Raw genomic sequence first — 57,671 nt, 5'->3', positions numbered from 1 at the left:
AGCTAAAGGAACGAATATTTGGCAGGGGATGAAGGATTCGAACCTTCGAAATGTCTGGTTCAAAACCAGATGCCTTAGACCACTTGGCTAACCCCCTAAACTGGCTCCTCGACGTGGGATCGAACCACGGACATACGCATTAACAGTGCGTCGCTCTGCCGGCTGAGCTATCGAGAATCAAAAAATTAATTAAAACCGCCTACGCATTAGTAATGAGGCTTTGATTAAATTTTTGGTGGATGTGGCGGAACTCGAATCCGCAACCTATCGATTAAAAGTCGAGTGCTCTGGCCAGTTGAGCTACACATCCGTAGTTGGATTTTTTCTTGACGACGCAACGATTTAAATGGTTTTCGATGTGCGCCCGCTTTTTTTGTTTTGGCGACCATCGCATAAGGATTGCGAGGCACCATGCTCTTTTGCTTCATGTTTTACTCCCTTGATAATGAAAATGGTGGAGAAAGTCGGATTCGAACCGACGACGGTCTGCTTGCAAAGCAGGTGCTCTACCATCTGAGCTATATCCCCATGGTTTTGGTGCAGAAAGAAGGATTTGAACCTTCGACGCCAGGTTCTTCAAACCTGCGCTCTACCGTCTGAGCTATTTCTGCATGTACTTTAGCGACGTTTCTTCCATGAATAGGATGGTGACGGTGCCGCAACACCCGGTTCCCCAACAGAGTTGGGGTTTTCTGATGACAGTACAACGTGCCGTATGTCTTCACCTTCACGTCGACGCTTTCTCAATAATTCTGCAAATTGCAAGGCGTCGGTCAATCCATCTCCCGTAAAGTCTTTAAATAAGGCCGTTGCCTCGTTCTCTTGGAGCTCAGTCCAATAAATCTTAAACATTGTTATTTTTCTTCTTATTAATTGTGGTCGGAGTGCAAGGATTTGAACCTTGGACCCTCTGCTCCCAAAGCAGATGCGCTACCAGGCTGCGCTACACTCCGATGTTTTTTGGTGGGTCACCTAGGTAACGATCCTAGCCAGCAATTGCAACAGTTTTACAGACTGCCCCGCGTCCTTAGCGGCATATTGACCCAGTGGTAAACCGTATGGGGATCGAACCCATCTATGCGCCTTGAAAGGGCGCTGACCTCACCTGAAGTCGAACGGTTCATCATTCTAGAAATCCCCTAGCTCAATCAAGCTAAGAGACTTTTAGAATGGAGCGGGTAAAGGGAGTCGAACCCTTGTCATAAGCTTGGAAAGCTTCAGCTCTACCGTTGAGTTATACCCGCACATTATTAGCTAAAGTGCCGAACCCAAATAATGAGCAAGACACTAAAGCGAATAATATTGATCTTCCTAGATTGTTAAAGAAATCCCGTGTGGTTCCGATGATTACGGCACGACCGCCTTTCAGCGGGTTTCACTACAAAAATTCGATCTGCGTTATGAGATCGTTAAAAACAAAAAAGCTCGGAGCGTTTAGGCATCCGAGCTTTTTGAGCTTCTATCTCTGGTCAACTTTTAAGTTGCTCCAGCGATTTCAGGGCTAGGCCCTCGTCTGCTTTGTTGGTACGGCTTCCCTTGATAACTTAAGGGGCTAAATTCATTGGTCATCTCACACTCATTGAATGCGACTGGCGAATTAATTGAATTGATGGAATGCGCTGTATGGCGCTGCGTGGTCGTGAGTGATTTGCTCGCCGCGACAAAACGCAGCGCAGTTGTGCGCAGTTTTTGTATCAGTTTTGGGAGCAATGCTGTTTTCACGATAAATCCTAAAATTAAAAAAGTGTTCGGTGTTGCGATGACTGAACTATGCCATGCCACAAAAATAAAAACAAGCATTTAATGCAAAATATTTGCATGGGATGACGATTTTTTGCAACAAATGCGAAGAATCGTCATTTGATGTATAATTTCGCCTCTTCGAAGTGAGGTTCGATATGCCATCTAAATCATTACCCAGTCTAGTAGAGACAGGGACATCAAGCCCCCTAGTGTCATCACATCCCAAAGTAAAATTGCGAATCAACGAGCTAATGGCCGAACGAGGTATCAAATCCGTTGCCGCGCTTCATCGCTTATTAATATCCAAGCAGGTCGCCGTTTCCCATTCCCAGCTATCGCGGATTGTAGATAACCGTGCCGATCATTGGAAAGTGGAATTTATCGAGATTTTCTTAGATATTTTTCAGTGTCAAATAAGTGAGCTATTTAAAGTCGAAAAAATAAAAAATTAGCTTTAGAGGATTTTGTCCACAATTAGTTTTTTGGCAGAAACCTATAAATAAACTCAAATACTTCGGACGCTAATATTTCCGCGTTTCCAATTTCAATTTTTTGGTATGAATTATTTTGCTAAGAAAATTCCAAATTTTTAGCTAAAAAATGTTCTCACTTAGTGCCAACTTTCTCATTTAACTCCAATCTTTACAACTAGGTACGCGCCAAATTCAACGTCATATCGCAGACCTAGAAAAGGCGGGTTTGGTAAAGCGTATCGAACGACGCGCTGCTAATCAAGGGAAAATCAGTAATGAATACGATTTATCAGGGTTAGTCGAGCGATTGAAAGCGATTGCTCCTGATCTAGAGAAGGTAAAAGAAATTAAGCGGCAAGCAACTCGCAAAGGAGGGCTTCACAAATAGATTAATTCCAAAAAGCAATAAATTGCCATTGGTTGACCTGATTGGATACACAGTATATTCTGTAATGCCATAAATATTTCAGATAGAATAAGGTTTATGACATAAGTCGTCTAAAGTAATCTAAAGGTGTTTTTAGGGTGCTGGCCTGAATTGATTGCTGACTATACCAAATGGTAAAAAGCGGCTAAAAATGGCCTCAAATGGCTTTTAAATCGATATTATTTAGGGGAAATGGAAATATTTTTAATTTTGTTAGCACTCTTTGTTATTGAGTGCTAAAATTGTGGCGTTAGAAAAAGAAAAACCGGCAATGCCGATGGCATGCCGGTTATCTTTCGAAACATTGTCAAAGCGCTAGCATTGAATCTTGGCGGACCTATGCGAGCGCTTGTTTTTCTTAACAGCGAAGGAAATTATATGATGTGAAAGTACATCAGTAAAGAGAAATTTAACGGTTATTGATTGAGATTTTTGTTTGTCAACCGCTTTTTTTTAGATTTCTGATGCTCTTTTTGATCATTTAATGACCTTTGCTTTGGCGTTAAAAGGAGACTCCTATGCCAAAGTGTGTCATTACGTGCAATGCTCAAAATTTGAGTAAATGCATATACTTCTCTTCATCTTTCGATATTTCGTCCGAAATATCTTTATGCCAATTAGAAAATAGCCTGTCGATGATTTGGAAGGAAAGCTTCCAATGAACAAGAACATTTCTATTTTTTCAAATAGGGCTCACATCTCGACAAATTCATCCGCGCGGTTTTTTTATCTTATCGATGCAATAGCGCGAAACAATGAACCAACAGCAACACAGTTGGATTCTTTGGAATCTTCTTACCGAAGTACAGGTGATTTTCTGTCCGAATGCCCCGAATTTTCAGACTTACTTCAACATATTCACCCTCAAGGATCGCGCCAACTTGGAACAATTATTCGGCCAATGAATAATTCGAGAGACGGTTTTGATATTGACCTTGTTGCGCGCTTGGATCGACGTGCAATGCTGAAATATGGCGGTGAAAATGGCCCATCTTTGCTTCTAAAAAATCTTGGCGATGCACTTAGTCGATATGCAGATAAGCATCAACTTGGGATCAAACGTTGGGAGCGTTGTATCACATTGGAATATGCAGGTGGAATGTGCGCTGATATTGCACCAATTATTGACGATCCAATGTTGGCGACACGTTTCGGCGATACGCATGGAAGAATTCCTGACCGCAAATTGAAGTTGTATGACTCCACTAACCCACGGGGGTACGCAAAATTTTTTGACGAAATTGCTGCAATTTCTCCTCGCTATATAGCGATGGAGGCACTAACAAAGACATTTGACAGTGTAAGGGCGGAAATTATGCCTTTGTCCGAACCACAGGAAGTTTTCAACCGCCTACTGAGTCGGTTGGTTCAGATTATGAAATTGCATCGAAATCTGGCGTTTTCTTCGGAAGGCATAGATCAAAACCTAATACCGTCTTCGACCTTTATTACATCTTTGGCGGCGATGTGTTACGCCAAAAATGCAATAAATGAACACTTTAGCCCGCTTGATCTCATGCTGGACATTGTGGAAGACATGCCAACAGCATTTCAAAGAAACGTCTACCCAGATGGCACCGAAGAATGGGTGTTAGAAAATCCTTCTGCTCCAAACGACAACCTTGCTAGCGGTATGAACACACCAACGAAACAAGCTGCATTTATTTGGTGGCATGAGCGTCTGGTTAGTGACTTACGTGGATTGCTCGAAGCGATAGAAGGTCGATATGGAATGAATGTTTTATTGGAGCGAATCAGAGATGCCTTTGGTGAACGAGCTGTTACAGCAATTCAACGAATTGAATCCGACAAATTTAGTGGGCTAAAAGATGTAGGAAAAATTTCCATAATTACTGCTGCTTCAGCGCCAATCAGTGTGCAAGCTCGACCTCATACATTTTTCGGATCGAAATGATGAATCATCCTGCACAAAGAAATTTATCATTGGCTCAACGAGCAATCGAATTGAAACGATTAGACCTGCCTAATTCTGAGGTCAAAATTTGGTCTGGGCGCGAATTACACTACAAATTCACAACCTCACCAAGTCACTTTTCAAGAAGTTATGAATGTCTCTTGCGCGTAACACCGGACGCTCGAATTCCAGAGTTAATAGTCTTGTCACCAGACCTCGAATTGATTGCTGAGAATAGAAAACTTCCCCATATCTATACCCATAAGGGAAAAGGTACCAAGTTATGTTTATGGTACCCGCGAAAAAGAGAATGGCTACCGCAAATGAAATTTACAGATACGTTCATACCTTGGACTACTGAATGGCTTTGGTACTTCGAAGATTGGCTATATACAGGTGTTTGGGCTGGTGGAGGCGTTCATCCCGATTAAGCTTTAACTAAAGATATGGTCTTAATATTCAGCTAGATATGAGTGCCATCTGGCATCAAAATCATTAGAGAACTTCACTTTCAAATTTATAGGTGGTCAAATATGAGTAATACAGTTAAACGTGAAGATCCCATTCGGGAAAACCACTATCGACCATTAGAATTGGCCGAGAAAATTTCAGATGGTATATTTTACGTCGGTGTCTGTTTATCGATCGCTGTTTTGATTGTTGACAAAAAAGCGCATCCTTCTGTTTCGCAGTTTTTTCAGCATGTTTTCGAGATCGTCGGCATTGTGTTTTTTGGACTTGGTATATTCATTCGCCTGTATTTTTTTCCAAGGGCGGAAGATGCGAGGAGAAAGGACTTTTTATCTAATGTCTTCAACATTGAACTTACCCATGAACGTACCGTCGGCTATTACAACAATGAAGAAAAAGAACCTTATCGACGTCTTATCTTGTGTGTCTTAGAAAACGCGTTTTTTAGCAAATCAATTCTATTAAAGATGTTGGCACTTGAGCGTGCAAAAGTCCTCCTCTGCGCCGGTGTATTTTCATTGCTAGTCTTTTATAGGGAAGGAACACTTGATTGGACAATCATATGTGTTCACCTTTTATTTAGCGAAACTATCATTTCAAAATGGATCAGAATGGAATGGCTGAGAAATCGCGCAGAAAAGTTGTTTCAAAAAATGATTTCATTAATTTCTGTTCATCCAAAAAATGCACTTATCCAAGTGCATGCAATTGATCTATTTGGTGAATATGAAACTGGTAAGACGCTTTGTGGTATCTTGCAGTCAGGTAGCGTGTTCGAAAAAATGAATCCGTGTCTCTCGCTCGAATGGGAAAAAATAAAGAAAAGTTTGGCCAGTATTTGACCTAACGATCTCCGAAAAATATAGGTATCATCATTACAGTACAGTGGATCTAAAGATTAATTTGAGGAAGCTCCTTACCCACCGAAACAAGAGACGGTAACACTGTGAATTGCTTCGATTCCGTCAAATGAGTATCGTGCATAACTGATGACAAAGCAGAAAATTACAAATATTTTCGTTTATTTTAATCTTCGCAGCCAGCTTACTTGTGGGCGTATCCGTATCAAATCCCTACTTCAGAAAATAAAGGAGTTGTTGTCAAAATGAAGAAGTTGCAGTAATGTAATGTTTAATTAACCATTTTGAGCAAATCCTTAACTGCTTTGTCCTGTTCAAGTTGATAAGCGTTACGTTCTTCTGGCGTTTTAGCGGAATAGTAACCGTTTGATGCGTGCTCGATTTGATCTTTCAATTGACGCAATGTCGGATTGCAATGTTCTGCATCTTTAACCAGTCTTATTATCGATTCAATCACAGCAATCATTGACCGATCCAGTTCTGCACCGAACTCAGATTGAAAGTTTAGCAATAGATTTCGTTTCCATTTGAACCCAACTTCCACTACATGTTCGTTTCCTTCAATATTAAACGTTGTTTCATGGATATAAGGGCGACCTGTACGGCGATCGATGGCCAGTGACTTAATAGTCGCATTATCGGGATTCAGACTAAAGCCAGCAAAATTACCTTCAGTAACGACATCAATGACTGTATGTCGGTTGACGTCATGTACGATAACTAAACCGCCTTCGGGTACTTTACGCTCAATCTTCATTAAAAGAAGTTCCATGCGTTCATATGGCATCGGGTATGCATCGGATTCCCACGCAGAAATCATACGAGTGGTAACTCCAATCAAGCCTGAAATATCTTCGGCAGAAAAACCGAGATCGATGCGTAATTTTCGTAGTATTTTACCAAGTGTATGTTGTTCGCTCATTTTATTTCTCCTATATGAATAAATTTCCTGTATAGGAAGTTTATTCTATAAAAGAGGTTTTCGCAAGGATGTTTAACAACAAGCTAAAAAGTCAAAGAGTCTTTTTCGATTTTGCCATTCGGTCTCATTGTTCTCGCCCTAATTATTGCCTGCAATATGGACTTCCCCCTAATTCCGTAGACATCGTCTATCTTAAAAATCGCGAACATTCCTTAATTTTGTACGCAAATCTTTAGGTCAGGAAATAACTACTTCAATGAGTTTCTTAATTGGTCAACTGCAACTTAAGAATCGTAGATTTTCTTATTCTCATTTATTTTTAATTAGTCTCATTTATTGTTGTTATTCTCAAATAATTCTAATTTTTACACCCTCCTCCAACCAAGGCAACCGCAGAAGCAGTGTGGTGTGGATTTCTATAGGGACGTTGCTTCCATTTTGTCAGATGAAAGCCATTGCTGAGCGATTGAACTGCCGCTGATTCCAGTGCTTCCTGGTCTGTCATGCCAGGTAGGATTCCAGGAAAGCGACTTGCCAGCATCGATTTTCCTGTACCTGGCGGACCAATCAGTAAGACGCTATGACGTCCAGCGGCAGCAACCTCAAGCGCGCGTTTGGCCTGAGTCTGTGCTTTGACGTCGCTAAAATCGGGATAAGTAATGCGCTCGCTGTGTGGACGGCTTTGATGCGCAGTTATTTTCGAATCTGGATCGATCGCTGCGAAATGCGCGCAAACTTGAAGTAAAGATTCCGCGGGAAAAATGCGGGCTTCGCTGACCAATGCCGCTTCTTCTGCATTTTCTTTAGGAAGTATAAAAGCGCGGGCATCTGTTTGTTGGCGTTGTGCACTCTGACAAATCGCAAATGTCATCGCAAGTGCGCCACGTATGGGTCTTAATTCGCCCGAGAGTGATAACTCTCCGGCGAATTCATACTGATCTAAAGCGTCGGCTGGGATTTGGCCAGATGCCGCCAAAATTCCTAAGGCGATTGGCAGATCAAAACGCCCCGATTCTTTAGGTAAATCTGCCGGCGCTAAATTGACGGTAATGCGCTGGGCAGGAAAATCAAAGCGCGCATTTTGTAAGGCTGCTCGCACTCGGTCTTTTGATTCTTTGACTTCTGTTTCAGGTAAGCCGACTATGGTAAAAGCAGGAAGTCCATTTGCCAGATGAACTTCGACCGTAACTTCTGGTGCATCCATGCCATTTAAGGCGCGACTTTTAAGAACTGCAAGTGCCATCCTGTCTATTCACCTAAAAATAGAGACGCTGATGATGCTATTGGTCTCGTAACTGCGCCTCTAATTCAGCAATTCTTAACTCTAGGGCTTCGAGCTTGCTGCGTGTTTTTGCTAAAACCTGAGCTTGGATATCAAATTCTTCACGGGTGACCAAATCAAGCTTGGCAAAACCTTGTGACATCATTGCTTTTAGATTCTTTTCAATATCCTTCGCAGGCGAGTTTTCCAAAGCCTGCTGCATCTTGGTTTGCATATCGTTGAAAAATTGATTCGGTTCCATGAGAAATGTCCTAATGTGATTTGGTAAGCCTGTGTGTCCGGCAAACGGTAGATGGAAAAATAGAAAAGTGCTTTTCCGGTGCATTATAGATTTTTCTCAAAATGATTTTGCGTCATTTTAGTGCGAGAAATTAAAAATTAATATAAATAATTGCAAATAATTTACGTCATCGAAGAAAATTTGGAATTCGACAGAAAAACCAATTTTCACAGTGAAAACACGTCTATCTAGTCTGTTTCCGAGTTAAACCCAAAGTGGTATTGCGTCCTTTCCCTCGGTTTGCCGTGCTTTTTGCGCACCGCAATAAAGCTGGCACGAGTTCTGCTAGTAGGTGGTAAAGCAACTGATTTTGCGCCACTAATTTTTAAAACTGAAATTAAAGCCAACAAACGCCATATTAACGAAAGAAGGAAATGCCATGAAAAAGATTTTATTCTGCGCAGCAATGAGTAGTTGTTTTGTTAGTGGTTTATTCGCTAGCAATGTGTCGGCTCAAGAAGCAAAACCAGAGCATGAAGTAAGTTTCAACTTAGGTGCAGTGAGCGATTATCGCTATCGTGGAATTTCTCAATCACGTTTGAAACCTGCATTGCAAGGCGGTGCAGATTATGTCAATAACACTCACGGTTTTTATGCCGGCACGTGGTTGTCTACCATTAAATGGACTAAGGATGCTGGTGGTAGCGGTGAAATCGAAATGGATTTGTATGCTGGCAAGCGTGGTTCCATCACCGCAGATATTAGCTACGACGTTGGTGTTCTGTCTTATGTTTATCCAAGTAATGGATTGAAAAATGTTGCTGGTTTCGCGGATGCCAATACGACAGAAATTTACGGTCAAATTAGTACTGGTCCGGTGTATGCAAAATACTCGCATTCCGTGACGAACTTATTCGGCTTTGTTGATAGCAAAAATAGTGGCTATCTGGATTTGGGTGCCAATTTAGATATGGGTGAGGGCTACACCTTCAACCTGCATTACGGCCGTCAAACGATCAAAAATAATTCCTCCTATTCGTACAACGATTGGAAACTCGGCGTCACCAAAGAATTGGTCGGCGTTAATTTTAGCTTAGCTGTCATTGGTACCAGCACTGACGTTAAGTATTACTACACTCCAGCAGGCAAATTTACTGGCAAAACCGGTTTAGTCCTCTCTGCAGTGAAAGCATTCTGATCTTTAGACCACACTTCAGACCAAACTAAAACATTACCGAGACCATCATGAAACTGATAACGGCAATCATTAAACCATTCAAGTTAGACGAAGTGCGCGAAGCACTCTCTGAATTAGGCGTACAAGGTATTACCGTGACCGAAGTCAAAGGCTTTGGCCGTCAAAAAGGCCATACCGAGCTTTATCGTGGCGCCGAATACGTCGTCGATTTTTTGCCAAAGACAAAAATTGAAGCCGCTGTTGAAGACAATATTGTTGATCGTGCCATCGAAGCAATCGAAACGGCAGCCCGTACTGGCAAGATTGGCGATGGCAAGATCTTTGTCTATTCCTTAGAGCAAGTCGTACGTATTCGTACTGGCGAAACTGGCAACGAAGCACTTTAATCGGCGAGCGTAGAAAATGAAAAAACTATTGAAATCTCTTGTCGCCTTGGTTTGCGTGATGGCGATGGCACAAACTGTTTGGGCAAACACCGAAGATCTGGCGGCTAGCGCCAGTGCTGCTGCGAGCGTTGCATCGGCAGTCGCAGAAGTTGCTGCTGCATCGACCGCGAGTGCAACGACGACTACTGAGCCCGTTGCTGCAAGTGGTACCAGTGCAGCTCCTGTCGTGGCAGAAGCCGCACCAGCCGCAGCAGCACCTGCTCCAACCGCGAATAAAGGCGATACCGCGTGGATGTTAGTGGCGACTTTACTGGTCACAATGATGGCGATTCCAGGCTTGGCGCTGTTTTATGGTGGTCTGGTCCGTGCCAAAAATATGCTCTCTGTTTTATTACAGGTGTTCATGATTTTTTCTGTGATCATTGTGCTTTGGTGTATTTACGGTTACTCCCTAGCGTTCACCGAAGGCAGTCGCTTTATCGGAAAATTTGATCGCGTTCTGTTGCAAGGAATTTGGGATCCAGTGCAGGCGAGTTTCACGACAGCAGCGACTTTCACCAAAGGTGTGGTGTTACCTGAATTCGTCTTTGTGGCATTCCAAGCGACTTTTGCGGCAATCACTTGCGCTTTAATTATTGGTGCTTTTGCTGAACGTGCAAAATTCAAAGCTGTCTTGGCGTTTGTCGTTATCTGGTTCACTTTCAGTTACTTACCGATCGCACACATGGTGTGGTTCTGGACTGGTCCTGACGCGATTAAAGATGCCGCAAGCTTGGCGACAGAAACAGCAAAAGCGGGCTTCTTGTTCCAAATGGGGGCATTAGATTTCGCTGGTGGTACCGTGGTGCATATCAATGCGGCGGTTGCTGGTTTGGTGGGCGCTTTCATGATTGGCAAACGGGTTGGCTACGGCAAAGAAGCGATGGCACCACACTCCTTAACGATGACCATGATTGGTGCATCATTGCTGTGGGTGGGCTGGTTTGGTTTTAATGCGGGTTCTGCTTATGAAGCAAATGATATTGCCGCATTGGCCTTCGTGAATACTTTGCTGGCAACTGCTGCTGCAACGGTTTCCTGGGTATTCGGCGAGTGGATGAGCAAAGGTAAGCCATCCATGTTAGGTGCTGCTTCTGGTGCTGTGGCTGGATTGGTGGCGATTACACCTGCGTGTGGTTTCGTTGGACCTATGGGCGGCTTACTGATCGGTTTGGCTTCAGGTATCGTTTGCTTGTGGGGTGTGAACGGTCTTAAACGTATGCTAGGTGCTGATGACTCTCTTGACGTGTTCGGTGTTCATGGTGTTGGCGGTATCTTAGGTGCTTTATTGACTGGCGTATTTGCGTCACCATCGTTGGGCGGTCAAGGCATTTTTGATTATGTTGCCAATAAAATGTCGGCAGACGCGTACAGCATCGTTGGTCAGGTCACGACCCAGGCAACAGCGGTCGGCGTCACTATTCTCTGGTCAGCCGTGGTTTCTGTGATCGCTTACAAATTGGTTGATCTGGTGATCGGCTTACGTGTTGCAGAAGATGAAGAACGTGAAGGCTTGGATATCACTAGCCACGGTGAGTCTGCATACCACTCTTAAGCTCACTCGTAAGCTGATTCTTAATTTGAATCTTCATGCAGTGATTTGCTTGAAAAATAAGTAAATTCGTACAGTTTCTTGGTGGGACTTCGCGCCTCTCAGTAGTTTGGGAGGCGTTTTTTTTTGCTCAATCCGCGCGCATTGGTAGATGAACTGGTAAATGTAGTGTGATCTTGGTTCCCTCACCGAATTTGCTGTCCACGCTAATCGTACCGCCTAATAAATCTGTCACGATATTGTGTACGATGTTCAAACCTAAACCGCTGCCGCCATGTCCCAACTTTGTTGTGAAGAAAGGATCAAACACCCGTCGTAAATGTTCTTCACGAATACCATTGCCGTTATCGCTAAAACAAATTTTGATGTGCTTGCGATCAGTTTGCTCTGCACTTAAACGCATGATGCCGGCATCACGATCTTCGAAACCATGTAGCAATGCATTATTAATGAAATTGGTAATCACTTGTCCATAAGGGCCGGGATAGCTATCAATCACGATTTGTTCGGGAATATCAATCATCAATTGATGATTTTGTTTATTGATCCGGCTTTGCATCGTGCGTACGATTTCTTGGCTGGTCTTGAGCAAATTAAATGAACGACGTTGTTGACTAGTTTGATCTACGGACACTTGTTTAAAGCTGCTCACTAAATCACTCGCGTTGAGCAAATTGCGCATCAACATATCGTTTGCTTCATTCAAAACACTCGTGAAATGCGTGAAATCGGAGCGCTTTAATTGCCCCTCGGTGTATTGACGAATAAATTTACCTGAGCTTTCTTTCAAGGTCGTTGCGGTCAATAAGCAATTACCGAGTGGGGTATTGATTTCATGCGCAATGCCGGCCACCAATGCGCCTAATGCGGCTAGTTTTTCTTTCGACATTAAAAGCTGCTGTGCCGAAGACAATTGCTGGTATGTATCGGCGTTGTCAAACGCGACGGCAGTATAGGCCGCGAGTGTCGTCAACATGTCGACGTGCATACGTTCAAACGCATTGCGATGTTCACTTTGCATGGAGAGCAAGCCAAGCAATCGATCCTTGACGATTAAGGGGACATAGATGATGGAAAGTGGCGCGAAGCTGACTTCCTTATTGTTCAGAGACTCTTCCGCAAACAATTTTTCCAAGCCTTCAATACCGATGTAGTGCAAATAATCTTCATGCACATCGTTGATGTAAATGGCTTTCTTGTGTTGTACACACCAGACCGAGAGCAAATCAGGGTCTTGTAAATTACGTTGGTAAGGTAATAGATTTTTGCCGTGCAAAATATTGCAGGGAAAATCAATTAGTTCTTGTTCCGCTTGATAAATGCCCACCGACAAAAACTCAGCAGGCATCAGCTTATGCACATGTTGATACAAAGTGTGAATGATGCTTTCACGATCTAGTTGAGAGGTGATTTCTCTGCCTATTTCGCTGAGGATGAAAATATTTTGATGCGCGGTACGCAAAAGCTCTGTACGTTCTTGTAATTCTTGCGTGCGTTCGGCAACGCGATTTTCTAAACGACTCTGAGCCTTTCTATGTTCATCCAGACTAAGTATTTGTTGAATCAAGTTGGCAATATGACTGCCAAATAACAGATCTTCGCGTCGCCAATTTTTTCTTTGTCCAGCTTTGCCAAAGCTGATGACGCCAATTTGATTACCGTGTAAGCGTACGGATATTTCTAATAAGGAGCACAGATTGACAGGCAGATAAAGCGCAGCAATTTCACCTGCTGCTGGGTGAATGCGTAAATCATGCGTCGCGATTGGCGCATGTAAATTCTGGATCACTTGTGAATATTTAAGAAAATCTTGTTGCCGTAAGATTTTTCCAATCCCAAAACCAACATTTTGTTCGCCAGCGATCATCTCGCAGCGTAACTGATGTTTTTCTTTGAGCCATAGGCAAACTGTATCGACTTCCAGAATTTTTAGCGCTTCCTGACAGACATAACTTAAAGCCTCGGCCAAATTCCTATTTTCGAGTTGGCTATTCGAAGACAAATCGAGTAATAGTTCTACGGGTGGTTTTTTGGATAAATCATATTCGCGTAGCTCACTAAATTGGTCAATGACGCTAAGTCCGTTGATTTCCTTGATGATCAGATGATGACTGCGCGCGTAGTTCAATGCAAATTGTGCTTCGCCTATCGTTTCGTAGAGTGAGGAGAGCGCTTGATGACAAGTTGCAGCTTGTTGGCGTGATCCAATTTTTTCTGCGTATTGCAAGGCTTGTAAATAGACTTCGATGGCTTGTCGTTCTGCGCCTTGTGCAATCAGAATTTCACCCAGCGTATTTGATGCAGCGCTGATTAGCCAAGGATAATTACAGGCCTGCGCCAATCTGATTGCCAGCCCGACTGTGTCTGAGGCAGAGGAAAGCTCGCCTTCTTGTTGCGCTAGTGTTCCTAGATACCAATGTGCTTCTGCTACATATTCAGCGATGTTGCCGCGCTGTGCATGTTCAATTGCCGATTGAAATAATTGTTTTGCTTGGGCGAGCTGTCCTAATTGCATGCAGTTTACACCGAGGTTGATTGCCTGCTTACTTTTTAAGTAGGGACGGTCAAATGTGTCGAGCAAGTCACCCGCATGTTGGTGAAAGCGTGCACCAGTTTCCCAGTCACCCATTGCATCATAAATTTGTCCTAGACCGATACGGGCTTCAATCAAGACTTCGGTGTCGTGGGTGATTTTGCACAGATCGATGCAGCGGGTCCAAAAATAGATCGCTTCTTTATAGATGCCTTGGGTGTAGCGAATGCGTCCCAGACATAGCATGATGCGTCCGGCCTGGTAGGTTAAGCCTTGTTGTTCTGCACTTTGTAAACCGGTATACAGCGCATCATTGAGTTCCGCACCAGTACCCATGCGCTCACAAATAAAGAATCGACGCGCTAAGGCGTTCAATGCTTGTGACAAGCGTTTTTCCTGGTATGAGCGTTGTTCGAGGTGGAGAAACAATCTGATCGCCAATTGCGGATGCCGTCGGGAACAATGTTCGATGCGCTGGATGATATCGTTCATGTATTTATTCGTGGTGACGATGCGATTGTTTTTTATGATGCTTGTCTAACATTTGTTTGTCCGAAAATGGCTAGTCGTGTGGCTGTGTTCCGGTTTAAGCTAACGGCGTGCCTGAGTTCATTTGGGTACCTTTAAGAGATTACGGATGTTTTTACTCGAACTTAATTAATGACAAAAATGCAGTCGCAAACTCCTATACACGAGCAAGATTATTACCGCGCCCTAGCCGCTAAGGATGCCCGTTTTGACGGCGTCTTTTTTGCCGGTATTACGACGACGGGAATTTATTGTCGCCCAATTTGCCGTGTCAAAACACCTCGTCAGACTTCTTGTGTCTTTTTTAGTTCACAAGCAGCGGCAGAGGCGGCTGGATTTCGCCCTTGTTTGCGTTGTCGACCAGAATTAGCGCCGTATAACTTACAGCAAAATTTGGCGCACGCGATTTGGCACAGAATTAGCGCTGGGGCTCTGAATGAAGCAAGTGTAGAAGTATTGGCAGAACAAGTCGGCTTATCGTCTCGTCAATTAAGACGAGTGATGCTACAAGAATTTGGCGTAAGTCCGATTGAGTTGGCGCAAACCCAGCGGCTACTATTTGCGAAAAAACTGATACAGGAAACACATCTAGGCATGACAGAAATTGCCTTTGCCGCTGGTTTCGGTAGTGTGCGTCGGTTTAACGCCTTGTTTGAAGCGCGTTACAAAATGACACCAGCCTCAATTCGCCGTTTGCAAGTTACTTCGCAAAGCCAACAAGGCATCACTTTGCGTCTGGCTTATCGACCACCGTATGCATGGAATGCGCTATTGCGTTACTTGCATGGACGAGCAATGTCAGGTTTGGAGCAAGTAGATTTGCAACAGGGTTGTTATCGTCGCAGCGTGCAGATTGATGGAAAATGCGGATGGATAGAAGTGAGTCATTTGGCGGATAAGCAGCAATTGCTCTTGCAAATTGCACCGACTTTAAGTTCAGTCTTATTACCTCTGCTAGCAAAGATTCGTCAACAGTTTGACGTGGAGGCTAATCCCGTTGTGATTGCTCAGCATTTGCGACAAGATCCTTTGTTGGCGCAACAAATTGTTCGCACCCCAGGTTTGCGGGTGCCAGGAAGCTTTGATGCATTTGAATTGGCGATTCGAGCGATTTTGGGGCAGCAAGTGAGCGTCGCTGGTGCGACTACCGTTTCTGGTCGCTTGGTGCATAAATTTGGCGCATTGGCAGAGAGCCCTTGGGTTGGTGTCACACATCATTTTCCTAGCCCGGAACGCTTAGCAGGACTCAGTGTAGAAGAGATCGCAACGATAGGTGTACCAAAAACACGTGCAGCGACCATACAGCATTTTTCCAGTTTTACGGTGGCCGGTGGTTTGCAAGTACAAGCAGGTATCTCGCTGGAAGAGCTCATTTTGCGTCTGAAAGCATTGCCGGGGATTGGTGAGTGGACTGCGCAATACATCGCGATGCGCGCTTTGCGATTTCCCAATGCATTCCCCGCCGGGGATCTTGGATTGCAAAAAGCAGTTAGTGGCGAAGCATCCCAATTGGTAGCACGCTGCACGGAAAAACAATTACTGCTGCGTGCTGAGGCGTGGTCGCCGTGGCGTAGTTACGCTGCACTGTTGTTGTGGCAATCTTTATCGGATTTGCCAGAAGCCAGTGCTGGCCTTATCGGCTGAAGTCCCAGCTCAATTGAACAAATAAAGCATCATGAAAAAATATCTCATTCATTCCTCGCCAGTTGGCCCTTTGCGTCTTCTCGCCAGCGAGACGGGTTTAGCCGGAGTCTATTTTGCTGAGCATAAACATGTGCAAATTGATCCGGCGTGGCAAGCCGATCCACAGAACGCCTTATTACAACATGCGGCTCAACAATTAGACGCCTATTTCGCTGGAAGCTTACGAGATTTTGATTTGCCTTTAGATTGCTCACAAGGCACTGCGTTTCAACAAGAAGTTTGGCGGGCCTTATGTACGATTCCTTACGGTGCGGTGTGTAGTTATTCTGCGCTTGCACAACAGATAGGCAGACCGAAGGCGATTCGGGCTTTGGGCGCGGCGAATGGGCGCAACCCCTTGTCCATCATTATTCCCTGCCATCGTGTGATCGCGGCCAATGGCGATTTGCAAGGCTATGCTGGTGGCTTAGAAAACAAACAACGCTTGCTGGCTTTAGAGCGACATTTTGTTGCCTAATAGCAAAAAAATGTGTGTGGCAAATTTCACCCTAAACCTTTGAAAAGCAAAGGAAAATTAGCGTAAAACAAACAAAAAAATCCCGGTTAATAACTATTTTGATGCAATGCACAAAAAAAGCTTGACGCTTAAAAAATAGTCAGTAGAATGCGAATTGTTGCGGTGCACCATGTTTAAGATTTTTTGGGACTCACTGCCATTTTGATTCAAACTGAATCGCCAATCTGAATCGTTAACTTATCGGAGAATTCCATGTACACAACACCAGAACAATTTATCGCTGCTACTAAGACTAACTTGGAAGCGCAATTTGCTGCAATCACTGCATTGAACCAAAAAGCATTTGAAGGCTTGGAGCAATTCGTATCTTTGAACGTGAACGCTGCTAAAGCGACTTTCGAAGAAGGTACAGCAGCAACGCAACAATTGTTGAACGCAAAAGACGCACAAGAATTGATCGCTTTGGCATCTGCTCAAGCTAAACCAAATGCAGAAAAAGCCTTGGCATACGGCCGTCACTTGGCAACGATCACTTCAGCAACACAGCAAGAATTCACTAAAGCAGTGGAATCTCATATCGCTGAAACAAACGCAAAAGTAGTTTCTTTGATCGATGAAGTCACAAAAAATGCACCAGCTGGTTCCGAGCAAGCGGTAACAGCCTTGAAATCTGTGGTTGGTAACATCAACGCAGGTTACGAGCAAATGTCTAAAACAACCAAGCAAGCTGTTGCAACTTTGGAAGACAACTTGGCGAATGCAACCAAGCAATTCACACAAGCTGCTGAAAAAGCAACGACAACTGCAAAAAAGAAGTAATCTAGCCGATCAGCCTTTGGCTAAACCAAGTGCTAAACGACTACGAAGCCGCAAATTTCGTCCGCAAGTGCAGTTAAGCTTGTTCGAACAATAAATGCGATTTCAAAGTAAAAAAAGCTTCCCGAAAAGGAAGCTTTTTTTTCGTCCAAAATTTCTGGATCAAATTAATTGTCTAAAAATTCAGCAATTCTAATGCGGTGCAATATTTTCCAAGGCAAATCAGTACTAAGCCGGACAGACTGGTGTAATCTTACGGATTCACCGCAACCTTGACTCAAACTATTTAGGGAGTTTCACATGCAAGAAGTCGTAATCGTCGCCGCTGGACGCACCGCGGTTGGTAAATTTGGTGGTTCATTGGCAAAAGTGGCTGCGTCAGATTTAGGCGCGCATGTGATTAAAGCTTTGATGGCAAAAACAGGTTTAAGTGGTGCGGCGGTCAGTGAAGTCATTCTTGGACAAGTTTTAACTGCCGGTGTCGGTCAAAATGCGGCAAGACAAGCTGTTATTCGTGCTGGTTTGCCAAACACAGTGCCCGCGATGACGATCAATAAAGTATGCGGCAGCGGTCTCAAAGCCACGCATTTGGCAGCGCAGGCGATCATGGCAGGTGATGCTGAAATCATCATCGCTGGTGGTCAAGAGAATATGAGCGCTTCTCCCCACGTATTAGCGGGTTCACGCGATGGCTTCCGTATGGGCGATGCAAAACTTGTCGACACCATGATCGTTGACGGTTTGTGGGATGTGTATAACCAATATCACATGGGTATTACAGCTGAAAACGTCGCTAAGAAACATGGCATCACGCGTGAAGAACAAGATGAATTTGCATTGGCTTCGCAAAATAAAGCCGAAGCCGCACAAAAAGCGGGCAAGTTTGTTGATGAAATTATTCCCTACGAAATCGTCAGCAAAAAAGGCACGACGGTTTTTGATACCGATGAATTCATTAAACACGGTTGCACTTTAGATTCATTAGCTGCGTTACGTCCAGCCTTTGATAAAGCAGGTACGGTGACTGCGGGTAATGCTTCTGGTTTGAATGATGGCGCTGCAGCAGTCATTATGATGTCTGCAAAAAAAGCAGCCGAGCTGGGTTTGCCAGTGTTAGCAAAAATTAAGGCTTATTCCTCAGCCGGTATCGATCCAACGATCATGGGCTTGGGCCCAGTACCTGCCGCACAATTATGTTTGAAGAAAGCTGGTTGGACGCATGAAGAAGTTGATCTAATGGAGATCAACGAAGCCTTCGCGGCACAAGCGATTGGTGTGAATCGTGAAATGGCTTGGGATACTAGCAAAATCAATGTGAACGGTGGCGCAATTGCGATTGGTCACCCTATCGGCGCATCTGGTTGCCGTATTCTGGTCAGCCTGATTCACGAAATGATACGTCGTGATGCGAAGAAAGGTTTAGCAAGCTTGTGTATCGGTGGCGGTATGGGGGTTGCGCTGGCGATTGAACGTGCATAATCTTTAGTGCAGGAGTCTCAGTACAGAGGTTTCGGTACATCTATCAAAAAGAGCCCGTGGATCAGAGATGATGCACGGGCTTTTGTCTATTTCTTCTTCGCGGCAATAAGGTCTTTAATTTTCGCAAAGCGCTTTTCGACCGCGGGCAGCGTGTCATAGCGGTCAAAGCTTGACCCCATGGCGCGATCTAAGCTGTTCAAGCGATCGCCTGCTGGTGGATGGGTAGAGAGAAGGAAGCTAAGCTCGTCACCCTTACTTCCTTGTATGGTTTGTAAGACTGCAGGCAATCCGAAGGGGTCGTAACCAGCCCTGGTTGCCAGCACTACACCCATGCGATCCGCTTCGAACTCTGAGTCCTTATCTAAGCCAATTCCGTACAGCGCCATGCTAGCGCTTACTAGCTCCAGCATTGCTCTGTTTTTACCGCTGGACTTCCCGGTGGCTTCCAAAATATTGTCTCCGAGGCCTTTCGCAAAGGCGATGGTATCGGCCTTCTTTATCGCACTCAGATGGTGTTTTCGAACCACATGAGATGCTTCATGTCCGAGCACGCCAGCGAGTTCTGCTTCACTGTTTAGCTTGAGAAGCAAACCTTTTGTAATCACGATATAGCCGCCCGGTGCGGCAAAGGCGTTGGCATCCTCTAAGTCGAGTACGACAAAAGTCCAAGGTAAGTCGGGACGCTCGCTGTGCATAGTGACCCAACGACCAACACGATTCACGTAGTCTTGTACGTCTTGATTATCTAGGAGAGGTCCCAGGCTTAACAAATTTGCGGTAACTTCCTGCCCCAGCGCTATTTCGTCAGGTTCTGAAAATTCCTTGGCTGCCTTGGTGGCATCGGTGGCGGTCTTAAACAGCTTAGTCAAGTTGAATTGAGGTGATGGTGTTGCAGTTGCAGGGGCGAATATAAGGCCGAGGGCAAGCACGCTTGTTGTAAGAATATACTTGGCCATTATTTGTCTCCCTCTGCTTTCACGTACGCCTGTTCTTGTTGGTTCAGATTCTGTTGGACGGCGAAGATCTTGGCGTCAGGTTTGTTGGCACTAAAACCCTGCATTTTCTGGAAGCGATCGGTGTTGGGCGATAAATTTTTGAAACTCTCTTTGTCCAGTCCTTTGACAGCGGTAGTTGTGGTGCTACCGGTATCTGTTCCGCGTCTCAAATCTAGTCCAGATTGTAGAAAGCTTCCCAAATTGCTTCCGCCGCCTTGGCTTCCTTCAAAGCGCAGACTTAACATTTTCACCCAACCCACGGTGTCCTGTGCTTTCACTTCTGTCCAGCTCGCCTTACGCGAGACTACCTCAAGCTTTTGATTTTCTTTCAAGGATTTGAGTGTTTCAGCATCGCTAAATGGTTTGGCTTTTAATTCGGTACTGCGGACAACGATGGCTTGGTTTTGAGTTTGGCATAATGCCTGCGAGCACATTAGTGTACCGACAAGTAAGATGGGAGCCGTATAGTATTTCATATTGTCTACCTCGAGATGGGGGCAAATAATTCAACTTCCTGTTCGCGTCCTTTTACCTTATAGGAGCCAAAGGCTTCAAAGTCAAGCGCATCGCCACATAGCAACATGGTTTCCTTTGATACGAGAATGCGCGACACGCCTTTGGTTAAGCCTTCAATGCGGCTGGCGAGGTTGACAGTGTCGCCAATCGCTGTGAATTCTTTTCGTTCAGATGAACCTATGGAGCCTACCACAGCCGGTCCAGAATGCAGGCCAATTCCAACGTCAAAGTCGGCTGACTGGTCACCTAGTTCCAATTTGAATTTTTCCAGCACTTCAGACATTTCAACTGCCGCTTTTACCGCATCTAAGGCGTGCTGTTTGTTGTCGAGCGGTGCGCCCCAAAATGCCATAATGCAGTCACCGATGAATTTGTCGATGGTGCCGTTATACCGAAAAATCACTTCGACTTGAAGTGTGAAGTAGCGGTTAAGCAAATCCACGATTTGCTCTGGTGTGCGAGTTTCTGACAATGAAGTGAAACCACGAATATCCGAGAACAAAATCGTAATTTCACGGCTCTCGGCTTTTTCACCGACATGCTCAGAGCCTTCGCGAGCGACCCATTCCTTGACCACATGCGGATTGACGTAACGCCCAAACTCTTTAATCGTCGCTTGGTAGGAACGATGCACGATCCAATACTCACGTAGTGCTAGTGAAAAGTAATAGACCCAAACAAAAAACAAGGGGATGAGAATATGCAGCAATAGGCTTTGTGATAATGCCCAGTAGGCACCAGCAATGGAAATCGGGGTAACTAAAGCTAAGCCGAGTGCAGGGTAAAGTGCATTAACCCTTCGCAAGAAACATGCATAAATTAAAGCGATCATGGTTAACGTTGCTAGGAGCATAGACCATGCAGGTGGTGTGGAGATGAACTGTTGATTTTTTAGGTTATCAATCGCGGTGGCCAGAATATTTGAGCCCCAATATTGGCTATCAATCGGCGTGACCCGCAGATCGTGTAGAGACGAGGCATTGGCACCGATGATGACTATTTTATCTTTGAATTCCTGCGGAGAGCGCTGGGGTTTTTCACGGTCGATGTCGGCATAAAGGTCGGTGAACGAAATGCGTTGATAGGGATTGCGGTCACCATACCAAGTCAATATTAAATCCGCTTTCTGTGGTACCGCGTAACCTAAGTTTTGGGCGACGCGAGCTGGGAGAGAGGGAACCAACCAGCCAGAAATATCGGTGTAAAGTTCGTAGCGTCGTCCTACGCCGTCGGCATCCCCGGTGAAATTCACGGTACCGATGCGCCATTGGCTAGAGTCTATTGCCATTGGCAATAAAAAGGCGCCGTGTGCCAATTCATCCGCCTGTGATGTCTTGATTAATCCCAAGCGAGTTTGTAAATCGCTGAGTTTTCCTACATAGGCAGCGCGATCTAGTTCACTTCGGATAAACGGAAAAAAAATAGTTGCTTGGTCTTTTATCGCTTGGTTGAATAGTTGGTCGCTATCGGGTCTGTCCAAATCACGTTCATTAAAAGTCACGTCGAACACAATGGCTTTAGGCTGCTGTTGCACGATGGCCTGTATCACTTCGGCATAGACCGAACGAGGCCAAGGCCATCTGCCGACTTTGTCTTCCATCTGGGTTAGGCTGCGGTCGTCAATATTGAGAATGACGATATCGGAATCCGCTGATAATTTTTCTGCGTGTAGCTTTACCAGCCAGTCAGAAAATTTACCATCGAGATTGAGTAAGTAGCGTGGCCATAACACTTCAAAACTCGCCAGAAGTGCGAGCAGTAGCGTGAAAATATGAATAAAACGCAGTGAAGATTTCATCGCGAAGATGGCCAATTATGACAGGTGTGATGGCGTCTGATAACCCGGTATTTTTCTTTCATTTACATCGTCAATCTGCGCACTATCCATAAATTTCTTCGCGTATTCTAGATAAACTTTTTCCTTGACAAAGACATGGAAGAGATCGGGATCAATGTGTCCATTGAGACTAAATTTGCCAAGAATATCCAGAGACTCTGTCAATGATTTTCCAGTTTTGTAGGGGCGGTCTTTGGCAGAAAGTGCTTCAAAAATATCCGCAATCGCCATGATTTTGGCTTGTACCGACATCTGTTCACCAGTGAGGCCGCGTGGATACCCTTTGCCGTCCATGCGCTCATGGTGGCCACCTGCAAATTCAGGTACATTTTTTAAATGTTTTGGCCAGGGTAAGGCTTCTAACATTCGAATTGTTACTGCAATATGGTTGTTAATGATCTTGCGTTCTTCGGCGGTTAAGGTTCCCGCTTTGATGCTGAGGTTTTCAACTTCATCAGCGCTAAGTAAATGTTGTTGCACACCATTGCTATCAATCCAAGTGCGTTTAGCAATCAGATGCACTCGTTCTTGATCTTCATCGCGCATACGTTCGCCGCCGATGTTGGCATGCCGCAAGAATGCGCGATCACTATCAATGTGCGCCAATTCTTGTTGCATCTTCGTGATTACTTCGCTGGAGTTTGCCTGTGTTGCAGCCATTTTGAGATAACGAATTTCAATATCGCGACGGAGAATTTCAAAACGCGTATCGATCAGATGTATGCGATCAAAAATGGTTTCTAGTTTGGTGGATTTTTCGATCACATGAACTGGCGTGGTGATTTTTCCGCAATCGTGCAATAGCCCCGCCATCCATAATTCTCGGCGATCTCGTTCATTCATGTGGAAATTTTTAAACACTGGTAAGTCGCTGCGATGCACGGCTTCTGCCAACATCATCGTCAGTTCTGGGACGTGTTGGCAATGCCGTCCGGTGTTCGGTGATTTCTCATCAATACCGATATTGATCAGATTGACTAAAGATTCAAATAAATTTTCTAACTGGTAGATTAGTTCTTGATTGCTCAGCGCGATCGCTGCTTGTGATGCTAAGGCTTCGATAAAACCTTGATCGGTTTCCGTAAATGAAATCACTTGGCCTTGATCAGGCGCTGTCGCGTTGATGAGTTGTAAAACACCGATTAATTCTGATTCGTGATTAAGCATCGGTACGGTTAGTAACGATTGGCATCGATAGTGATTGAGTTCATCAAAACGACGCATTTCAGAGAAACTAAACAAGTCCGCAGCATAAACATCGGCAATGCGAATCGATTGTTTGAGATTGGCCGCGTAGGCAACCACAGCTTGTAAGTTTTGATGACCGTTTTCATCTAGTAATGGAATCGAACGCATATCTTTCACACGGGGATGCGAACCACCTATGTGAATATTGAGGCTGTCATTGATGGCGATATCAAATTCCAGTTGGGTTTTTTCTTTGTTCACACGATAGAGTGTTCCTCCATCGGCGTTGGTCAGTTTTTTAGCGGTTTGTAAAATTCGCTCCAGCAGCGCATTTGTATCCGCGAGTCCGTTCAATGCGAGGCTGAGTTCAGTCAGGTGTTGTAGTCTTTGAGCGATTTGTTGCTGATTGAGTTCTGACATGATTTCGTCGTTAATTTCGAATTGAGTGTTTCTGTTCGTATTTAATGGATAGTTCTAGTCTACTTTGTAAATTGCGATAAAGCGTTTCCAAGAGATTTTTTTTCCTACGAATTCATGGCAAAACAACAGAGCTATTTTGTATGAAGTGCTTTTCATACTTTGTTCTTGACTTATGATTTTTACTTTCCATACAAGTATTGTTTTGGTCGCGCATAAGGTGCTGTGTGAGATTGCATGTACTTTTCTCTTTATAATGCGTGCTTTCACGTGTGCTGTGCTGGGTTCGTCCAGCTCGTCACGTATGCTGATTGTTGAATTCATAAGGACGAAGTCATGTCGTCAAGATTTACCCCGCGTGGCATGTTGATTTTTACTCGCACCTCAATTGCTAGCTTGGTTGTTAGCTCAGCTGTTAGTTTAATAGTTTGTTTAGCCCAACCAGTTTGGGCAAGCGACAGCCGATTTCAATTGCCATCGCCAGAGTTACAAGCCTTGGTCGATGCGCCACGTGGCCCAGAATTTAGACTTGGTCCTAAGAACAAGACTGGTTTACTTGTCAATATCCCAGGTTTGCCAAGCATCGCTGAAATTGCACAAGCAGAACTAAAACTTGCGGGTCTGCGCATCCATCCTAAATTTCGGACAGCGACACGGAGTAGTTTCAGTGATGGTTTGAGCTTATTAGACATTCCTAGTGGTAAGACGCGAAAAGTGACTGGCTTGCCGAATAAGATCAAGATTGCTGACATGGCGTGGTCGGCAGACGAAAAATGGTTGGCATTTAGTGTGTGGGGTCGTAATGGGGTTGAGCTGTGGCTGCTGGATGTCAAACAAGCGAGTGCACGCCCACTAATTTATGAAAAACTCAATGCCGTGATGGGAGCGGGGTTTTCATGGTTGAACGGTAGCGATCAATTGTTGGTGCGTTTGTTGCCACGTTCACAAAAACCGGCACCCGTCGAACCAAGAGTACCGCCGGGGCCAAATCTGCAAGAAACACGTGGTGGGAAATTAGCCCAGACGCGTACTTATCCTGATTTGTTAAAAAATGCGCACGATGCGGATATGCTCGATTGGCAATTACAGACACAATTGGCGACTGTTCATCTGGACGGATCGGTACGTCGCTTTGGTCCTGTGATGACCTTATCTAAAGTATTAGCATCACCCGATGGCAAGTGGGTACTTACAACACAATTAAAGCGGCCGTATTCCTATCAATTGCCGTGGGAGCGATTCGGTCATTTAATTGAAGTGTGGGGTACCGATGGCAAGAAATTAAAAACGGTTGCTGATGTTGTGATGCGTGAACGACTGCCAAGTGCCAATGAAGTGGTACAGGCAGGACCTCGTAATTTCGCCTGGCGTAACGATCAGCCCGCAACTTTGTATTGGGTTGAGGCGCATGGTGCTGAAGCAGATGCCAATGCCAGAATCTCAGATGTGTTGTGGCAGCACGGTGTTCCTTTTGGTGGTACACCACAAAAGCTAATGGATCTGCCTTGGCGTTTTAATCAGGTGTTATGGGGTAACGATCATGTCGCGTTGGTGACAGAAAGTTCTGCGAAAACCCGCGAAACCCGCACTTGGCGAATACAACCGGGTGCACCGTTTACTAAGCCAGATTTATTATTTAACCGAAAAACCGAAGATCAATATAGCAACCCTGGCACGCCGATCATGGAGCTAAATCAGTATGGTCGCTCGGTGATTCGTTTAACCTCTGACGAACAATCAATGTTTTTGACGGGTGTTGGCGCTAGCCCTGAAGGTGATCGTCCATTTCTTGATCGTTACTTTATTCCAACCGAAAAAGGAATCCGTCTATGGCGTTCAAAGGCACCGTATTATGAAGAAGTGCTGGGGGTATTAGACGATCAGGGACACCAGATTATCACCAGTCGCGAGGCAGCAGATGAGCGGCCAAATTTGTTTTTACGAAACCTAGCCGGTACCGCCGCACCCAAAGCTTTAACGAATTATCCACATCCAACACCGAAATTTCGTGGCATACAAAAGCGCCAGATTCATTACGAACGTGAAGACGGTGTGAGTTTGAGTGCAACCCTGTATTTGCCGCCGGGATACGATGAAAAGCGCGATGGTCCGCGACCGATGTTGATGTGGGCTTATCCGCGTGAATTTAAATCGGCGGAAAGTGCGGGTCAGCTCAGTGGTTCCATGTATAAATTTAACCGGATTAATGTGCAAGGGCCGCAAGTCATGTTGGCACGTGGATATACCGTGTTAGATGGGTTTTCTATGCCGATTATTGGCGAAGGGCGCAAAGAACCAAACGATACTTTTATCGAGCAACTCAAAATGAATGCGGAAGCCGCAGTTGACGAAGTGGTTAAGCTAGGCGTCGCTGACCGACATAGAATTGCGATCGGCGGTCACAGTTACGGCGCATTTATGGCGGCGAATTTGTTGGCACATACGAGTTTATTTAAAGCTGGAATTGCCCGTTCAGGTGCGTATAACCGTAGTCTGACGCCATTTGGTTTTCAGTCCGAAGACCGCAATTATTGGCGAGCCTTTAACACGTATAAGGAAATGTCACCGTTTAATTATGCCGATGATATTGATGTGCCATTACTGTTGATTCATGGTGAAGATGATAATAATCCTGGTACGTTTCCTATGCAAAGCGAACGCATGTATCAAGCCTTGCAAGGTTTGGGAACGCCATCGCGTCTGGTGATGTTGCCATACGAGAGCCATTTTTACCGAGCAAGAGAATCCTTAATGCACATGCTCTGGGAGCAGGATCAATGGCTTAATCGCTATGTTAAGAATGCCAAGCCCACCACAAAATAAGTCAATCGTTGCGACAGTTCGGTGAATCTTTGTGATTCGCTACTTTTGTGAATACAAGTCTCAGGTTTTCTATTATGATGAACGCATATCATCTTCATCATTCCTCGCTATGCTAAGAGCTTACATTCTTGATAATCAGGCAGTCGCCCGTAATTTATTGGGCTCTGTGCTCATGAGTGGTGGGCACGAGGTCATTGGTGATGGCAATCATAGCTCGACTAATCTGGCAAAAATGGTGAAGCTACAACCGCAAATCGTCTGTGTGGATATTGGTGAGCCAGATCAGACCGGCTTGGCATTGTTAGAAAACCTCAAAGCACAGTTGCCAAAAGCCTTGATTTTCTTAGTCTCTGCGAGGATCGATGCGGAGATTATTGCGGCAGCACAGAGTCGTGGTGTTGCTGGCTTTATCGTAAAACCATTTAATGCGACAGCAGTCCTTAGCTCGATTCGCAATACTATTTTGCGGATCGCAAGCCAAGCGCGTTCCAAGCAACAAGACGACCCCGTTCTGGCAGCTGCCGCCAGTCCTGCGGCACAAGACCCAAATCATCCAGAGTAGATCTGCGTTCAGCAAATCATCCATGTATTGAGCCAATTCATTGCAGTCTTTCATCGCTGCAAGTATGGATTTTATCTAGCCATAATCGATTTCATCGCATCTTCACACCGAACCTCATCGCTCACTTATAGTAGCGGCTATCAATAAGGAGACGCCATGAATCCGTCATCAATTCCCGCAAGACCTGTTATGTCCGAACAAGCATTACCCTCTGAAGTGTCAATTCAAAGTGACACCTGGCTTAATCGTTATCGCAATTTTCCCGTTTTTTCTAAAACCTGGTTTCGGTACCGGACGATTGCATTTATTGGCGTCTACATCTTTTTAGCGGCCTTAATCTCGCTGATTGCAGTGGTGACCAAAGGTGATTGGAAAATGTATGCAGTGACGATGGTGCCCGTCATTTTTGCGGCGATCAGTTTAACGACTGTAGGTCAGGCGATGGCGGTGTGGATTAGGCAAAAGAACTTTGCCAGCCGTAAGGAAAGCATTCTTTTGTGTATCGCCTTGTTGTCCGGTGTTGCGATCAGCTATGGTGTTGTGCAAGCGACCGATAATCTCGCCAAGTTTGTGGTGTACGGCGATGCAAATTATAAAATTATTCCAAAGAATAAAAAAACGGCTGCGGAACATGCGCCAACTGCGGATCACAGCGCAGGTGCTTCTAGTGCATCAGCGACCGCAAGCGCCGCTGCTCCTGCATCACCTACAGTGGCAACAACCGCTGCTAGTGCTGCGAGTAAGTCGGCTAAATCAGAAGATAGCGAAAGCGTTAAGATCGACAAATTGATTCAACTAATCGTTGGCTCTTTTCCAATGGCATTCTTGATCATTTATACAGCGAGTGGATTCGATTTATGGTTCTTCTTCCGTCAACGCAAACGCTTAGCAGAAGCGCTGCGTCAACAAGAGTTGAAACGTGCGCAAGATGCCCGTAGAGAAGCAGAGTTACGCTTATCCGTATTAGTGGCGCAAGTCGAGCCCCATTTCTTGTTTAATACTTTAGCTGGTGTGCGTTCCGCGATCTTGACCGAACCTTTACGCGCCACTGCGATTGTTGATCATTTGGTGGATTATTTGCGTTCAACCATTCCACAAATGCGTGGTGATGGCAGCTCTGAACAAGGGCGCCTCGCCAAACAATTAGAAGCTGCACGTGCCTATTTAGGTTTAATGCAGGCGCGCATCCCACGCCTGAGTTACAGCGTTGAATCGGAATTAAAAGATGCGGCTTTCCCACCTTTACTCTTAATTTCTTTGGTTGAAAACGCAATCAAACACGGTATTGAACCGAAAATTGGTCCGGTACATGTCACGGTCAACGCACGTTATTTTGATGATGGTGATGAAGAAAAATTAGAAGTTTCGGTCAGCGATAACGGGGTTGGTTTTGGTGGAACCACATCAGGTTCTGGCATCGGCTTAGCCAATATTCGTGAGCGCTTGGAGTCGATGTATGGTGATAAAGCGAGCCTCACTCTAAAAGCGCGACCCGAAGGTGGTGTGATCGCAAGCATTGTGATTCCCTTGATTGCTTAGTTGGCAGAAACTCGTCAATAATCTACTTTGCATCTAAAATCACCTACTTAAAATATTACGATAACGAACTAACGAGGACAAATATGACCACAGCCATCATCGCCGACGACGAAGATTTACCGCGTAAAGATTTACGCCGTATGTTGGACGAATTATGGCCAGAGCTGCAAATTATTGCTGAATGTGAGCATGGTGCAGATGCCTTAGAAGCGATCCATCAGCACAATCCAGACATCGCTTTTTTAGATATTCGCATGCCAGGAATGACTGGCCTCGATGTCGCAAATGCGACCAAAGGCCGTTGTCACGCCGTGTTCACTACAGCCTACGATAATCATGCGCTAGAAGCGTTCTCGGCTGGTGCGATTGATTACTTGCTCAAGCCAATTTCGCGCGAACGTTTAGTCGATGCCATCGCACGCCTCAAAGCGCGTTTGGAAGTCAAAGCTGCACCGTCTGATTTAAGTAGCTTGATGCAAGAATTGGATAAGCGATTGCGCCCACAAAATGTCGAACGCATACGCTGGATCAGCGCCAGTGTCGGCGATACGATCAAGATGTTTCCTATCGATAAAATCCTGTTCTTTACCTCCGACGAAAAATACACGCGGGTCGTTTGTACCGACGACGAAGCACATGTACGCAAACCTTTAAAAGAAATCATCGACGGCCTTGATCCAGAAATTTTCTGGCAAATCCATCGCAGCGTCGTGGTTCGTGCCGACGCCATCGCCAAAGCCCATCGGGATGAACTGGGAAAAGTCACCGTAGAACTGCGCGGTACCAAAGAAGTGCTAAAAGTGAGCCAGGCTTATGCGTGGCGGTTTAAGCCGATGTAAGTGAATGGCGAGCCACAACCTACTTAATTTGACATTAAACGAAAGGAGAACGATGACTGTCATTTGTTAACACCAAGGCGTAATTGCTTTAAAACACAATGGGGTTACGGAATCAAAATTGCCCTCATAAAAAAACATTTCAAGAATTCCTTATGCGAACATTAGTTCACTTTGCATTTTATTTGCCTTATCGGCCTGTGGTGACGGGGATCAACCAGCACGCCATCAGTTCAACCAGTCCTAAGTAAGGACTACATCGCTTACTATTTTGCTGCACCAGTGTTTCAACGCACTTTAGGAAGGATGAGTGGCCTTGGTGTCGGTGTCAGCAGGACCATTCTCCCTCAAGGCAGTTTCACATACGATGCAAGCGGCCAATTTCAAATTACATCAAAATCCGCTAGTCCTAGTCACCAAAAAAATCGAATTATAGCCGCTTCCCCCACATTATTTTTTCGGCGAAGGAATGCACTTTACGGAGGTCTTTATTGTCGTCAGTGTAGCGCTGTTATCTCAACGTAAATATGCGGTGGTTGGGGGGGCGCAAACCGTACTTTTTGAGTCCTAATTGCTGTAAGGAATCCCAGCAAGAGTCGTGCTCCTTATTGCCCATGTTTTGCCCCCTCATTAGTCCTCCTTAAGTGTCCAGAAATGTCTTGACATGATTCCAGCTATTGCCAAATTCTGTATTTATCTACGTACTCATAAATTCATCGCATGTAAGCATTCTTAAATACTATCCCCCTGCGAGTTGATTTTTGTGAACTTTGTGGATCTAACCAGAAACTGGTCGAATGTAATTTTGTATGATTTTAGTATGGCTACATTACGCGTAGAGAATTGCAATGAAATACTTGAAAGCCAATTTTATTTGCTGCACTCAAGCGCACCTTGATTCTAGTGATGCTCATAAAAGTCGAGTATTGCGTCAAATGCTTAAATAAAGAATAATGCTTAACGACACTCTATTTTCTCGTTTATTTTGAAGAATCACGCCATGACGCAACTAAGTAAGAGTTTGACAAATAATAGTCAATCACCCGCACCAAATAGCCTCAATCACTCGCCAAGTTTTTCAGTTGGAACAGGAATTATCACCACAGATTTAGGATCAAATGAATCCGGTAATGCTGTTGCAGTTCAGGCAGATGGAAAAGTTGTTGTTGCTGGAGTTAGGAGCGTCGGTACAAGTGCATATTACTTCGTAACACGATATAACTCAGACGGTAGTTTAGATTTGAGTTTTAATGGCACGGGAACGCTTCTGACGACAGCGATTGCAGTGGTGCAAGAGAAAACCGCACTCATCATTCAAGCTGATGGAAAAATTGTATTTGGTGGCTACAATGTATTGCGTGCTACAACGGATGGTCAGCTTGATACTAGTTTTCTTGGACAATCAAAAATTGGTGCAGTTATTTATCATCTCAGCATGCAATCCGATGGCAAACTTGTCATGGCTGGCTTTAAATCTAATGAACAAGCAAATGCAGATAAGTATGACTTTAACTCGGTTGTTGAACGATTGAATGTAGATGGGAGTCTAGACCTCAGTTTTAACAAGACTGGATATGCAGAATTCAATTTTGGGATAGCCGACATTTTTCAAACGGCAGTTATTCAAACCGACGGAAAAATTCTACTTGCGTCCCGTGTTGATAGCTTTACTACCATTACTAGATTGAAATCAGATGGAACTATCGATCTTAGCTATGGAAATAGCGGGAAATTGAACTTTAATGGCGCGAATTGGGGATGGGCTTCGCCAGCGGCAGTAAAGTTACAAGCCGACGGAAAGATGATCATCACTGGAGAATGTACAACTGGAGCCTTTGTTGCCAGGATTAATGAGAATGGAACCCTTGATACGACCTTTAATGGTGTTGGATACGTAGAGCTTTCTGTGTCAACCGGATACGGCCGAATCGACCCGGAAGCGATTGATATTCAGAGCGATGGGAAAATTCTTTTCGCTGGCATTAATGGACTTATTAGTGACGGCGTACTCATTGCTGCGAGGTTTAATTCAAATGGCAGTTTAGATACTAGTTTCAACAAAACAGGTATTTTGGTGTTAGATGAAGGATTAAGTGGCGCCACCGGGGTTGATATTCAACAAGATGGGAAAATCGTATTTTCCTCAAGCAAAAATTCAGATGTCGCTTTGGTGCGGCTTAATTCAAATGGTACTCTTGATAAAGCAATTAGCGTTAATAATACGGTCGATGCTATCGTCACCTTTAGTGGCGGCGGGATGCCTGTTGTGCTCGACAACGATGCGACGGTTTATGACGCCGACTTTGATAACAGTAATTATGCCCAAAGCACTCTGACTTTGGAGCGTGTTGGCGGCGCTCATGTACAAGATGTTTTCTTGGGGAGTGGTAGCTTAAAGTTGGAAAGTAGCAAAGTGCACGTGCTTGATATTAATATCGGGACCTATTATTTGGTTGATGGGCAACTGAAAATCACCTTTAATAGCAACGCAACGCAGGAGTTGGTGAGCGCGGGCATGCGCCAGATAGCCTATCAAAATACAAACAACCACCTGACTAAAAATATTGCGATTAGCTGGAAATTTGACGACGGTAGTGGCACAGCAAATAGTTTTACCACGGGCACTACCAGAGTGAATATTCTTGCCTCTCCCAACTTGAATGCACCGACATCAGCTGATAGTGCTATTGTTGGTCGTGAAGATGAAGCATATAGCCTGAAATTGAGTGACTTTGTATTCAAAGACCTGGACTCTGCCGATAGCTTGCAATCTATTGTCATTACTGGAATTCCTGCAATAGGAAGTTTATATACAAAAGGTGTCAATGGTGGTGGCGTTCGGATTGTAGATATTGCAGATACGATAGACGTTCGCGATATTCTTACCGGCAAACTGTTTTATCAAGGGGCTCTTAATGGAAATGGAAGTGATTACACCAGCTTTCGCGTTAAGGTGAGTGATGGTGCAGATACTTCGGCTTCCTCTACGATCAAAATTAGCCTTATACCAGTTAATGATTCCCCGATGGGTTCCGTATCTATTAGTGGCAAATTCACAGTTGGACAAACACTTAGTGTGTCGAACAACTTGACAGACCAAGACGGCATTGGAGCGATTACTTATCAATGGAAAGCAAATGGGGTTGCAATTGATGGCGCGAATAAGTCGGGTTTCTTAATTAGCGAAAAAGAAGTGGGCAAAACAATTTCGGTCACTGCACAATATTTAGATTTAGGCGGTACACGTGAGGCAGTGGCAAGTATCTCGAGTAAAACAGTAGGAAAAAATTTTATTGGCACAGAAAAGAACGACCAATTCGCGAGTCAAATTGAAGACGAGTTCTTTAATGGTGGAATTGGTCACGACACAGTTATTTATCGTAGTAATCTCGCGAATTACACCATAAAAAACCAAAATTCGCATTTTGAAGTCAGTTCTAAATTTGGTAATGATGGCTCAGACTCCCTGATCAATATTGAAACCATTCAATTCTCTGATATCAACATCAATTTAAGTATTCAAAGTAAAGCGACAGGGAGTAGTGCAACAGAAATCCAGAATCTGATTGAACTCTACATCGCCTTCTTTAATCGTGTACCAGATGCTAACGGCTTATTTTATTGGATTGACGAAATGCAAGGAGGGAAAAATATCACGCAAATTGCGGAGTCCTTCTTTAATGCTGGTTCTCAATATCCATTACTTACCGGTTATTCGGCAACGATGACTGATGCTGATTTCATTAATACCATATATAAAAACACCCTCGGTAGAGTGGGCGGTGCAGATGTCGAAGGTCTTAATTATTGGAAGGGTGAGTTAGTCAGTGGAAGGGCTACACACGGGTCATTGGCGGTAGCGATTCTTAATTCCGCACACGGTTTTAAAGGAGACGCACAATGGGGATTTGTCGCTGACTTGCTAGATAACAAAATCGCGGTAGGGAAAAAAGTGGCGATTGATTGGGGGATTAGTTTTAACAGTGACGCAGAATCAATTTCAAAGGGAATGGCGATTGCTGCAGCGGTAACGTCTAGCTCAACTGAACAAGCGCTTTCATTAGTTGGTATTAATCACCAAGATATATCCTTGTATTGATTTTTTGAAGCTCAAATTAGATTTTTAGTTAGGAATTTTTTTTGTCCAAATATCGGAATGTCTTTTGCAAAAACACCATTTGCGCTGTTATCGCGGATCGATAAGGGGGATCCGCTGAGCGGCTGTTCCTGGTTTGATTAGTTATTTAGGGGAATTTGTTACTGAACAACCCGTTTGTAACGATACGGATCAAAGTTAACTGAATAAATATCTTCGATCATTCTGTCGGCTTCTTTTTTCTGACGAGTGAAGTAAAGTTTATCTTTGTGAACAAATGGACAGAACTCCGCTAATTCTGAGTTGATAGGCAAGCCCAGATTGACTGGTTTTGTCCACGTGCCGTTTTCGTTAAAACTGATATATAAATCGACTTCACCCAGCCCGGTGGTGTCTGAAGAAAAATAGATCAGATAATCTTCATTCGGTGAGATAAAAGGATTCGATTCTCTAAACTGCTCTGTGTTAATAGGTGTACCCAGGTTTACTGGTTTTTGGTATTTTCCATTGACGAGTTTAGAGACGAAAATGTCTGAATTGCCGGGTTGATTTTCGTGGTCTTTCATAAAATAGATGTTGCCATTTTTTGTTATCGACGCATACGATTCTGACGCTTCGGTGTTGATTTCCATTCCCAGATGAAAAGCTTCACTCCAACCTGTGGCAGTCTTTCTTACCGCCCAGATGTCGAAATCTTTTTTCAATTCTTTTTCTGTACTTAGAATCGGGCGATTCGACTGAAATAGTACTAAGTCACCTTGTGGACTAAAGATAGGATCGATATCTTTCCATTGATTGCTTTCGGTAGAAAATGACGCGGTTTTTGCGGGTGTCCATTTGCCGTTCAGAAGCTGAGATTGCTTGATGTAGAGTTTCTCGCGTTTACCCTGAGACTCTACCCATAAGGCGGTTTTTCCATCGGGGGAAAGGGTAAATCCGAAAACCCCGCCATGAGAAATGTGACCGGGTTGAAATTTTTCGGGCAGTATCTGTGCGGCCAATAATTGGGTGAACAATAGAGCCCACAGACAGAATCCATACCGATACAGTTTTGCCATAAATTGCCTCATAGTGTAAAAAATGACGCATTCTTTTTGAATGCCAAAGTAAAAATCAGATTTTTTGCTTGAGAAGTTCGGTTTCCTATTTGAATTTAATAATTCCTGCCTTACTGAATGTTTGGGAACTTCATCTGTCTTTGGCTAGTCTCTACTTCACAAATACAATTTACGGCATAGAACCCGGTAGGCTCAGCAGAGATGTCAAAGATGAGTCTCGTCTGGTTTCATTTGCTTATAGCTGTGTTAGTCTTTTGCACAGAATATTTTTCCTCAACATGAATACAGGTAGGATATGACTTCAAACGTTTTAAGCAATCATCAGACAGGTCTCAGGACTTTTTTGTTCCATAAAAAACTGGTCACAATGTATTTTTTGCTTGGTACTGGTTTAAGTAGTCTGACTGTGAGTGCTGCGCATGGTGCTCCACTCGCAGATGCCAAGGATCGTGCGCGTTGGCAGGCGACTGCAAAAAATGTGACGATTTCTCGTGACCAATGGGGGATTCCGCATGTGCAGAGGAAGACCGATGCGGATGGGGTGTTTGGCCTTTTGTATGCGCAGGCTGAAGATGACTTTAAGCGTATCGGGAATATCGGGAATAACTGAGGAATAACTGGGGTCAGATCAAATTAAACGCATGCTACACAGCTACAATTGAAGCGATTTGTGCGGAGTGAAAGATGGCGAGGTTACCGCGAGTGTGTCCAGTTGGGATTCCCTAGCATGTAATTCAACGTGGGAATAATAGGCAAATGTGCTTTGCAAGTGAGCAGGATTTTGCTGCCTATGCCAATTGGTTGAAGGAGTATGCGAAAAAGTTTCAAGTGGACTTACATGCTTGGGTATTAATGACGAATCATGTGCATTTGCTGTGTACGCCGCGGGTTGACAACGCGGTTAGTCATTTGATGCAAGCCTTGGGTAGGCAATATGTGCGTTACTTTAATTTTAGCTATAAGCGCACAGGCACATTATGGGAGGGGCGATTCAAGTCTTGCCTAGTGCAGCAGGAGAGTTATCTTTTACAGCTGTATCGCTATATTGAATTGAACCCTGTGAGAGCGGGAATGGTGATGCAGGCGTCGGACTATGTTTGGTCGAGTTACCAGATAAATGCGCTTGGAAAAGAGTCGGAATTGTGCACACCACATTCTTGCTACCTTGCTCTAGACCGCGATGCAATGAAGAGGCAAGCCAATTATCGTGATCTTTTTAAAAGCCATGTCGATGGCGAATTGTTAGAGAATATTCGCGCTTCTGTTATCAAAGGATTTGTATTTGGTAACAGTCGCTTTGAGACGGAAATAGAGAATTTGACGGGACGCCGAATGACTGTGAGTAAGGTGGGTAGACCAGTTGGCTGGCGTAAGGCTGACATTGTAAAAATTTAATTTAATCTGACCCCTGTTATTCCGTAATCGAAACAAGATATGCCCAGTTTGGATCAACCGAGTCTGAATCGATTGATCCTAGTGTAATGGATTGCCTCTGTACTCCTGATACTATATGTCTATTAAAACCCACCCGTCCCAGTCGCTAACAAAGTCGCATTTTCTCCTACTATCCAGCCCGTTTTGGTGTCAACAAATTGAACTTGAAGTAGCGCAGCCTTGGTACCTGTGTTTTGCTGTTTCCAAGTGATGCCACCATCTTGAGTGACTAAGACTAATCCGTGTTCACCTACAATCCAGCCGTTTTTAGTATCAATAAACTGGATGTCATTAAGATTGGCTTGACCCGGTACATATACTGTTTTCCAATTTTGTCCCGCATCATCTGATCGCAAGACGGTGGCGTTGTCACCGATCACCCACATTGTTTTGCTATCGAGGGAATACACTTTTCGGAGATTTTGACTAGTACCAGTGTAGCGTTGCTGCCATATTACGTTATTGAACTGAGAAATGAGTCCGGCGTTGCCTATGACGGTTAGTGTGCTGGTATTGTCTAACCATACGTTGTTGATAGGACTAGAAGGCGTGGCGACTTCTTTCCAGCTAGCTCCTCCATCTCGTGTAATTGTAATCGTCCCAGGGCTTATTCCTAAATATGCCCAACCGTTCTTTTCATCAAGAAAATTAAAGTTAGTTGACACGATGCTTGGCCCACTATTGGTCCAAGTAGCACCGCCATCTCGGCTTTTATAGATGTAACCATTACTCCACAGTAGGTAAACGGTACTTGGGGATGCAAACAGTATTTTTTTTAGGAGTTGATCGTTATAAGGAATTTTGGGAAGTGTCGTGGTTTTAAGTGTCCATGTCTTTCCACCATCATTGCTACTATTTATATGGCTAGATGTGTCGACAAGTAAGCCATTCTTAGTGTTAGCAAATGCTACGCCATGAGAAGCATTTGCGGAGATATCGTCCTTAATAAAAACTTGTTTCCAGTTTATACCTATGTCTGTGCTTACGAAGCTACCTATTAATTCGTTATGTACAATCAATGCGTCATTTACAAACTTGATAGTATTAATTTGAATCCCACGCACGCCATCAATTAATGGGCCTTTCACTTCGACCCAAGTTTTACCTAAATCTTCGCTGAAACGGAGTCGTGAGTAATATTCATGTTGACTTAACATGAATATCTTGGAGCCATGCACGAGTATTTGTAGGATATCGTCGTGAAAAATCTTTTGATCTTCGCTTAGATAAGTTTGTTCGCGCCAATTCATACCGCCATCATCTGATCGATAAATGATGTCCGCATGTAGTGTTAGCCATGTTTTCCCATCTTTATCCAAGGAGTATATGTCACTTCCTTCACTTCCAATAGGAAGCCCCAAAATTGTGTAGGGTGTCCAATGTTCCCCTGCATCTTCACTGCGCCAAGCAAGTGACCTATCGTAAATAATCTTGCCACTAGCATCAACATCAATCACTCTGCCACGAGCTATAACGACATTTTCACCGGACAACCCGATACGAATTTGTGGCGGACGAGCTCCCGTTCCATCTTCAAATTTCATGATGTCGCGCAATTGGCGATTTTGCCGAGTTGATTTGAATAAATGAGACCCGCGCAGTTCATAGATGATCCCGGCCTCTGTGTGTCTAGCTGATGTCATGTCTACACTGTACCAAGTTAGTCCACCATCATCAGTCAAGTAACTGTTCGAACCCGACTCTAATAGGAGATCATTTGCAGAAAATACGATGATTTCTGGGGATTGACCTCGCACGTCAATTGGGCTGACTAATGTGCGCCAATTAGTACCGCCATCGAGTGTTTGCAACAACGTATTGTTTGCACCTAAGACCCAAGCTATCTTATCGTCAAAGTTCTTGATCTGATACAAATTGACGTTGACTCCGCTGGGTTGCCGCTGCCATGATCGACCTGCATCTTGTGTTTTAAAAATATCACCTGCATTGCCCACCCGCCAGCCAGTGGTTGCGTTAGCAAGCGTGAAAGAATTCGTTGTATCTCTACTAGGCTTGGAAGCCTGCCAACACCAACCCGTATCATTTGTTCCACTGCACATCAATCCGCGTAGGCCTGCGAGATTACTAATACTGATTTTAGTTTTTGATTCTATCGAATGGCCTAGCGTGTTACTGACAGTGAGGATCACTTCGTAGTCGCCGGATTTGCTGTACTGATGCTGAGGTGTTGCGTCAGTGCTACTGCTACCATCACCAAAAAACCAAACAAATTTGAGACCCGGCTGCGGTGTTGTATTCGACGAGAAGGTGACGATCTCCGTCAGATCAGCTTTTGGTGGCGCACTAAGCTCAAGTGTTGGTGGCAGTACCACTGTATTTTGCGTTGGCGATATGTTGCTGTTACTGCCACAGGCGCTAATTAGGAATACGGCGCCTATCAACAATATGTTTGCTATCCGAACGGTAAAAAGCTGATTCAACATATTAGACCTTATAAATTATTTGAAGTCGAATGCAATAGGAGAATGATACATTAACAAAATACATAGCAAATAAATAATTTAATAAATTTAAATATAAGCTATCGATGCTTGATATGGTCAGAACATGAAATTGACGACGGATTTTTGTTGAACGCTCTTTTACGGCTTATTTGCTTATCTGCTTAGGTAGTTTCGTTCAGTACGCAGCCCACATTAAACGGTTCGGGAACTTCATCTATCTCTGGTGAGTCTCTATCCAAGTGATGCAATGACAATAATCAATTGAGAGGATCAATTTAGGTGTGCGAAGAATCTAGCAACGCTCTTAAACCTTGTTCTGATTTTGCTCGATTCTCCTGCACTGCATTTTAGCTGTGTTAGTCTTTCATGCAGAATACTTCTGCTTAATTTGAATACGGACAAGATATGCGCTTACATGTTTTAAACAATCCTCAGGCAGGCTTGAAGACCTTTTTGTTCCACAAAAAAATGTTGGCAATCTGCTTGTTGCTGGGCTCAGGTATTAGTAGTTTGGCCGTTGCGCATAGTGCTCCAGTTGCAGATGCCAAGGATCGTGCGCGTTGGCAGGCGACTGCAAAAAATGTGACGATTTCTCGTGATCAATGGGGGATTCCGCATGTGCAGGGGAAGACCGATGCGGATGCGGTGTTTGGTCTTTTGTATGCGCAGGCTGAAGATGATTTTAAGCGTATCGAGCTTAACTATATCAACGCGCTGGGGCGATTGGCGGAGGTCGAAGGTGAAGTGGAAATTTGGCGTGATTTGCGTATGAAGCTATTCATACAACCCGCTGAATTAAAGGCGCAGTATGCGAAAAGCCCAGCATGGTTAAAGCAATTAATGATCGCGTTTGCCGATGGGCTGAATTATTACCTGCATACCCACCCCGAGGTAAAGCCACGTTTAATTACGCATTTTGAACCTTGGATGGCGCTGGCGTTTAGTGAGGGCAGTATCGGTGGCGATATTGAATCAGTCAATCTAAAGGAATTGGAAGCTTTATATGGTGATAAACCGGAGCTCTTGACGCAACAGAGCCCAGTAACTTTACCTGAGCCGCGCGGCTCAAACGGGTTTGCGATTGCACCTTCACGTAGCGCGAACGGTCAGGCGATGTTGTTGATTAATCCGCACACTTCTTTTTATTTCCGCCCAGAAGTACAGGTAACGAGTGGTCAGGGATTGAACGCTTACGGCGCGGTGACCTGGGGACAATTTTTTGTGTATCAAGGTTTTAATCAATACAACGGCTGGATGCATACTTCCAACGCTGCCGATGTGATCGATGAGTTCGCTTTGAATGTCACGCAAAAGGGAGAGAAATATTTCTATTTGTATGAAGGCAAACAACGTCCTTTAAAAGTGGTCGAACAAACCCTGCCTTATAAAGCTTTTAATGGCATGGCGAGTCGTAAGATTAAGACTTATTTTAGTCACCATGGCCCCGTGGTGCGTTCGGCCAATGGAAAATGGATCGCCGTGCAGTTGATGAATGAGCCAATGAAGGCACTGATGCAATCCTACTTGCGGACAAAAACCCGTGATTATGCGGGTTTTGCCAAAGTGATGGCGTTGCGGGCGAACTCGTCGAATAACACCGTGTATGCCGATCGCGATGGCAATATCGCTTATTTTCACGGTAATTTTGTGCCGCGTCGTAACCCGCAGCTCGATTGGACCAAACCGGTCGATGGCAGTTTGCGGTCTGCTGACTGGCAGGGTTTGCATCCGGTCAAAGAAATTATTCAGATTTTTAATCCGGCAACCGGCTGGATACAGAATACCAATAATTGGCCATTCTCAGCTTCTGGTGTTGGCGCCAATAGTAGTAGTCCGCGCGTGCAAGATTTTCCTCGATACATGTGGACCAACGGAGAAAACGCGCGTGGCTTACACGCTGTAAAAGTGTTAAAAGACGCAAAGAATTTAGATTTAGATAGCTTAATCAAACTCGCCTATGACAGCGAATTAACCGCATTCGAATCATTATTACCATCTTTGTTTAAAGCATACGATGTTAAGCCCGACCCAATGCTGGCAGAGCAAATTCAAAATCTGCGTAGCTGGGATATGCGTGCCACCTTAGATTCAACAGCGACTTCTCTGGCAATTTATTGGGCGCAAGATCTTGTCTTGCAACACGGTGGTGAGGCTAAGTACAAAAATATTCCTGTGGTGGATTATTTGCCCAGTGTCTCTGCTCCAGCACTATTGGCGGCATTAAAACGCGCTAGTCAGCGACTGCAAGATGATTTTGGAAAGTGGCAAACGCCATGGGGTGAGATTAATCGCTTCCAACGTTTATCTGGCGATATCAATGCGACCTATGACGACAATAAACCAAGTTGGCCAGTCGCTTTTGCTTCGGGCAATTGGGGCTCGTTAGCTGCCTATGGAATGGTCGCGAAGCAAACCACCAAGCGTATTTATGGCGACCGTGGCAATAGCTTTGTCGCAGCAGTCACGTTTGGGCCACGGATTCAAGCTAAGAGTATTTTGGCGGGTGGCAATAGTGGTGATCCGGCATCACCACATTTTAATGATCAAGGTGAAATGTATAGCAAAGGCGAGTTCAAAGACGTTTTGTTTTATCCTGAAGACGTGGCCAAGCATACCAAGCGTCGTTATCATCCTGGTCAATAATCTTTGGTTTGATCGGTTTTCTTGATGTAGGTAAGCGCAGCAAATTTAGCATTTGCTGCGCTTTTTATTTGGAACTGTCACACGGCTAGTGTGCGACCGAATTTTGAATTTGCGATGCGAGCGCGTGTTTTTCGCGAAATGCCGAAGGTGAAGTGCCACTAACACGCAAAAATTCTTTATTGAAGTTCGATTTGCTACTGAATCCAGACTCTTGCATGACGTCGATAATGCTCAAATCAGCCCGTTCAGTTAAGAGTTTTCGTGCCTCTTGTATGCGTTGGTCATTCAAATAGACTGAAAAGCTCTGGCCATAAACTTGATTAATCGCATTGGATAACTGGCGGGCTGGTACTTGTAGCTTTTTTGCTGCTTGCGCCAAGGTGATACCAAATTCTAGTTTATGTAATTGCTCGGTGTTGACCAGATTTTGCCAACGTTCGAATGTTTGCTTGGCAAGTTCTGCATCGATCGTGCTTGGCGTGGCTTGCATTGTCACTTGCAAAGTCTGTTGTCCAAATTGATACATCCATTCCAACCAATCACTACGTCGAAGCGCGGCCAATATCATCGTCATATTGATTAGGAAGAATGCGACGCTGGCAATCAGTAGAGCGTTGGACTCGCGCAAGCTCACGCCTGCTTGCATTTCTAGATTGACAGCAATTTCTAGTGCAATATTAATGAAAGCCATCATCATCAGACAAATCAGCCAACGATGTGCTGGTTCTGCATAAGTTTGAAGGTGAGCAAGCGCTTGCTTGCCAGCGCGCATCTGAATCGCGATTAAGACAAAGTAGATGACAAAGCTGGTGGAAATCGCCACGTCGATGAAGGCACGTAAGGGTTTAATCCAGACCAGTAGTGCAAAGGTCATCAGACCAAGTAAAAAATGTAGTGCATCACTAGGCTTGAGGTGTGAGGGGTTACGACGCACGCAAGAGAAATAAACATACAGCGCAGGACCAAGCAACATCGCGAGCAGTGGTCGGGTCAGACCAAAGCCGCTCAAGCTCCGCTCCAATGTGGCGTTCAAAATCACCACCAAGGCCAAACTTTGATGTGCATATAACAAGCAATTGAACGCGAGCAGGCGTTTGGGAACGGGTCGCATTGCGGTCATACTGAACAATTGTGCAGCCATTAAGACGCATAACACGGCATTGGCAATTTGAATATGGCTGATGATGGATGTCATATTGCGTATCGTAAATGCTTCAAGGGATAGGTTTAAGAAATCTTAGGACTTACGCAAAACAGACGCTGGCGTTGTTGAATTTGCCAAAAGATTTGAATGTGCGATTCAAATCATGCATTTATACACAAATTACGAGCGCAAATAAGCTTTTTCTACGTCCTCAATCGCGTTTTGAGTCGAAAAATAGGCTCTACATTGGCAAACTGAGTTTTTTCGTACACCAAGGAGCCATTATGTCGTGTTCTCATTTTTCTTCATTCTCAGGTTTTTCTATGTTTCTTGCGGCTGGGCTACTGGCAAGTTTCAGTCACACCGATGCGCGGGCTGACAGCGTATTGATTAAGCAAGTACAAATCATCAGCGGTGATCAGGCAAAAGTCTCGGTACCAAAAGATGTCTTGATCCGCGATGGCAAAATTCATCAGATCGCAAGCAATTTGAGCAAGGCAGCGACGAAGGCAGATAGACAAATTGATGCACGCGGACAGTTCTTAATTCCTGGCTTGATTGATAGCCATGTTCATCTCGACGGAGTGCCCGGATATGCAGCACCACAGGCCAAAGATGAAGCCATGTTATTGCAAGCCCGTAAGCAAATGCCACGCAGCTATGCTTACTTTGGCTTTACGACCGTATTGGATTTGACAGGCGATCCAGCATTTATCGCCAAGTGGAATGCAGAACCCGCGGCGCCAACCGCGCATTTTTGTGCGCCTGTGACGATACCGAATGGCTATCCTGCGGTGTGGATGGGCAAGGAATTGCAGTTCCAAGTACAAGGCACCAAGTATATGTTGTTCGACCCAGCACAAGCGAATGTGTATCCAGCTAGCTTCGATCCAGCGATGCACACGCCACAAGCAGTCGTGACAAGTGCCAAGAAAGATGGTGCCAATTGTATTAAGGTGTTTTACGAAACTGGATTTGGTGCACAAAAGAATTTGCCCGTGCCTTCGGTTGCGCTGATTCAGGCTGTCGTGCAGCATGCAAAAAATTTGAAAATGCCCGTCTATTTGCACGGCAATTCGCAAGCGGCGTATGAATTCGCTTTGAAGACTGGCGTTACTACCTTGGTACACGGCATGTGGCATGAGGCAAAAAATGTCGAACAATTTGCTAATCAGCAGCGAATAGAACAGATCGCCGATGAAATCACGCGGGCGGGTATTTCAGTCCAACCAACCATACAAGTTTTATACGGCGAACAAGAAGAATTAAATCCCGATTTCTTTCAACATCCAGCCGTTGCGCACGCGATTCCTGCAAAATTAGCGAGCTGGTACCAAAGTGAAGCTGGTCAATGGATGAGAAATTTGTTGGCTGAAGAAGTCGCTAAGGAAAACAAATCACCTGCCGAGATGTATCAAGCGATTAAGGCGATGTATGCCAAACCTTTGGCAACCGTAGCGCGCATGACCAAGCAATTAAATCAGCGTGGCGCACAATTGCTATTTGGCAGCGATACACCGAGCGGTCCGTTTTATACCCAATTTCCGGGCATAAATGGACGTTGGGAAATGGATCGTTGGCTGGAAACGGGGATTAGTTTGCCGCAACTGTTTCGTGCATTGACAATACAGAACGCGCGCGCACTAGGCTTAGCGGATACAGTTGGTAGTGTCGAGGTGGGAAAGCAAGCAGATTTGCTACTGTTGAAGCGCAATCCACTGTTAGATGTCGGCGCTTACGATTCAATTACGCAAGTCATTTTGCGTGGAAAAGTACATCAACGCGATAGTCTGTCTGCACAAAGGATACAAGCTGAGTAAAGTGTTTCCCTCGATCTGCAATGGTTGATAAAATTGAATGTACGTGAAATGCATATTGCAGGTAGACGATAAAAAATCAACGTAAAAGATGGGGGATGCATGGACGATTTCATTGAAGTGTATGACGGGGCTTTAAGTCCTGAGTTTTGCCAGCAGATGATCGCAGCATTTGAGCAAAGTCCCCATTTGATACAAGGAAAAGCAGGTGGCTTGGTCGATACCAGTAAAAAGATCAGTCAAGATTTATTACTCAATGCTCATTCTGAATATACACAATTGCTTGAACATATTTCGACGGTGACGGCAGAATATGTCACAGCGTATATGGAGAAATATCGCTTTGCGCTAATTGCCCCGCTCGCGCTGAGCTTACCGCATCCGGTAACAGCGCAAGCAACTACGCTGACGATCGATAATTTTGATGAACTTGCTGCTGGCAAGACTGCAGACCTCATGAAGTATCTTTATCGTTTGGGTACGGTACAGGCGCAAAAATATCCTCAAGGCTTAGGCAATTATCGCTATTGGCATTGCGAAGTATTTCCTATGGCGCCGCATAATGAGCAATTGCATCGTAGTTTGCTATTTATGTTTTATCTCAATGATGTCGACGACGGTGGTGAGACCGAGTTTTTTTATCAAAAGAAATCGATTCGCCCACGAGTTGGACGCATGGTGATTGCACCCGCCTATTTCACCCATACACATCGCGGCTGCGTGCCAGTTTCGGGTGATAAATACATTTTGACTAGCTGGGTTTTGATGCAGAGGGCGGAAAACTTGTATGCCTAGTTCGACCGTTCTCTAGGCTTGTGCCGCAGTTTGTTGCTGGATGGCTGTGATGGTAGGGAAAAGAAAAAGCCGTTGATCGGAAAATCAACGGCTTTTTGCATGTGAGCTTGCATCGATGTAATGCGCAAGTCTCACATTAATTGATACCTACAAATTATTGCACAACCGCTTTCACGCTTGCGCCATTCGTCGCAGCATAGGCATTCACTAACAAGTAGTAAGTGCCAGCAGCTGGTGCGCTGAAAGTGATGGTTTCTGTGTTCGTAGAACCATCCGATTTCTTCGTATAGCTTGTAGTGGTTGGTGCCGTTGTCATACGCGCATACAAATCTGCATCACCTGTGCCACCAGACAACGTGAATGTCAGGCTAGTTTTGCCAGTTGGAACAGTGATGTAGTACAACTTGGATGCATTGGTCGCCAATGTCACGCTTTGTGCTGTGCCGCTAACCAATACTGTGCCACTTGGTGGCGTAGTACCAGTTTGGTAGCTTGCGACAATTGATGCACCGTTGACTGCGGCATAAGCATTCGCTAACAAGTGGTAAGTGCCAGCTGTTGGCGCTGCAATCGTGATCGTTTCTGCGTTGGTAGAACCATCAGACTTTGCCAAATACGATGTAGTTGTTGGTGCAGAACCTAATTTGGTATACAAATCACCATCACCCGTGCCGCCAGACATTTTGAATGTCAAATTCGTCGCGCCAGTTGGTACAACGAAAGTGTAAGCTGCACTTTGACCAGTCGCTGCAGAGAATGATTTTGCAACGTCTTTCGTCAATACGCCACCGGTTGGCGGTGTTACCACATCACCATTTAAGAACTGGATGTTAACAAACTTGTTCACGCCAGACGGAATGCCAGTGATTTTGCCCGTCAAAGAATTATTGACAATCGCTGTGGTCACTTGTGAAGGCGTTGCGTTTGGATTTGCAGCCAAATACAAAGCAGCAACACCCGCTAAATGCGGTGAAGCCATCGATGTTCCAGACATTGAAGTGGAGCCAGTGTTGGAACTGTAAGATGCTGAAGTGATGTTGGAACCTGGACCATAAACGTCCACACAAGAACCATAGTTAGAGAAGCTGGACATCGCATCGCTGCTCGTTGTGGAGCCAACTGTAATGGCGCTTGGAGCACGTGCTGGAGAGTAGTTACATGCATTGCTGGAATCGTTACCTGCGGCGACCACGGTCGCAATACCAGCGTTTGTCATACGTGCAATTGCATCATCGGTCGCTTGTGATGCCCCGCCACCTAAAGACATGTTTGCTACTGCTGGTTTTACCGCATTGGCAGTGACCCAATCCATCCCGGCGATCACGCCAGAGTTTGAGCCGCTACCGTCGCAACCCAATACGCGTACTGGATGCAAGGTAACATTTTTTGCTACACCCCAAGTTGTTCCACCGACTGTACCAGCAACGTGAGTACCGTGACCTTGGCAGTCATTGGTACCTTGTCCATCGTTCACCGCTGTGTAGCCATTACCCATGCGACCGGTAAAGTCGTTGTGTGTGCCGCGAATACCGGTATCTAAGATGTAGGCGTGTACACCACTGCTAGATGGATAAGTGAAAGAGCCATTCAATGGCAAATTGGTTTGATCAATACGATCGAGACCCCAAGTTGCGCTAGTTTGCGTGCCGCTGATTCGCATAATTTGATCAGCTTCAACGTAGGCAACTTCAGGATCATCTGCCAGACGTTTAGCGTTTTGCACATCCGTTGTAATGACTGCACCGTTCAACACGTGGTTGAAAGCACGTTCCACTTTTGCGCCAAAGCGTTGACCAACAGCGTTAGCGACCACGGCGGTTGATTGTTTTTCTCCGCGGAAGTTTGTCATTGCAGTGTCTTTAAACACCACGATGTAACGGTTTGGAATCACGTTTGCTGCGTTGATTCCTTTGATTTCTCCAGCTTGCGCTGCAAAGCAGGACATCACAGCGGATGCTACCAGCGTATGTTTTACTAATTTTTTCATTATAATTTTGCCTCCCCAGGTTTGGCATTAAATGTAAGTTGAAGATTACTGAACTGTCGATAAATTGACGCGTTCTTACTGCAATTATGTATCAACTGTTTTTAATTTTATTCAATTAATCGAAACTAACAGTCTCCTCATAATTGTTTATTCAGCACTTGAAATTTGATTTATATCAATACCAGTGCCAAGTCGGAGTATGTATTCAACAACTTAGTTAGACAAACACATTTTCAAAAAAATGTATAAAAGTGTCAGTAAACTGTTGTTTTTTGTTGTATTTAGATGATGATTATTAACTATTGCTTTTGGGTAATTTAAGTGCTTCATCTGCTTACTTTTTCACCTTTTTTGTGTAAAAAATTATTCATCACTTTTGCGAATTTCTGAATAAACTAGATCTAGAAAAATATTTCTAGAAAAAATATTCTAGATGGTCTATGCTATCGATATTCAGAAAAGGAAAAGCTGTATGTCGATCTCAAAAAAATCAAATTCTCAGACCACATTGTCCGATGCCATGCCGACTCGTAAGCCTACTTCGGCCGAGTTAGCACTATTGCGGGTGTTGTGGCAACAAGGTCCGGCGACAGCAAAACAAGTGTTTGAACGAGTTCAGGCAGATCGACCAGAAATCAATCAAGCAACCGTCTTGCGGCAATTACAAATTATGCATACCGATGGTTTGCTCTCTCGCGATGAAACTGCGCGTTCGCATGTCTATGCTGCCGCGCAGCCACAAGAAAAATTACAAACAAATCTGTTAAAGGATTTCATTCAGCGTGCATTCTCCGGTTCTGGCAAAGAGCTCATCATGGCGGCACTGAAAGAACATGTCAGCGAGAAAGACAGAGCAGAAATTCAAGCCTTTTTACACGAGGACAAAAATGAACGCTAATTTCCAAGAATGGCTAATCGTCGTAGCCACCGCGCTACTGCATTTTGTCTGGCAAGGCTTGGTGATTGCCGCTGTCGCCGCTGTGCTGCTACGTGCATTACGTGGTGCACCGGCACAAGCACGCTATATGCTCAGTGGCATGGCTTTATGCCTGTGTTTGTTCCTTCCGGTCATTTACCTGATCCAAAACGCGCCGGCACAAGACCTAGTTAGTCTTGCGATGATCGACAGTGCGCCCGATAAGAATGCTGGTGCTGCACCATCACTGATCAGTGAAAATGGCACTGCGATTAGGCACATTACGCACTCTGCTTTTGCACAATGGCAGTCGCAATGGTCTAGCTTAAAGCCCTTGCTGCCCTATCTGGTTGGGCTATGGATGGCCGGTGTATGCGTCTTATTGTTGCGCATGATGTTGGGTTTGCGTTGGGTTTCGCAACAAGTGCAGCAAGCCAAACAAGTCAGTGATCCGATATGGCAAGCTAAATTGCAGCGTATGGCAAACGCGATGGGCATTCAGCAAAAATTACGTTTGGGTATATCGACGCAGTTAGAATTTCCTGTGACCGCTGGTTGGTGGCGACCGATTGTCATCTTGCCGGCTTCGCTGGTCAGTGGAATGCCTGCCGAATTGTTAGAAGCCTTATTGGCGCATGAAGTCGCCCACATTAAGCGCTTTGATTACTTGATGAATTTGTTACAGAGCTTGATCGAAGTTGTCTTGTTTTACCACCCTGCCGTTTGGTGGTTATCTAAACAAATTCGTATCGAACGAGAGCAAATTGCAGATGATTTAGCCGCAAGTCTGTTAGGCGAACCGCGGCGCCTGGCACTTGCATTATCCGAACTGGAGCGATTCCAGTTCACCCACCCTCAACTCGCCCAAGTGGCACATGGAGGAAATCTTATGTTACGTATTAAACGATTGATACAAGCTGATTCAACAGTGAAAACCGCGGGCTGGAAAATAGTCTTACCCAGTCTGGGTTTGGGGGCAGCATGCCTTGCACTTTACGCGCAAGCAAGTGTTGTACCCCCAACTGCGCCGATAATACTATTAAGTACGGCAGCTAATACGGTAGCAAGTACCGTGGTCAATAAGGTAGAAGATGCAGTAGAGAGTACGGTAGAAAATACAGCACCTGCACTGATCATAAGCGCTACTCCGGCTCCCGTCAGCGCAGCAGCGATGACGCCATCGGTGCAACACAAAAATGGAAAGAAAGAGCCGCAATTCGCCTTAGTCAAACCCGCTGACAAACACAATACCTTTGTGAACAGCGATCGAAAGGGGCTTGCCGAAATCGAGAAACTGCGCAAAGAAAATAAGCAAGATTTTCTGTGGTTTTCAGAGCAAGGCACATCCTATCTGATTAAAGATCCAGAAATTGTAGGACAAGCCAATGCCGCCTATAAACCAATGGAAGAGTTAGGTGAACAGATGGAGCAGCATGGCAAAAAAATGGAAGTACAAGGTGCCGTGATGGAAAAAATCGGCGCGCAAATGCAGGCACTGAGTGAAAAGCAACCTCGACAGGAAGATAAATTCAGCGCGCAATTCGATGCGAAGATGCGTGATTACGAGAACAAAGTCGCTGCGTTCGAACTCAAAATGGAAGCTGCAGCAGCGAAAGTGGAAAAAGCTAGCAACGCACAAACGCGCCAACGTGCACTTGAAGAGCTATCCAAAGAGCAGGGCAAATTTCAACAGTTGATGAAAGAGATGCAGAAGAATGATCAGCTATTTCAACAACATCATCAGCAACTTGAACAATCGCTGCAACCATTGCAAGCCATGAGCAAGAAAATGGAAGAAGCCGCTAAACCAATGGAAGCCTTGGGCGCACAAATGGAACAGCTGGGCAAAAAAATGGAAAATTTGTCACAACAAGCAGAGAAGCAAATCTGGGAATTGATACAAACGGCAAAGCAAAAGGGTTTGATTGAGCCAGTGAAGAGCTAAGCCAGATCATCGGGTATTCGCTGTACTAGCTCATACACGACTTGAACGAGCGGGCAGGTTCATTTGACTTGTCCGCTTGTGACAAACCAACTAGGTACTCACTATTCAGTACCACCAACAATAGAAGTGCCACAGTATTATGTCGCGAAGTTAGCCAGTACATTGACTGGTAATTCCAGACGAAATACGGTTCCCTCACCGATCACACTCTCGACAAAAATCTGTCCGCCTAGTAGTGAGGTGACGATGTTGTAAGTCACATTCAAGCCCAGGCCCGAGCCGCCATGACCGAGTTTGGTCGTGAAGAATGGTTCGAAGATGCGATGCAGATAATCTTCTTGAATGCCTATTCCGTTATCTTTAAACGATATTTGCACTAAGTCGCCAGACAGGCGATGTGCACTAATTGTCATGATGCCGTGTTTGCGCCCTTCAAAAGCATGCAACATCGCATTTTGTAATAAGTTAATCAGCACTTGTCCGTAAGGGCCGGGATAACTATGCATCTCGATTTTTTCAGGAATATCGATCATCAATTCGTGCTCGGCATGACGCACCTGATTCATCATGGTCGCAATGATTTCAACAGTCGTTTGTTTCAAGTCAAAACTGCGGGCTTGGGCACTGGCTTGATCGACCGCTACCTGTTTGAAACTACTGACCAAATTAGCACTGGTGTGCAAACTACGCATCAGTAAAGTAAGCGCTTCTTGACAGCGTTCGGCAAAATTTTTGAAATCAGATCGCTTGACAGGCCCAGATTCAATCTTTTCAGAAATCTGTTGAATATTGTCTTCTATTGAACTAGCGATTAACAAACTATTGCCAAGCGGCGTATTGAGTTCATGCGCAACGCCGGCAACTAAAGATCCCAATGCCGCCAGTTTTTCGCGCTCGACTAGTTGCGCTTGTGTCTCTTGCAGTTGTTGATAAGCTTCCGCATTATCCATAGCGATGCCGACATACGATGCCAAGGTTCGCAGAATATCAAGATCCGTACTTTCATAAGCATGCGTTTGATAACTCTGCACGCAGATAACACCACGGATTTCTGCCTTCACGAAGAACGGCACATATAAGACCGAAAGCGGGGTTACTGAACTGCTACCATCTTGCATCACTGCACCCCAGCTATCAGGATTGATGGTGAATGACAAGTCTTGAATATAGTGTTGATATTCTTGGTACAGATCAGCGATAAAAATCTCACGGCGATTTTCTATACACCAGACCGGCAGTTGATTCTTATTTGAAAAATCCCGGGTATACGGCGCGTAAGGTTTGCCATCTTCAATCACGAAAGGAAACTCGATTAGCCCTCGGTCTTTGTCATAAAAACCAATACCAAATACCGTCGCATCCATCAGATTATTCACATTCTTGTATAGCAGATCAATAATCGCTTCGGTATTCAAACTTGCGGTAATTCTTTTGCCAATTTCACTCAAGAGCGAGATATTTCTATGCGCATGCTCTAGCGTTTCCTTTTGTTTTTCTACGGCGACTTTTTGGTTCTGTAATTCCTTAGTACGAAGTGCTACCTGTTCTTCCAATAAGAGTTTTTGCTGCATTAATTGACGTACGCGGAGTAAGAAGATCGCGTAGGTAAGACCGATCAAAAACACTACTAATAGGATCCGAAACCACCATGTTTTCCAAAATGGCGGCGCGATATAAATCACTAATTCCTGTGCTTGTTCATTCCACACATCATTTTTATTGCTAGCTTTCACCCGAAAAGTATAGCGCCCCGGATCTAAGTTGGTATAGGTTGCAAAGCGCTTCTTTGCATCCGTTTCTACCCAACTGCTGTCAAATCCTTCCAACTGATAAGCGTAGCGATTTTCGTTTGGATCTGCGTAATGCAGGGCGGCGAATTCGATAGAAAAGATGGAATCCAGATAGCTCAGATAGATTTCTTTGATTTCGTGAATTGACATTTGCAGTCGTGGTACACCATCTTTGCTTAATTTACTAATGGATTGATTTGAAATCAAAAAGTCCGTGATCAACACTTTAGGCGGAATGATATTGTCGGAAATATCTTCTGGCTTGAATCGGGTCAAACCTGTCCAGCCGCCAAAGTTCATTGTGCCGTCATCGGATTGATAGACCGCACCAATGAGAAATGAGCCTTGTATCATGCCGTCTTTGTCGGTGAAATTTTTAAACTTGCCTGTTTTGGTATCCAAGCGAGAGATTCCGGCAGTACTACTGATCCAGATATTGCCTGATTTGTCTTCTAGGATGCCGCCCACCGATTCAGCTGATCCATCCGCACGCGTTGGAAAGAATTGAAAATGCATACGACCATCGCTACTTTGTTGCATGCGGTTTAAGCCACCAGAAGTCCCTACCCACAAATGATCTTTGCTATCGATGAATAAACTATGCACGCGATTGTGACTAAGGCTATGAATATCTTTTTCGTCATGGCGTAAATGGATAAATTTCTCGGTTTTGCGATCAAAATAATCGAGACCATTCATCGTGCCAATCCAGATCTTGCCTTGCTTATCTTCCACCAAGGTCATCGCCCAATTATTGGTCAGACTATGTGGATCTTTGGCGTCATGTCTGAAAGTCGTGAAATGATTTTGTTCAGGCAGTTTTCGGTGTAGACCACCGCGACTGGACACCCAGAGTGCGCCGGTGTGATCCAGGATGGATCGTTCTATGTAATTATCATTGGTGTCATGGCTAATAAAAACCGGTGTGAAAGTATTCTTTGCTGGATCAAAAAAAGTCAGGCCAGTGCGGGTGCCTATCCACATGCGACCATTCTTTTCTGGTAAAAAACTGACGATTTGATTGTCTTGCAAAGCCAATTTCTTGCCGGGTTCTTTCTGCCAAACCTCCACTTTGCGATTGAGCAAATTCATTTTAAGCAAACCACCAGAATAGGTGCCTAACCATACATGATCTCGCCCTGCGGATGCGATGGCGCGGATGCGGTTGTCGCTGGTACCGGTAGCATCATCCTGCAACTGAACAAAGCGGCTAAAACCACCGCTGGCTAAATCAACGCGACTTAATCCTGAAGACCGAGTTCCTATCCACAAGACTCCCGTCTGGTCTTGAAGAATCTTACTGACATGGTTGTGCAGCAAACTATTCGGATCAAGTGGACGGTGTCGGAATTGCTCAAATTTTCCAGTTGATTTAAGAAATCGGAATAGCCCCTGATTGATGGTTCCTATCCAGAGCGTATCGTTTTTATCATGATAAAGCGTTTGAATGTGAGCGAGCTCAAAACCCTCGGCATCACCAAATGCCTGGATTTCTTTTTTCTCGCTATTGAGTGCGATCTTGGTTAAACCCGCGTCACTGCCTATCCACAATACCTGATCTTTATCGATTGATAGTGAGACGATACTATTTTGACGTAAATTGGAGCGATTATTGACATCGAGATGGATGTGGCTAAAAGTTTTGGTACTCGGATTAAATTTGTCTAAGCCAACCGGCGTGCCTATCCATAGATTGCGCTGCGCATCGCTGACCATATCGGTAATCAGATTGTCGCGTAAGCTATTGGGATCGTCTTTGTTGTGTTGAAAGTCTTGGAATTGGTGGGTGTGCATATCAAAATGCATTAAGCCATAATCGGTCGCTAACCAAAGGCCTTCCGCACCATCGCTGACGATAGAATAGATTTTGTAATTGCCAGATAAAACAGCGTTCTTTCCTCGCCTGAGAAAATTCGTAAAGCTATTACTGTGGCGATCATAAAGACTCAAACCTGATTGTGTGCCCACCCATAAATTGCCGTCGCTGTGAACATAAAGTGCCGACGTAAAATTGTCACTGAGGGTTTTGGGATTGAGTGGATCGCTACGAAACATTGTGCTGCGATAGCCGTCAAATTTGACTAAACCAGCTTGCGTGCCGAACCACATGAAGCCCTGTTGGTCTTGTGTAATCGCGGTGATCGATTGATAGCTAAATCCTTGATCCGGTCCAATATGATCAAAGCGTAGCGAACCTAAGTTAGATGCCAGACTGTGTTGCATGACGATGCCGCACACCAGCAAGCCAAGCGCATATCGCCAACTTTGCAGCAATCGTAACAGCGTAAAACCTGTCTTCATGAAAAGTTAAGCTTGTGAAATGGAATGCAAATTGTCTGGCGCGGGGACAGCTTATTTCCTTGAGGCTAACTTGGGATAAAGTTGTCTATAGGTATCTTAGACCACAATTGCAGGCGATGCATCTGCAATCGCGTATTCGTGGTTTTTTCGAATGCCTCCTTTTAGGAGATGCATACCAGTTAACTTAAACAGCATTGCCAGAAGTGGATGACTTTCTCGCATTGTTCCGCATTGCTCTGGTAAAAAGGAGTCTTGCATAATGGGGCAAATGAATCAGCTTGAGCTAAGCTTCGTCACCAGTAAATCACCGATGACGAAGCTTAATCAATCAAGCAATATGAATTACTATGCCGCTATTCGTTGACCCTTGTGTCTGTTGTATTGTTGAGCGTGGTAGTTTTACCGATCTGATACCAGTCAACTTTGCGGGTGATTAACATGATCGCAGCCAGTACGCTAAACAATAGAATACTTCCCATCACCAAGGCATTATTTTCGGATTGAAGCAGGCCGAACAAAACGCCATACAATAAAGTCAGTGCAGCACCAAAACCAACGCCACGTTTCCAACTTCTCAATGCATAGCTCAGATAAAAGCTGATCAAAGATAAGCATGCGGCACTTGCGATCAGATAGGCCCAAACAAACTGTAGGTGTTCGGATAAACTCACCAGCAATAAGAAGAACAGCACCAAGGCTAATCCAACTAAAGCGTATTGAATAGGATGAATTGGTAATTGCTTTAATAGTTCGAATAAGAAGAAGGCAGCAAAACTCAGCGCAACAAATAGTAGGCCGTATTTAATCGCGCGATCAGACTGAGAATAGATATTAATTGGTTCGATAAACGCCACGCCAAAACTATCAATGCTCGTTACATTTTGTGCTGGTGCATCAATTCCGCTGGGAGTACTAGTTACCACTTTGATTTCTTGCTGACAGCATTCACTACTCAAAAATTGTTGTTGTGCATTGCTGGATAAGGATGAAATTTTCCATGTCGCTTGAAAGCCACTAGCGTCAATTTTGCGCTCTTTTGGCGATGGTAAGAATCGACCATAGAATTGTGGATGTTCCCATTTAGAGCGTATCGTTACCTGATTATTTTTTGCAATAGGAACTACAGAGAATTGTTCTATACCATCGATATTGAGATTAAGCGTGAAGCTAATGGGCTTGGCTGCACCGAGTTCGATTTTTCCTAAGGGCGCATGCAAACCTTGTTTGATATAGTTGAGCTGGCTATTCTGTTGGAATTCAATATCTTGTCCATGCCAATTGATACGTGGAACATTTTTCAAGCCACGCGTATCGCTCAGTCCAATACTGATAAAGGCCGCTCCGAGCACGATGGTCGAATCTGATTTCTCGCGTTGAATGGCGCTTAGATCTGGCAATTGGAAGCTGCCGCTCAGATCGTGTTGGCCGCTATACACTAAGACCTTGTGGATGCCGCGATAACGCTGATCCGTATCGACCGTTGATAGCATTTTCAATTCGTCAGGGAAAACATATAGACGTTTTTGTAAACTACGCTGACGTTTGATGGTATGTTTGTTGGCGGCATTGACCAGTTCTTCTTCCTCATATTGTTCGCTATAAGGAATGACCAAAATCGGGCCGAGTAAGGTTTGTTGACCAACTGAATCGGCTGCGATACTACGCACAGCTTCGTTGCGAAATTGTAGGCGCGCTTTAATCGTATCTTCAATCATCATCAGTGGAATACCGATGATCAGCATTAATAGCCCAACAGTGAGCGATTTAATAAATAAAGTTTTTTGCATGTTTGGCTCCAAGTGAGAGAGCCTTCACTGTAAAGAAGCTGTATGTAGTGAACATGAAGCCTTGCCGACTTTGTGTGTGCTAACTGTGAAATTATGAAAAAAATGGGCAATTTTTTGGAGTGTATTGATGCATTCTGCTAAATTCTAGGCTGGGTTTGTTCCATGAACCGCGATGGTGGTCATGCAGGCTTGTGGAAAACGCTGCTTGATGCCAGAATTGCATGCTATTAGATCTTACGTAAAATTGTCCCAGCTAGGCGGCAATAAAGATGTCTTGATGGTTTTGCGTAAGTCCTGTCTATGTGTCATGTTTTGTATTACCAATGCAGAAAAACATACCAGCAGACACCGCTGGCGGTGTCTTGCGAATGTGCTGATCGTGCATCTGCGGCCTCAAACTAAGCCTGTGTCTTTTATCTGTTATTCAAAATTCGCCTTGTATGCAAAGTGCTCCATTTAAATCTGATCCACAGTTTCAATATCCGCCTGTATGGCGTCGTGTATTGTGTACGCTAGCCTATTCAATGGCGACGTTTGCTGGCATTTCTCTACTGGGCGTTTTACTTGTGCACGTCGATTGTCAAATAGATGCTAAGTGCAGTGCCCGCGACAGAATCGTCGATACGATATTGAGTGCGGTTTGGGTTGTGGCTACGCTGTTTGCTGGGTATAAAGCTTGGCGCGGCGAATTAGCGGGATGCAGAAAACAAGCGCGTCCATAAAACCATAAAAAATATCGCGTTACTGTGAGCGTTTATTGACTCTACTCTGCCGTTGACGTAGACGATTGCGCATCATGACATATTGACTGATACGCCAAACCACTTGCATTCCGCAGTACGCAAGCGCCGCCATTGCGCAAGAAAGAACCAGCATTCCTATCAACCATGGCGAGCCTAAATCTCCTATCCAATTAGTCCAATTTTGAATTGCTGAGATCGGGGCCGTCCAGTCAGCCACGGGAAGTTCTGGCAGTGCTCGCCAGTTAGATTCTCCTAAAATACTTTGCCCTACCATGTAAGCGAGCATGTACAAAGGCACAATCGTGAGTGGATTTGTTAGAAAAGTGCCGACTAATGCCATCGGCAGATTGACACGAAAAATGATGGTCAACGCAAGCGCCGAAATCATTTGCAGCGGGCCAGGAATCATTCCACAGAACACGCCAATCGCTAAGCCGATGGCAACCTTATCACGCTGCACTTCCCACAATGCAGGAATGTCGAGCCGGCCAGTAAAGCGCCGGCTCACAGAAAACTGTTGTATGCTTTTCTGATTTGGTAACACGCGACGTAGAAACTTTTTTGGCATGATCTGACAAACAATTTAAAAGTGTGTTTCGATGATCGATGGCAGGCGTGCTGTCTGTTGTTGCGCGAAATTGCTACCTGATTCGCCCGCTATTACAGCATGCTTCATCGGTTTGATTTGCTTGATCAGCTCTAAATTCCAGCATTGCATTGCACGAGACAGCAAGATGGTTTCACCTTTACTTAAGTAATGATCAGCATCGACCACGGCTAGCATCACATCAAGTAAGAATTGCCGTTGTCGCGGATCTTGTATTTCGGCTAGCATGTCATCGATGCATTGCTCGGCAAGTTCGTCGTCAAGCTCAATTCGGCCAAGATGATATCCGGGCATAGATTGCAGCATGTCTTCACACAATTCCTGAACGATGTTATTGAATGTTGTATCTGACATACCTATGTGCTCAAGCACCTCATAGCGATTGATGACATCAAGTTCAGTTTTATCTAATCCACCATCGACTA

At 44.7% G+C, this 57,671-nt stretch carries 41 protein-coding genes, 9 tRNA genes and 1 pseudogene (2 of these 51 only partly in view); 24 read left to right on the top strand and 27 right to left on the bottom strand.

What is annotated here, in order from left to right; all coding sequences use genetic code 11:
- The 11 genes from H8K33_RS12885 to H8K33_RS12835 all read right to left on the bottom strand — a co-directional run.
- Window positions 1-12 (bottom strand) — tRNA-OTHER (locus H8K33_RS12885) (it extends 55 nt beyond the left edge of the window).
- 7 nt (window positions 13-19) lie between these two features.
- A tRNA-Gln gene (locus H8K33_RS12880) sits at window positions 20-97 on the bottom strand.
- Between the two features lie 4 nt (window positions 98-101).
- Window positions 102-177, bottom strand: a tRNA-Asn gene (locus H8K33_RS12875).
- Window positions 178-233: 56 nt separating this feature from the next.
- Window positions 234-310, bottom strand: a tRNA-Lys gene (locus H8K33_RS12870).
- Between the two features lie 142 nt (window positions 311-452).
- Window positions 453-528, bottom strand: a tRNA-Ala gene (locus H8K33_RS12865).
- A gap of 7 nt (window positions 529-535) precedes the next feature.
- Window positions 536-611, bottom strand: a tRNA-Phe gene (locus H8K33_RS12860).
- A 7-nt stretch (window positions 612-618) separates the two neighbouring features.
- Window positions 619-852: a hypothetical protein gene (locus H8K33_RS12855; protein WP_186891450.1), complete on the bottom strand. Its 234-nt coding sequence runs from the start codon at window positions 850-852 to the stop codon at window positions 619-621.
- A gap of 24 nt (window positions 853-876) precedes the next feature.
- Window positions 877-953, bottom strand: a tRNA-Pro gene (locus H8K33_RS12850).
- Between the two features lie 94 nt (window positions 954-1,047).
- Window positions 1,048-1,122 (bottom strand) — tRNA-Glu (locus tag H8K33_RS12845).
- Between the two features lie 48 nt (window positions 1,123-1,170).
- A tRNA-Gly gene (locus H8K33_RS12840) sits at window positions 1,171-1,244 on the bottom strand.
- A gap of 232 nt (window positions 1,245-1,476) precedes the next feature.
- On the bottom strand, window positions 1,477-1,722 hold the full coding sequence (locus H8K33_RS12835) for a hypothetical protein (RefSeq protein ID WP_186891449.1): 246 nt from the start codon (window positions 1,720-1,722) through the stop codon (window positions 1,477-1,479).
- A gap of 176 nt (window positions 1,723-1,898) precedes the next feature.
- Here H8K33_RS12835 and H8K33_RS20245 point away from each other — a divergent pair, with 176 nt between their 5' ends.
- The 4 genes from H8K33_RS20245 (at window position 1,899) to H8K33_RS12815 (ending at window position 5,871) form a co-directional block, all read left to right on the top strand.
- Window positions 1,899-2,195 carry a helix-turn-helix domain-containing protein gene (locus tag H8K33_RS20245; protein WP_186891448.1) on the top strand — a complete coding sequence of 99 codons (297 nt, stop codon included), beginning with the start codon at window positions 1,899-1,901 and terminating at the stop codon, window positions 2,193-2,195.
- A gap of 1,106 nt (window positions 2,196-3,301) precedes the next feature.
- Window positions 3,302-4,558 (top strand): nucleotidyltransferase domain-containing protein, encoded by a 1,257-nt coding sequence (locus tag H8K33_RS12825; protein WP_186891447.1) that lies wholly within the window; start codon window positions 3,302-3,304, stop codon window positions 4,556-4,558.
- A complete protein-coding gene (locus H8K33_RS12820) occupies window positions 4,555-4,989 on the top strand; it encodes a hypothetical protein (RefSeq protein WP_186891446.1) in 435 nt (144 codons plus the stop codon). Before H8K33_RS12825 ends, H8K33_RS12820 begins: the two co-directional genes overlap by 4 nt.
- A gap of 102 nt (window positions 4,990-5,091) precedes the next feature.
- Entirely contained in the window at window positions 5,092-5,871 is a 780-nt protein-coding gene (locus tag H8K33_RS12815) for a hypothetical protein (RefSeq protein ID WP_186891445.1), read from the top strand.
- Between the two features lie 289 nt (window positions 5,872-6,160).
- Here the strand turns inward: H8K33_RS12815 and H8K33_RS12810 are convergent, their stop codons facing one another.
- The 3 genes and pseudogenes from H8K33_RS12810 to H8K33_RS12800 all read right to left on the bottom strand — a co-directional run bounded on the left by H8K33_RS12810 (window position 6,161) and on the right by H8K33_RS12800 (window position 8,334).
- Complete coding sequence (locus H8K33_RS12810; RefSeq protein WP_186891444.1) at window positions 6,161-6,811, bottom strand: helix-turn-helix domain-containing protein; 651 nt, start codon at window positions 6,809-6,811, stop codon at window positions 6,161-6,163.
- A gap of 370 nt (window positions 6,812-7,181) precedes the next feature.
- Window positions 7,182-8,054, bottom strand: a pseudogene (locus H8K33_RS12805) (YifB family Mg chelatase-like AAA ATPase); the annotation flags it as partial.
- Window positions 8,055-8,091: 37 nt separating this feature from the next.
- A complete protein-coding gene (locus tag H8K33_RS12800; protein ID WP_186891442.1) occupies window positions 8,092-8,334 on the bottom strand; it encodes an accessory factor UbiK family protein in 243 nt (80 codons plus the stop codon).
- Between the two features lie 418 nt (window positions 8,335-8,752).
- Between H8K33_RS12800 and H8K33_RS12795 the strand changes: the two genes are divergently transcribed.
- Genes H8K33_RS12795 through H8K33_RS12785 form a run of 3 tightly spaced genes read left to right on the top strand, consistent with a single transcriptional unit; the run spans window position 8,753 to window position 11,491 of the window.
- On the top strand, window positions 8,753-9,511 hold the full coding sequence (locus H8K33_RS12795) for a TorF family putative porin (RefSeq protein ID WP_186891441.1): 759 nt from the start codon (window positions 8,753-8,755) through the stop codon (window positions 9,509-9,511).
- Between the two features lie 47 nt (window positions 9,512-9,558).
- Window positions 9,559-9,897, top strand: coding sequence for a P-II family nitrogen regulator (locus H8K33_RS12790; protein ID WP_186891440.1), 339 nt, complete (start codon window positions 9,559-9,561; stop codon window positions 9,895-9,897).
- Between the two features lie 16 nt (window positions 9,898-9,913).
- Window positions 9,914-11,491 (top strand): ammonium transporter, encoded by a 1,578-nt coding sequence (locus tag H8K33_RS12785; protein WP_186891439.1) that lies wholly within the window; start codon window positions 9,914-9,916, stop codon window positions 11,489-11,491.
- Between the two features lie 127 nt (window positions 11,492-11,618).
- Here H8K33_RS12785 and H8K33_RS12780 read toward each other — a convergent pair whose 3' ends face one another.
- Window positions 11,619-14,513: an ATP-binding protein gene (locus tag H8K33_RS12780; RefSeq protein WP_186891438.1), complete on the bottom strand. Its 2,895-nt coding sequence runs from the start codon at window positions 14,511-14,513 to the stop codon at window positions 11,619-11,621.
- A 177-nt stretch (window positions 14,514-14,690) separates the two neighbouring features.
- Here H8K33_RS12780 and H8K33_RS12775 point away from each other — a divergent pair, with 177 nt between their 5' ends.
- The 4 genes from H8K33_RS12775 to H8K33_RS12760 all read left to right on the top strand — a co-directional run bounded on the left by H8K33_RS12775 (window position 14,691) and on the right by H8K33_RS12760 (window position 19,005).
- Window positions 14,691-16,193: a DNA-3-methyladenine glycosylase 2 gene (locus H8K33_RS12775; RefSeq protein WP_186891437.1), complete on the top strand. Its 1,503-nt coding sequence runs from the start codon at window positions 14,691-14,693 to the stop codon at window positions 16,191-16,193.
- Window positions 16,194-16,224: 31 nt separating this feature from the next.
- Window positions 16,225-16,710, top strand: a complete 486-nt coding sequence (locus tag H8K33_RS12770) for a methylated-DNA--[protein]-cysteine S-methyltransferase (protein WP_186891436.1) — start codon at window positions 16,225-16,227, stop codon at window positions 16,708-16,710.
- Between the two features lie 252 nt (window positions 16,711-16,962).
- Window positions 16,963-17,529 (top strand): phasin family protein, encoded by a 567-nt coding sequence (locus tag H8K33_RS12765; protein WP_186891435.1) that lies wholly within the window; start codon window positions 16,963-16,965, stop codon window positions 17,527-17,529.
- A gap of 297 nt (window positions 17,530-17,826) precedes the next feature.
- Window positions 17,827-19,005 carry an acetyl-CoA C-acetyltransferase gene (locus H8K33_RS12760; protein WP_186891434.1) on the top strand — a complete coding sequence of 393 codons (1,179 nt, stop codon included), beginning with the start codon at window positions 17,827-17,829 and terminating at the stop codon, window positions 19,003-19,005.
- Between the two features lie 86 nt (window positions 19,006-19,091).
- On the opposite strand, the gene H8K33_RS12755 is transcribed toward H8K33_RS12760, so the two are convergent.
- The 4 genes from H8K33_RS12755 to H8K33_RS12740 are packed head-to-tail and all read right to left on the bottom strand — an operon-like array spanning window position 19,092 to window position 23,961.
- Window positions 19,092-19,961: a M48 family metalloprotease gene (locus tag H8K33_RS12755; RefSeq protein WP_186891433.1), complete on the bottom strand. Its 870-nt coding sequence runs from the start codon at window positions 19,959-19,961 to the stop codon at window positions 19,092-19,094.
- Window positions 19,961-20,476, bottom strand: a complete 516-nt coding sequence (locus tag H8K33_RS12750) for an SH3 domain-containing protein (protein WP_186891432.1) — start codon at window positions 20,474-20,476, stop codon at window positions 19,961-19,963. Before H8K33_RS12750 ends, H8K33_RS12755 begins: the two co-directional genes overlap by 1 nt.
- A 5-nt stretch (window positions 20,477-20,481) precedes the next feature.
- Window positions 20,482-22,314, bottom strand: coding sequence for a CHASE2 domain-containing protein (locus tag H8K33_RS12745; protein WP_186891431.1), 1,833 nt, complete (start codon window positions 22,312-22,314; stop codon window positions 20,482-20,484).
- A 15-nt stretch (window positions 22,315-22,329) separates the two neighbouring features.
- On the bottom strand, window positions 22,330-23,961 hold the full coding sequence (locus H8K33_RS12740) for an HD-GYP domain-containing protein (protein WP_186891430.1): 1,632 nt from the start codon (window positions 23,959-23,961) through the stop codon (window positions 22,330-22,332).
- A gap of 333 nt (window positions 23,962-24,294) precedes the next feature.
- On the opposite strand from H8K33_RS12740, the gene H8K33_RS12735 reads away from it, so the two are divergent.
- From H8K33_RS12735 to H8K33_RS12715, 5 genes are all read left to right on the top strand, one after another.
- A complete protein-coding gene (locus tag H8K33_RS12735) occupies window positions 24,295-26,781 on the top strand; it encodes an alpha/beta hydrolase family protein (RefSeq protein ID WP_246443590.1) in 2,487 nt (828 codons plus the stop codon).
- Between the two features lie 109 nt (window positions 26,782-26,890).
- Window positions 26,891-27,343 carry a response regulator gene (locus H8K33_RS12730; protein WP_186891429.1) on the top strand — a complete coding sequence of 151 codons (453 nt, stop codon included), beginning with the start codon at window positions 26,891-26,893 and terminating at the stop codon, window positions 27,341-27,343.
- A gap of 156 nt (window positions 27,344-27,499) precedes the next feature.
- On the top strand, window positions 27,500-28,882 hold the full coding sequence (locus H8K33_RS12725; RefSeq protein ID WP_186891428.1) for a sensor histidine kinase: 1,383 nt from the start codon (window positions 27,500-27,502) through the stop codon (window positions 28,880-28,882).
- An 83-nt stretch (window positions 28,883-28,965) separates the two neighbouring features.
- Window positions 28,966-29,721, top strand: coding sequence for a LytR/AlgR family response regulator transcription factor (locus H8K33_RS12720; protein WP_186891427.1), 756 nt, complete (start codon window positions 28,966-28,968; stop codon window positions 29,719-29,721).
- 997 nt (window positions 29,722-30,718) lie between these two features.
- The gene (locus H8K33_RS12715) at window positions 30,719-33,817 is read left to right on the top strand and encodes a DUF4214 domain-containing protein (RefSeq protein ID WP_186891426.1); all 3,099 of its coding nucleotides are present in this window, start codon (window positions 30,719-30,721) and stop codon (window positions 33,815-33,817) included.
- Window positions 33,818-33,975: 158 nt separating this feature from the next.
- Here the strand turns inward: H8K33_RS12715 and H8K33_RS12710 are convergent, their stop codons facing one another.
- Window positions 33,976-34,872: a TolB family protein gene (locus H8K33_RS12710; RefSeq protein ID WP_186891425.1), complete on the bottom strand. Its 897-nt coding sequence runs from the start codon at window positions 34,870-34,872 to the stop codon at window positions 33,976-33,978.
- Between the two features lie 295 nt (window positions 34,873-35,167).
- Between H8K33_RS12710 and H8K33_RS12705 the strand changes: the two genes are divergently transcribed.
- Together H8K33_RS12705 and H8K33_RS12700 are read left to right on the top strand one after the other, a co-directional pair.
- Window positions 35,168-35,482 (top strand): penicillin acylase family protein, encoded by a 315-nt coding sequence (locus tag H8K33_RS12705; protein WP_246443589.1) that lies wholly within the window; start codon window positions 35,168-35,170, stop codon window positions 35,480-35,482.
- 122 nt (window positions 35,483-35,604) lie between these two features.
- A complete protein-coding gene (locus tag H8K33_RS12700; RefSeq protein WP_343043827.1) occupies window positions 35,605-36,267 on the top strand; it encodes a transposase in 663 nt (220 codons plus the stop codon).
- Between the two features lie 122 nt (window positions 36,268-36,389).
- Here H8K33_RS12700 and H8K33_RS12695 read toward each other — a convergent pair whose 3' ends face one another.
- Window positions 36,390-38,750 carry a YCF48-related protein gene (locus H8K33_RS12695; RefSeq protein WP_186891424.1) on the bottom strand — a complete coding sequence of 787 codons (2,361 nt, stop codon included), beginning with the start codon at window positions 38,748-38,750 and terminating at the stop codon, window positions 36,390-36,392.
- Window positions 38,751-39,176: 426 nt separating this feature from the next.
- Between H8K33_RS12695 and H8K33_RS12690 the strand changes: the two genes are divergently transcribed.
- Window positions 39,177-41,414: a penicillin acylase family protein gene (locus tag H8K33_RS12690; RefSeq protein WP_246443588.1), complete on the top strand. Its 2,238-nt coding sequence runs from the start codon at window positions 39,177-39,179 to the stop codon at window positions 41,412-41,414.
- Window positions 41,415-41,499: 85 nt separating this feature from the next.
- Here H8K33_RS12690 and H8K33_RS12685 read toward each other — a convergent pair whose 3' ends face one another.
- On the bottom strand, window positions 41,500-42,609 hold the full coding sequence (locus tag H8K33_RS12685; protein WP_186891423.1) for an AraC family transcriptional regulator: 1,110 nt from the start codon (window positions 42,607-42,609) through the stop codon (window positions 41,500-41,502).
- Window positions 42,610-42,842: 233 nt separating this feature from the next.
- On the opposite strand from H8K33_RS12685, the gene H8K33_RS12680 reads away from it, so the two are divergent.
- Both H8K33_RS12680 and H8K33_RS12675 read left to right on the top strand, forming a co-directional pair.
- A complete protein-coding gene (locus H8K33_RS12680; RefSeq protein ID WP_186891422.1) occupies window positions 42,843-44,378 on the top strand; it encodes an amidohydrolase family protein in 1,536 nt (511 codons plus the stop codon).
- Window positions 44,379-44,477: 99 nt separating this feature from the next.
- Window positions 44,478-45,170, top strand: coding sequence for a 2OG-Fe(II) oxygenase family protein (locus H8K33_RS12675; protein ID WP_186891421.1), 693 nt, complete (start codon window positions 44,478-44,480; stop codon window positions 45,168-45,170).
- Between the two features lie 154 nt (window positions 45,171-45,324).
- Here H8K33_RS12675 and H8K33_RS12670 read toward each other — a convergent pair whose 3' ends face one another.
- Window positions 45,325-47,157 (bottom strand): S8 family peptidase, encoded by a 1,833-nt coding sequence (locus H8K33_RS12670; RefSeq protein WP_186891420.1) that lies wholly within the window; start codon window positions 47,155-47,157, stop codon window positions 45,325-45,327.
- Window positions 47,158-47,629: 472 nt separating this feature from the next.
- Here H8K33_RS12670 and H8K33_RS12665 point away from each other — a divergent pair, with 472 nt between their 5' ends.
- Both H8K33_RS12665 and H8K33_RS12660 read left to right on the top strand, forming a co-directional pair.
- Window positions 47,630-48,055, top strand: a complete 426-nt coding sequence (locus H8K33_RS12665) for a BlaI/MecI/CopY family transcriptional regulator (protein ID WP_246443587.1) — start codon at window positions 47,630-47,632, stop codon at window positions 48,053-48,055.
- Complete coding sequence (locus tag H8K33_RS12660) at window positions 48,045-50,018, top strand: M56 family metallopeptidase (protein ID WP_186891419.1); 1,974 nt, start codon at window positions 48,045-48,047, stop codon at window positions 50,016-50,018. The genes H8K33_RS12665 and H8K33_RS12660 overlap by 11 nt, the downstream gene beginning before the upstream one ends.
- A 137-nt stretch (window positions 50,019-50,155) precedes the next feature.
- Here H8K33_RS12660 and H8K33_RS12655 read toward each other — a convergent pair whose 3' ends face one another.
- Window positions 50,156-54,109: a sensor histidine kinase gene (locus H8K33_RS12655; RefSeq protein ID WP_186891418.1), complete on the bottom strand. Its 3,954-nt coding sequence runs from the start codon at window positions 54,107-54,109 to the stop codon at window positions 50,156-50,158.
- Between the two features lie 353 nt (window positions 54,110-54,462).
- Entirely contained in the window at window positions 54,463-55,896 is a 1,434-nt protein-coding gene (gene creD / locus H8K33_RS12650) for a cell envelope integrity protein CreD (RefSeq protein WP_186891417.1), read from the bottom strand.
- Window positions 55,897-56,336: 440 nt separating this feature from the next.
- Between creD and H8K33_RS12645 the strand changes: the two genes are divergently transcribed.
- The gene (locus H8K33_RS12645; protein WP_186891416.1) at window positions 56,337-56,618 is read left to right on the top strand and encodes a hypothetical protein; all 282 of its coding nucleotides are present in this window, start codon (window positions 56,337-56,339) and stop codon (window positions 56,616-56,618) included.
- Window positions 56,619-56,637: 19 nt separating this feature from the next.
- On the opposite strand, the gene H8K33_RS12640 is transcribed toward H8K33_RS12645, so the two are convergent.
- Both H8K33_RS12640 and H8K33_RS12635 read right to left on the bottom strand, forming a co-directional pair.
- On the bottom strand, window positions 56,638-57,207 hold the full coding sequence (locus H8K33_RS12640; RefSeq protein WP_186891415.1) for a DUF2062 domain-containing protein: 570 nt from the start codon (window positions 57,205-57,207) through the stop codon (window positions 56,638-56,640).
- Window positions 57,208-57,222: 15 nt separating this feature from the next.
- A protein-coding gene (locus tag H8K33_RS12635) for a hypothetical protein (protein ID WP_186891414.1) crosses the window boundary here: on the bottom strand, window positions 57,223-57,671 show its 3' portion. The gene runs 61 nt beyond the window's last position; 449 of the gene's 510 nt are visible here — the last part of the coding sequence; the start codon falls outside the window, past its right edge — the gene reads right to left on this strand; it ends in the stop codon at window positions 57,223-57,225.

Origin of the sequence: Affinundibacterium amnicola, from assembly GCF_014284275.1 — a bacterium.
Taxonomy (GTDB): domain Bacteria; phylum Pseudomonadota; class Gammaproteobacteria; order Burkholderiales; family Burkholderiaceae_D; genus Undibacterium; species Undibacterium amnicola.
The sequence above is the reverse complement of the archived record's forward strand: the minus strand, read 5'-3'. Positions and strand labels throughout refer to the sequence as shown.

Coding starts and splice junctions, on each gene's coding strand:
- H8K33_RS12800 (WP_186891442.1), bottom strand. CDS start 8,334: ATGGAACCGAATCAATTTTTCAACGATATGCAAACCAAGATGCAGCAG.
- H8K33_RS12710 (WP_186891425.1), bottom strand. CDS start 34,872: ATGGCAAAACTGTATCGGTATGGATTCTGTCTGTGGGCTCTATTGTTC.
- H8K33_RS12775 (WP_186891437.1), top strand. CDS start 14,691: ATGCAGTCGCAAACTCCTATACACGAGCAAGATTATTACCGCGCCCTA.
- H8K33_RS12695 (WP_186891424.1), bottom strand. CDS start 38,750: ATGTTGAATCAGCTTTTTACCGTTCGGATAGCAAACATATTGTTGATA.
- H8K33_RS12735 (WP_246443590.1), top strand. CDS start 24,295: ATGTCGTCAAGATTTACCCCGCGTGGCATGTTGATTTTTACTCGCACC.
- H8K33_RS12685 (WP_186891423.1), bottom strand. CDS start 42,609: ATGACATCCATCATCAGCCATATTCAAATTGCCAATGCCGTGTTATGC.
- H8K33_RS12645 (WP_186891416.1), top strand. CDS start 56,337: ATGCAAAGTGCTCCATTTAAATCTGATCCACAGTTTCAATATCCGCCT.
- H8K33_RS12665 (WP_246443587.1), top strand. CDS start 47,630: ATGTCGATCTCAAAAAAATCAAATTCTCAGACCACATTGTCCGATGCC.
- H8K33_RS12815 (WP_186891445.1), top strand. CDS start 5,092: ATGAGTAATACAGTTAAACGTGAAGATCCCATTCGGGAAAACCACTAT.
- H8K33_RS12780 (WP_186891438.1), bottom strand. CDS start 14,513: ATGAACGATATCATCCAGCGCATCGAACATTGTTCCCGACGGCATCCG.
- H8K33_RS12655 (WP_186891418.1), bottom strand. CDS start 54,109: ATGAAGACAGGTTTTACGCTGTTACGATTGCTGCAAAGTTGGCGATAT.
- H8K33_RS12825 (WP_186891447.1), top strand. CDS start 3,302: ATGAACAAGAACATTTCTATTTTTTCAAATAGGGCTCACATCTCGACA.
- H8K33_RS12670 (WP_186891420.1), bottom strand. CDS start 47,157: ATGAAAAAATTAGTAAAACATACGCTGGTAGCATCCGCTGTGATGTCC.
- H8K33_RS12755 (WP_186891433.1), bottom strand. CDS start 19,961: ATGGCCAAGTATATTCTTACAACAAGCGTGCTTGCCCTCGGCCTTATA.
- H8K33_RS12795 (WP_186891441.1), top strand. CDS start 8,753: ATGAAAAAGATTTTATTCTGCGCAGCAATGAGTAGTTGTTTTGTTAGT.
- H8K33_RS12790 (WP_186891440.1), top strand. CDS start 9,559: ATGAAACTGATAACGGCAATCATTAAACCATTCAAGTTAGACGAAGTG.
- H8K33_RS12660 (WP_186891419.1), top strand. CDS start 48,045: ATGAACGCTAATTTCCAAGAATGGCTAATCGTCGTAGCCACCGCGCTA.
- H8K33_RS12745 (WP_186891431.1), bottom strand. CDS start 22,314: ATGAAATCTTCACTGCGTTTTATTCATATTTTCACGCTACTGCTCGCA.
- H8K33_RS12640 (WP_186891415.1), bottom strand. CDS start 57,207: ATGCCAAAAAAGTTTCTACGTCGCGTGTTACCAAATCAGAAAAGCATA.
- H8K33_RS12810 (WP_186891444.1), bottom strand. CDS start 6,811: ATGAGCGAACAACATACACTTGGTAAAATACTACGAAAATTACGCATC.
- creD (WP_186891417.1), bottom strand. CDS start 55,896: ATGCAAAAAACTTTATTTATTAAATCGCTCACTGTTGGGCTATTAATG.
- H8K33_RS12770 (WP_186891436.1), top strand. CDS start 16,225: ATGAAAAAATATCTCATTCATTCCTCGCCAGTTGGCCCTTTGCGTCTT.
- H8K33_RS12720 (WP_186891427.1), top strand. CDS start 28,966: ATGACCACAGCCATCATCGCCGACGACGAAGATTTACCGCGTAAAGAT.
- H8K33_RS12760 (WP_186891434.1), top strand. CDS start 17,827: ATGCAAGAAGTCGTAATCGTCGCCGCTGGACGCACCGCGGTTGGTAAA.
- H8K33_RS12730 (WP_186891429.1), top strand. CDS start 26,891: ATGCTAAGAGCTTACATTCTTGATAATCAGGCAGTCGCCCGTAATTTA.
- H8K33_RS12705 (WP_246443589.1), top strand. CDS start 35,168: ATGACTTCAAACGTTTTAAGCAATCATCAGACAGGTCTCAGGACTTTT.
- H8K33_RS12690 (WP_246443588.1), top strand. CDS start 39,177: ATGCGCTTACATGTTTTAAACAATCCTCAGGCAGGCTTGAAGACCTTT.
- H8K33_RS12820 (WP_186891446.1), top strand. CDS start 4,555: ATGATGAATCATCCTGCACAAAGAAATTTATCATTGGCTCAACGAGCA.
- H8K33_RS12765 (WP_186891435.1), top strand. CDS start 16,963: ATGTACACAACACCAGAACAATTTATCGCTGCTACTAAGACTAACTTG.
- H8K33_RS12715 (WP_186891426.1), top strand. CDS start 30,719: ATGACGCAACTAAGTAAGAGTTTGACAAATAATAGTCAATCACCCGCA.
- H8K33_RS12750 (WP_186891432.1), bottom strand. CDS start 20,476: ATGAAATACTATACGGCTCCCATCTTACTTGTCGGTACACTAATGTGC.
- H8K33_RS20245 (WP_186891448.1), top strand. CDS start 1,899: ATGCCATCTAAATCATTACCCAGTCTAGTAGAGACAGGGACATCAAGC.
- H8K33_RS12725 (WP_186891428.1), top strand. CDS start 27,500: ATGAATCCGTCATCAATTCCCGCAAGACCTGTTATGTCCGAACAAGCA.
- H8K33_RS12785 (WP_186891439.1), top strand. CDS start 9,914: ATGAAAAAACTATTGAAATCTCTTGTCGCCTTGGTTTGCGTGATGGCG.
- H8K33_RS12855 (WP_186891450.1), bottom strand. CDS start 852: ATGTTTAAGATTTATTGGACTGAGCTCCAAGAGAACGAGGCAACGGCC.
- H8K33_RS12680 (WP_186891422.1), top strand. CDS start 42,843: ATGTCGTGTTCTCATTTTTCTTCATTCTCAGGTTTTTCTATGTTTCTT.
- H8K33_RS12675 (WP_186891421.1), top strand. CDS start 44,478: ATGGACGATTTCATTGAAGTGTATGACGGGGCTTTAAGTCCTGAGTTT.
- H8K33_RS12740 (WP_186891430.1), bottom strand. CDS start 23,961: ATGTCAGAACTCAATCAGCAACAAATCGCTCAAAGACTACAACACCTG.